This window comes from Streptomyces sp. NPDC006140, from assembly GCF_040628815.1.
GTDB lineage: Bacteria > Actinomycetota > Actinomycetes > Streptomycetales > Streptomycetaceae > Streptomyces.
In genome coordinates this window covers 114960-163938 of record NZ_JBEXTS010000019.1, presented here as the reverse complement: position 1 = coordinate 163938, position 48979 = coordinate 114960, and the positions used below count along the sequence as shown (strand labels likewise).

At 71.2% G+C, this 48979-nt stretch carries 44 protein-coding genes and 4 pseudogenes (1 of these 48 running past the window's edge); 37 read left to right on the top strand and 11 right to left on the bottom strand.

Annotated features, from left to right (window positions below; all coding sequences use genetic code 11):
- Window positions 1-79: pseudogene (locus ABZ386_RS36065) on the top strand (TetR/AcrR family transcriptional regulator); the annotation flags it as partial.
- Window positions 80-94: 15 nt separating this feature from the next.
- On the opposite strand, the pseudogene ABZ386_RS36060 reads toward ABZ386_RS36065, so the two are convergent.
- The 4 genes and pseudogenes from ABZ386_RS36060 to ABZ386_RS36045 all read right to left on the bottom strand — a co-directional run.
- A pseudogene (locus ABZ386_RS36060) lies at window positions 95-814 on the bottom strand (Mut7-C RNAse domain-containing protein); the annotation flags it as partial.
- A gap of 33 nt (window positions 815-847) precedes the next feature.
- Window positions 848-1474: a TetR family transcriptional regulator gene (locus ABZ386_RS36055; protein WP_351347096.1), complete on the bottom strand. Its 627-nt coding sequence runs from the start codon at window positions 1472-1474 to the stop codon at window positions 848-850.
- Between the two features lie 5 nt (window positions 1475-1479).
- A complete protein-coding gene (locus tag ABZ386_RS36050) occupies window positions 1480-3042 on the bottom strand; it encodes an MFS transporter (protein ID WP_356618425.1) in 1563 nt (520 codons plus the stop codon).
- A 110-nt stretch (window positions 3043-3152) separates the two neighbouring features.
- Window positions 3153-3866, bottom strand: a complete 714-nt coding sequence (locus ABZ386_RS36045; RefSeq protein ID WP_356618423.1) for a hemolysin III family protein — start codon at window positions 3864-3866, stop codon at window positions 3153-3155.
- 326 nt (window positions 3867-4192) lie between these two features.
- Here ABZ386_RS36045 and ABZ386_RS36040 point away from each other — a divergent pair, with 326 nt between their 5' ends.
- From ABZ386_RS36040 to ABZ386_RS36030, 3 genes are all read left to right on the top strand, one after another.
- Window positions 4193-6022, top strand: a complete 1830-nt coding sequence (locus ABZ386_RS36040) for a phosphoenolpyruvate carboxykinase (GTP) (protein ID WP_351347090.1) — start codon at window positions 4193-4195, stop codon at window positions 6020-6022.
- A 358-nt stretch (window positions 6023-6380) separates the two neighbouring features.
- Window positions 6381-7433, top strand: a complete 1053-nt coding sequence (locus ABZ386_RS36035; protein ID WP_356618421.1) for an LLM class flavin-dependent oxidoreductase — start codon at window positions 6381-6383, stop codon at window positions 7431-7433.
- A 57-nt stretch (window positions 7434-7490) separates the two neighbouring features.
- Window positions 7491-8273: a DUF899 family protein gene (locus tag ABZ386_RS36030; protein WP_358967805.1), complete on the top strand. Its 783-nt coding sequence runs from the start codon at window positions 7491-7493 to the stop codon at window positions 8271-8273.
- A 126-nt stretch (window positions 8274-8399) separates the two neighbouring features.
- Here the strand turns inward: ABZ386_RS36030 and ABZ386_RS36025 are convergent, their stop codons facing one another.
- A complete protein-coding gene (locus ABZ386_RS36025; protein ID WP_351347084.1) occupies window positions 8400-8816 on the bottom strand; it encodes a hypothetical protein in 417 nt (138 codons plus the stop codon).
- A 112-nt stretch (window positions 8817-8928) separates the two neighbouring features.
- Entirely contained in the window at window positions 8929-10140 is a 1212-nt protein-coding gene (locus ABZ386_RS36020; protein ID WP_358967802.1) for a pyridoxal phosphate-dependent aminotransferase, read from the bottom strand.
- 126 nt (window positions 10141-10266) lie between these two features.
- On the opposite strand from ABZ386_RS36020, the gene ABZ386_RS36015 reads away from it, so the two are divergent.
- Both ABZ386_RS36015 and ABZ386_RS36010 read left to right on the top strand, forming a co-directional pair.
- Entirely contained in the window at window positions 10267-10953 is a 687-nt protein-coding gene (locus tag ABZ386_RS36015) for a hypothetical protein (protein WP_358967799.1), read from the top strand.
- A gap of 162 nt (window positions 10954-11115) precedes the next feature.
- Window positions 11116-12039: a serine protease gene (locus ABZ386_RS36010; RefSeq protein ID WP_358967796.1), complete on the top strand. Its 924-nt coding sequence runs from the start codon at window positions 11116-11118 to the stop codon at window positions 12037-12039.
- A 21-nt stretch (window positions 12040-12060) separates the two neighbouring features.
- Here the strand turns inward: ABZ386_RS36010 and ABZ386_RS36005 are convergent, their stop codons facing one another.
- Both ABZ386_RS36005 and ABZ386_RS36000 read right to left on the bottom strand, forming a co-directional pair.
- Window positions 12061-13674, bottom strand: a complete 1614-nt coding sequence (locus ABZ386_RS36005) for a D-aminoacylase (protein WP_356618274.1) — start codon at window positions 13672-13674, stop codon at window positions 12061-12063.
- Between the two features lie 13 nt (window positions 13675-13687).
- Window positions 13688-14965 (bottom strand): amino acid deaminase, encoded by a 1278-nt coding sequence (locus ABZ386_RS36000; protein WP_356671069.1) that lies wholly within the window; start codon window positions 14963-14965, stop codon window positions 13688-13690.
- Window positions 14966-15111: 146 nt separating this feature from the next.
- On the opposite strand from ABZ386_RS36000, the gene ABZ386_RS35995 reads away from it, so the two are divergent.
- The 5 genes and pseudogenes from ABZ386_RS35995 to ABZ386_RS35975 all read left to right on the top strand — a co-directional run bounded on the left by ABZ386_RS35995 (window position 15112) and on the right by ABZ386_RS35975 (window position 18702).
- Window positions 15112-16146: a sugar kinase gene (locus ABZ386_RS35995; protein WP_358967791.1), complete on the top strand. Its 1035-nt coding sequence runs from the start codon at window positions 15112-15114 to the stop codon at window positions 16144-16146.
- Window positions 16143-16904, top strand: coding sequence for an IclR family transcriptional regulator (locus tag ABZ386_RS35990; protein WP_351345529.1), 762 nt, complete (start codon window positions 16143-16145; stop codon window positions 16902-16904). Before ABZ386_RS35995 ends, ABZ386_RS35990 begins: the two co-directional genes overlap by 4 nt.
- The gene (locus tag ABZ386_RS35985; RefSeq protein WP_351345526.1) at window positions 16901-17311 is read left to right on the top strand and encodes a RidA family protein; all 411 of its coding nucleotides are present in this window, start codon (window positions 16901-16903) and stop codon (window positions 17309-17311) included. Before ABZ386_RS35990 ends, ABZ386_RS35985 begins: the two co-directional genes overlap by 4 nt.
- Window positions 17312-17537: 226 nt before the next feature.
- Window positions 17538-18076 (top strand): annotated as a pseudogene (locus tag ABZ386_RS35980) (GntP family permease); the annotation flags it as partial.
- An 83-nt stretch (window positions 18077-18159) separates the two neighbouring features.
- Window positions 18160-18702, top strand: a complete 543-nt coding sequence (locus tag ABZ386_RS35975; RefSeq protein WP_356618276.1) for a hypothetical protein — start codon at window positions 18160-18162, stop codon at window positions 18700-18702.
- Here the strand turns inward: ABZ386_RS35975 and ABZ386_RS35970 are convergent.
- On the bottom strand, window positions 18699-20051 hold the full coding sequence (locus ABZ386_RS35970) for a M14 family metallopeptidase (RefSeq protein ID WP_355724760.1): 1353 nt from the start codon (window positions 20049-20051) through the stop codon (window positions 18699-18701). The two genes, ABZ386_RS35975 and ABZ386_RS35970, sit on opposite strands and share 4 nt — an antisense overlap.
- A gap of 273 nt (window positions 20052-20324) precedes the next feature.
- Here ABZ386_RS35970 and ABZ386_RS35965 point away from each other — a divergent pair, with 273 nt between their 5' ends.
- The 4 genes from ABZ386_RS35965 to ABZ386_RS35950 all read left to right on the top strand — a co-directional run bounded on the left by ABZ386_RS35965 (window position 20325) and on the right by ABZ386_RS35950 (window position 26080).
- The gene (locus ABZ386_RS35965) at window positions 20325-23117 is read left to right on the top strand and encodes a LuxR C-terminal-related transcriptional regulator (protein WP_358967787.1); all 2793 of its coding nucleotides are present in this window, start codon (window positions 20325-20327) and stop codon (window positions 23115-23117) included.
- Between the two features lie 34 nt (window positions 23118-23151).
- Window positions 23152-24042 (top strand): MEDS domain-containing protein, encoded by an 891-nt coding sequence (locus ABZ386_RS35960; RefSeq protein ID WP_356505323.1) that lies wholly within the window; start codon window positions 23152-23154, stop codon window positions 24040-24042.
- A gap of 80 nt (window positions 24043-24122) precedes the next feature.
- A complete protein-coding gene (locus ABZ386_RS35955) occupies window positions 24123-24605 on the top strand; it encodes an ATP-binding protein (RefSeq protein WP_356505325.1) in 483 nt (160 codons plus the stop codon).
- A 158-nt stretch (window positions 24606-24763) separates the two neighbouring features.
- Window positions 24764-26080 carry an Nramp family divalent metal transporter gene (locus tag ABZ386_RS35950; RefSeq protein WP_355716809.1) on the top strand — a complete coding sequence of 439 codons (1317 nt, stop codon included), beginning with the start codon at window positions 24764-24766 and terminating at the stop codon, window positions 26078-26080.
- A gap of 17 nt (window positions 26081-26097) precedes the next feature.
- On the opposite strand, the gene ABZ386_RS35945 is transcribed toward ABZ386_RS35950, so the two are convergent.
- Window positions 26098-27786 carry a glycoside hydrolase family 18 protein gene (locus tag ABZ386_RS35945; protein ID WP_358967782.1) on the bottom strand — a complete coding sequence of 563 codons (1689 nt, stop codon included), beginning with the start codon at window positions 27784-27786 and terminating at the stop codon, window positions 26098-26100.
- 262 nt (window positions 27787-28048) lie between these two features.
- Here ABZ386_RS35945 and ABZ386_RS35940 point away from each other — a divergent pair, with 262 nt between their 5' ends.
- The 18 genes from ABZ386_RS35940 to ABZ386_RS35855 all read left to right on the top strand — a co-directional run bounded on the left by ABZ386_RS35940 (window position 28049) and on the right by ABZ386_RS35855 (window position 45792).
- Window positions 28049-28915 (top strand): hypothetical protein, encoded by an 867-nt coding sequence (locus ABZ386_RS35940; RefSeq protein WP_351345502.1) that lies wholly within the window; start codon window positions 28049-28051, stop codon window positions 28913-28915.
- Window positions 28916-28985: 70 nt separating this feature from the next.
- On the top strand, window positions 28986-29693 hold the full coding sequence (gene cpaB, locus ABZ386_RS35935; RefSeq protein ID WP_351345499.1) for a Flp pilus assembly protein CpaB: 708 nt from the start codon (window positions 28986-28988) through the stop codon (window positions 29691-29693).
- Between the two features lie 9 nt (window positions 29694-29702).
- On the top strand, window positions 29703-30953 hold the full coding sequence (locus tag ABZ386_RS35930; protein ID WP_114255020.1) for an AAA family ATPase: 1251 nt from the start codon (window positions 29703-29705) through the stop codon (window positions 30951-30953).
- 23 nt (window positions 30954-30976) lie between these two features.
- Entirely contained in the window at window positions 30977-31378 is a 402-nt protein-coding gene (locus ABZ386_RS35925; protein WP_355716806.1) for a pilus assembly protein, read from the top strand.
- A 1-nt stretch (window position 31379) separates the two neighbouring features.
- Window positions 31380-31736 (top strand): TadE family protein, encoded by a 357-nt coding sequence (locus ABZ386_RS35920; RefSeq protein ID WP_358967779.1) that lies wholly within the window; start codon window positions 31380-31382, stop codon window positions 31734-31736.
- 15 nt (window positions 31737-31751) lie between these two features.
- On the top strand, window positions 31752-33089 hold the full coding sequence (locus tag ABZ386_RS35915; RefSeq protein WP_351345490.1) for a CpaF family protein: 1338 nt from the start codon (window positions 31752-31754) through the stop codon (window positions 33087-33089).
- 9 nt (window positions 33090-33098) lie between these two features.
- On the top strand, window positions 33099-34043 hold the full coding sequence (locus ABZ386_RS35910) for a type II secretion system F family protein (protein ID WP_351345487.1): 945 nt from the start codon (window positions 33099-33101) through the stop codon (window positions 34041-34043).
- Window positions 34044-34060: 17 nt separating this feature from the next.
- Window positions 34061-34948 (top strand): DUF5936 domain-containing protein, encoded by an 888-nt coding sequence (locus tag ABZ386_RS35905; RefSeq protein ID WP_358967776.1) that lies wholly within the window; start codon window positions 34061-34063, stop codon window positions 34946-34948.
- A 7-nt stretch (window positions 34949-34955) separates the two neighbouring features.
- A complete protein-coding gene (locus ABZ386_RS35900; protein WP_358967773.1) occupies window positions 34956-36386 on the top strand; it encodes a histidine kinase in 1431 nt (476 codons plus the stop codon).
- Between the two features lie 165 nt (window positions 36387-36551).
- Window positions 36552-37544, top strand: a complete 993-nt coding sequence (locus ABZ386_RS35895) for a response regulator transcription factor (RefSeq protein WP_358967770.1) — start codon at window positions 36552-36554, stop codon at window positions 37542-37544.
- 239 nt (window positions 37545-37783) lie between these two features.
- Complete coding sequence (locus tag ABZ386_RS35890; protein ID WP_307177239.1) at window positions 37784-37981, top strand: hypothetical protein; 198 nt, start codon at window positions 37784-37786, stop codon at window positions 37979-37981.
- On the top strand, window positions 37981-38595 hold the full coding sequence (locus ABZ386_RS35885; protein ID WP_358967768.1) for a pilus assembly protein TadG-related protein: 615 nt from the start codon (window positions 37981-37983) through the stop codon (window positions 38593-38595). Before ABZ386_RS35890 ends, ABZ386_RS35885 begins: the two co-directional genes overlap by 1 nt.
- Window positions 38596-38626: 31 nt before the next feature.
- Entirely contained in the window at window positions 38627-39202 is a 576-nt protein-coding gene (locus ABZ386_RS35880) for a hypothetical protein (RefSeq protein WP_355716788.1), read from the top strand.
- An 11-nt stretch (window positions 39203-39213) separates the two neighbouring features.
- Complete coding sequence (locus ABZ386_RS35875) at window positions 39214-39846, top strand: OmpA family protein (RefSeq protein ID WP_358967765.1); 633 nt, start codon at window positions 39214-39216, stop codon at window positions 39844-39846.
- 228 nt (window positions 39847-40074) lie between these two features.
- The gene (locus ABZ386_RS35870; RefSeq protein ID WP_358967762.1) at window positions 40075-42657 is read left to right on the top strand and encodes a hypothetical protein; all 2583 of its coding nucleotides are present in this window, start codon (window positions 40075-40077) and stop codon (window positions 42655-42657) included.
- Between the two features lie 46 nt (window positions 42658-42703).
- Entirely contained in the window at window positions 42704-44023 is a 1320-nt protein-coding gene (locus tag ABZ386_RS35865; RefSeq protein WP_358967759.1) for a hypothetical protein, read from the top strand.
- Window positions 44024-44535: 512 nt separating this feature from the next.
- Complete coding sequence (locus ABZ386_RS35860; RefSeq protein WP_358967757.1) at window positions 44536-45069, top strand: hypothetical protein; 534 nt, start codon at window positions 44536-44538, stop codon at window positions 45067-45069.
- A 3-nt stretch (window positions 45070-45072) separates the two neighbouring features.
- Window positions 45073-45792 (top strand): hypothetical protein, encoded by a 720-nt coding sequence (locus ABZ386_RS35855; protein ID WP_358967755.1) that lies wholly within the window; start codon window positions 45073-45075, stop codon window positions 45790-45792.
- Between the two features lie 120 nt (window positions 45793-45912).
- Here ABZ386_RS35855 and ABZ386_RS35850 read toward each other — a convergent pair whose 3' ends face one another.
- Entirely contained in the window at window positions 45913-46281 is a 369-nt protein-coding gene (locus ABZ386_RS35850) for a DUF192 domain-containing protein (RefSeq protein WP_355716771.1), read from the bottom strand.
- Between the two features lie 135 nt (window positions 46282-46416).
- Here ABZ386_RS35850 and ABZ386_RS35845 point away from each other — a divergent pair, with 135 nt between their 5' ends.
- The 4 genes and pseudogenes from ABZ386_RS35845 to ABZ386_RS35830 all read left to right on the top strand — a co-directional run.
- Window positions 46417-47295, top strand: a complete 879-nt coding sequence (locus tag ABZ386_RS35845; protein WP_356505349.1) for an LLM class flavin-dependent oxidoreductase — start codon at window positions 46417-46419, stop codon at window positions 47293-47295.
- Window positions 47296-47391: 96 nt separating this feature from the next.
- Complete coding sequence (locus tag ABZ386_RS35840; RefSeq protein WP_358967752.1) at window positions 47392-47853, top strand: GNAT family protein; 462 nt, start codon at window positions 47392-47394, stop codon at window positions 47851-47853.
- A 33-nt stretch (window positions 47854-47886) separates the two neighbouring features.
- A pseudogene (locus tag ABZ386_RS35835) lies at window positions 47887-48222 on the top strand (nucleoside deaminase); the annotation flags it as partial.
- Window positions 48223-48644: 422 nt separating this feature from the next.
- Window positions 48645-48979 carry the 5' end (the start) of a class I SAM-dependent methyltransferase gene (locus tag ABZ386_RS35830; protein ID WP_356618291.1) on the top strand. The gene runs 463 nt beyond the window's last position, so 335 of the gene's 798 nt are visible here — the first part of the coding sequence; it begins with the start codon at window positions 48645-48647; the stop codon falls past the right edge of the window.

Below are 48979 nucleotides of genomic sequence, written 5' to 3'. Positions count from 1 at the left end.
CACCCCCGTACAGCGCAAGGCGCCCCGGCCGCGCGCCGACGCCCTGCGCAACCGGGAGCGGATCGTCACCGCCGCCCGGGCCGCCGGCAGCGCTCCGAGCGAACGAGATCGCCTGTTCCACGATCGCCTCCAGCTGCTCGTGGTGCGCGCCCTTCCAGTACGCCCGTCCGCATGCCGTGCACTGCGCGAACACGTCGTACGTGGCGTGCGTGCCGTGTTTGAGCTGATCGGCGACCTCGTCCTTGGTCGCCTCGCGCAGCAGGCCGTTGCAGGCGGTGCAGCGCGTCCAGGGCAGCAGCTCGGGTCGGAAGCGGTCCAGCACGTCGCGGAGCTGCTCCTCGGGGCGGGTGCTGTAGACGAACGCCCCCGCCCACAGCTCCCGGCGCCGCAGCAGACCCCGGTCGCGGCTCAGCATGACCCGCTGCTCGGCCGCCGAACGCGCCGCGAGGGCCGGGTCGCCGATGTCGGTCGACTCGTACGCCGTGTCCACGCCGAGCAGGCGCAGCCGGCGGGCGAGCGTGCCGAGGTGGACGTCGAGGAGGAAGCGGAGGGGAGCGCCGGGCACCTGCTGCGGGCGGGTGACGGTCCGTACCGTCACCGCCTCCCCGGCCGCCGGGACGTGCGAGACCGGTACCGCGCGGCCGTCCACGAGCAGCGTGCCCACCTCGGTCAGCGGCACGCCGAGGGACTCGATGACATGGCCGAGGCTGGAGACGCCGTCGGTGGCGGCCCGCACGGTGCCGTTCCTGCGGGCCGGGGGGACGAAGACGTGCAGCTCGGGCGCGAAGTCGACGTGGATCTCGGGACCGTTCACCCGGTCAGGATGCCACGGGGAGGGGCGCCGGCCTCAGCGTTTTCCGGTGGGCAGGCCGTGCTCCAGGACGTCCAGGGCGCGGTCGACGAGGTCCCTGATGTCGTCGCGGTGGCCGGTCTCGGCCCAGTAGTGGGAGACCTCCATCAGCCCGCCCAGCACGGACATGGCGAAGACCCGCAGCTCCAGGCTGTCGGGGTCCAGCCCGGAGCGCTCGGCGAGGGCCTCGCGGAGCAGCCGGCCGGTGGCCGCGGTGCTCTCGATCATGCGCGCGCGGACCGCGGGGACCTCGACCCCGAGCCGCGTCCGCAGCCGCGTCACCTCGGGTTCCTCGGCGAGGCTCAGGTCGAGGGCCGTGCGCATCACGTGCCGCAGGGTGTCGGCCCACGACTCGGCCGGCGGCCGGGTCCGCAGCTCCTCCATCATCACCGGGTCCCATTCGTCGGTGACGACGATGTCCTCCTTGGTCGGGAAGTACCGGAAGACGGTCGACGGCGACACCTCGGCGCGGTCGGCGATCTGCTCGATCGTCGTGGCGTCGTAGCCCTGCTCCTCGATCAGCGCGTACGTCGCGCTGCGGATCGCCTGGCGGGTCTTGATCTTCTTCCGCTCCCGGAGTCCCAGCTGGGGTCGGTCGGCGGGGGTGGTGCGTGCGGCCGTCATGAAGGTCATTGTCTGGCATCGGCCTCGGGCCCGGCCATGGCCGGGGTGCCGCCCTCGCCGTCCTCGCCGTCCGGGGCGGTCCGGGTGCGGGGCAGGAACGCCCCGGTGAGCAGCGCGGCGACCAGGGCCGCGGCACCGCACACCAGCAGGACGACGCCCATGCCGTGGACGTAGGCGCTGTTCGCGGAGGCGGCCAGGCCGGGCGCGCCGGTGCGCTCGGCGACGAGGTGCGCGGCCACCACGGACTCCCCGGCGGTGTCGGCGGCCCGGGCGGGCAGTCCGGTGACGTCGAGCCGGTCCCGGTAGGCGCCCGCGAGCAGGCTGCCCAGCAGGGCGATGCCGATGGCGCTGCCGACCTGGCGCAGGGTCATCAGCAGCCCCGATCCGCTGCCGGCCCGGTCGGCCGGAAGCGCGGCCAGCGCCCCGTCCATCGCCGGGACCACCGCGAAGCCGAAGCCGACGCCGGTGACGGCCAGCCACAGCGCGGTGAAGCCGTAGGCGGAATCCGCCTCCGTACGGCTGCCGAGGAACGCGGCGAACGCCAGCACCACCAGGCCGCAGCTGACGACCGCGCGGGGGCCGAACCGGGCGACGACCGGCTGGGCGGCGCGTGCGGAGACCATCAGGCCGCCCATCATCGGCAGCAGCCGCAGCCCGGTGCCGAGGGCGTCGTGGCCGAGCACGGCCTGGAGGTAGGGCGGCAGCAGGAACAGCAGGCCCGCCAGGACGAAGGTGACCAGCGTCGCCGTGAGGGTGTTCACGAGGAACCCGCGGTGGCGGAGCAGCTCCATGTCGATCATGGGCCGTACCGCCCGCCGCTCGCGCAGCACCAGCCCGGCGAGCAGGACGACGGCTGCGGCGAGGAACCCGGCGACCAGGGGGTCGCCCCAGCCGCGCGTGGGCGCCTCGATGATGGCGTAGACGAGGGCGCCGAGACCGGCGGCGGTGAGTGCCGTGGCGAGGGCGTCCACCGTGGGGGAGGAGGGGTCGCGCGTCTCGGGGAGCAGGAAGAGGCAGGCCATGACGCCGATGCCGACCATGGGCACGTTGATCAGGAAGACCGAGCCCCACCAGAAGTGGTCGAGCAGCCAGCCGCCGAGGATCGGGCCGAGCGGCATGCCGAGCGCGGAGGCGGCCGACATGACGCCGATGGCCTTGGAGCGCTCGTCCGGCCCGAACAGCGACGGCAGCACGGACAGCGCGAGCGGCATGACCAGCGCGCCGCCGACGCCCATCACGGCCCGGGCGGCGACGACCCAGCCCACGTCCGGGGCCAGGGCGCCCACGACCGAGCCGGCGAGGAAGATCCCCAGCCCGGTGACGAGCATCAGCCGCCGCCCGAACCGGTCGCCGAGCAGCCCGGCGGGGAGCATCAGCGCGGCGAAGACGACGACGTAGGCGTCCGCCATCCACTGCTGCTCGCCGGTGCTCGCGCCGAGGTCCTGGGCCATCGTCGGCAGCGCGACGTTGAGGATCGTCATGTCGAAGCCGAGCGTGAGCATGCTCGCGACCAGGGCCGTCAGGGCCCACCAGCGGCGAGGATCGGGCGCGGAAGTGGTAGCAACCATGAAATGACAGTAGCTCTCAAAAGAGGCACTCTGTCAATCAGTAGAGCCTTTCGAGACAGCAAAAAGGGCCACGGCTGGAAGCCGTGGCCCTGAAGGCCTTCAGTGGAAGATCATCCGTGCTGGTACGCCACCAGCGAGATCCCCACGTAGTGCGCGATGAAGGCCGCCAGCGTCAAGGAGTGGAACACCTCGTGGAAGCCGAACCAGCGCGGTGACGGGTTCGGCCGCTTGATCCCGTAGACGACACCGCCCACGCTGTAGAGCACGCCGCCGACGATGACCAGGACGAGGACCGCGATCCCGCCGGTCCGCATGAAGTCCGGCAGGTAGAAGACGGCCGCCCAGCCCATCGCGATGTAGCACGGTGTGTACAGCCAGCGCGGGGCGCCGACCCAGAAGACGCGGAAGGCGATCCCGGCGGCGGCCGCCGCCCAGATGCCCCACAGCAGCCACCGCCCCTTGGCCTCCGGCAGGAGCAGCATCGTCAGTGGTGTGTACGTGCCCGCGATGATCAGGAAGATGTTGGAGTGGTCCAACCGGCGCAGGACGCCGTCCATGCGGGGGCTCCAGTTGCCCCGGTGGTACAGCGCGCTCACGCCGAACAGCAGGCAGGCGGTCAGTGCGAAGATGCCGCACGCGATGCGTCCTCTGGTCGAGTCGGCGAGGGCGGTCAGGACCAGGCCCGCGACGAGGACGGCCGGAAACATGCCGAGGTGCAGCCAGCCGCGCAGCTTGGGCTTCACCGGGTGCGGCAAGGAGAGCGCCTGCGGACCGCGGCCGTCGGCCGGCGTGTCCGTGGGCGCGTCGGGGGCGAACGCAGTCATGACGGAATGGTAGCTACGGAACCGTAAGTGACGTATCAGTCCGCCGGATTGGCCGATGAAGAGTGGCCATCCTCTCACCGTGACCCAACGATGGTTACGCAAACGGACGGTCCGGTGAACGCAACGTGCATGTAAAGCGGCGCGAGAAACCGTGGCGATCCTCACGTTGCTCACCTGTGCGCTCCTCTGGACAGATGGGCGCGCGCATCGGATGATCAAATGAGTGCGGTCGGCACCGGATGAGCGCCAAGATCCACCCTGAAGCATCCGGGTCGCAGCCCCCACGGGGCCTCCACATCACAAAAAACCCTCATTTAGGAGCAATCGTGGCGCGCGACATCGCGGCTCCCACCGTCCCCACCACCCATCAGGGGCTGATCTCGTGGGTCAACGAGATCGCAGAACTGACGCAGCCGGACAACGTGGTCTGGTGTGACGGATCCGAGGCCGAGTACGAGCGACTGTGCGAGGAGCTCGTCCAGAAGGGCACCTTCCGGAAACTCGACCCGATCAAGCGCCCCCACTCCTACTACGCGGCCTCCGACCCCACCGACGTCGCCCGCGTGGAGGACCGGACGTTCATCTGCTCCGAGAAGGAGGAGGACGCGGGCCCCACGAACCACTGGAAGGCCCCCGCCGAGATGCGGGAGATCTTCCAGGGCTCCGGGGGGCAGGGAGGCCTGTTCCGCGGCTCGATGCGCGGCCGCACCATGTACGTCGTGCCGTTCTGCATGGGCCCGCTCGGCTCGCCGCTGTCCGCGCTCGGCGTGGAGATCACCGACTCGGCGTACGTCGCCGTCTCCATGCGCACGATGACCCGCATGGGCCAGGCCGTCCTCGACGAGCTGGGCTCCGACGGCTTCTTCGTCAAGGCCGTGCACACCCTGGGCGCCCCGCTGGAGCCCGGCCAGGAGGACGTCCCCTGGCCCTGCAACCAGACGAAGTACATCTCCCACTTCCCGGAGAGCCGCGAGATCTGGTCCTACGGCTCCGGCTACGGCGGCAACGCCCTGCTCGGCAAGAAGTGCTACGCCCTGCGCATCGCCTCCGTCATGGCCCGGGACGAGGGCTGGCTGGCCGAGCACATGCTCGTGCTGAAGCTCACCCCGCCGCGCGGCGAGGCCAAGTACGTCGCCGCGGCCTTCCCGAGCGCCTGCGGCAAGACCAACCTCGCCATGCTGGAGCCGACCATCCCCGGCTGGACGGTCGAGACCATCGGCGACGACATCGCCTGGATGCGCTTCGGCGAGGACGGCCGCCTCTACGCCATCAACCCCGAGGCGGGCTTCTTCGGCGTCGCCCCCGGCACCGGCGAGCACACCAACGCCAACGCGATGAAGACGCTGTGGGGCAACTCCGTCTTCACGAACGTGGCGCTGACGGACGACGGCGACGTCTGGTGGGAGGGCATGACCGAGGAGCCCCCGGCCCACCTCACGGACTGGAAGGGCAACGACTGGACGCCTCAGTCGGAGACCCCGGCCGCCCACCCCAACGCCCGCTTCACCGTCCCGGCCTCGCAGTGCCCGATCATCGCGCCCGAGTGGGAGGACCCCAAGGGCGTGCCGATCTCGGCGATCCTCTTCGGCGGCCGCCGCGCCACCGCCGTCCCGCTGGTGACGGAGTCCTTCGACTGGAACCACGGCGTCTTCCTCGGCGCCAACGTGGCCTCCGAGAAGACCGCCGCCGCCGAGGGCAAGGTCGGCGAGCTGCGCCGCGACCCCTTCGCGATGCTGCCGTTCTGCGGCTACAACATGGGCGACTACATGGCCCACTGGATCGACGTGGCCAAGGACAAGGACCAGTCCAAGCTGCCGAAGATCTACTACGTCAACTGGTTCCGCAAGGACGACGAGGGCAAGTTCGTCTGGCCCGGCTTCGGCGAGAACTCCCGCGTCCTGAAGTGGATCGTGGAGCGCCTGGACGGCAGGGCCGAGGGTGTCGAGACCCCCATCGGCATCCTGCCGACGAAGGACGCCCTCGACACGAACGGCCTGGAACTGGCCGACTCCGACCTGGAGTTCCTCCTCACGGTCGACAAGGAGGTCTGGCGCGAGGAGGCCGCCCTGGTCCCCGACCACCTCAACACCTTCGGCGACCACACGCCGAAGGAGCTGTGGGACGAGTACCGCGCCCTGGTCGAGCGCCTGGGCTGAGCCCCACCCCCCGAACTCCGCGGCCGGCTGGAACCGACAGTGCCCTGACCAGCAACATCGTCACGGCCGGCCGCGGGACGGACAGGCGGGACCCGCACAACGGCGTGCGGGGCTCCGAGCCCGTCGCCGTCCGCCGTCCGCCTCGACGGCACCCGGCGGCGACAGGCTCACACCCGCCCGCTTCGGCACGGCCCGCCCAGCGGGCTCACGAACGTGCCGATGGATGACCGAGCGCTCCGGCCGACGGCCCACGTCGACCGGGGCGCTCGGGCGCTCCCGGGGAGCCGGCTCCGGCGTCGGTGAACGCCGGTTCCGGACCGGAGCAAGCTCGATCCGATCCTCGTGCTTTGGAGGCTTGATGCGTGCAGGCGTCGTGGTCGCAGCGCACCCCGGTGTGGAGGATCTCGCCGTGCGAGCCGAGGAGTCGGGCTTGCGCAGCTTCTGGGTCTACGACACCCCGATGGTCCACGGTGACCCCTTCGTCGCCCTGAGCCTGTGCGCGAAGGCCACCCGTCGCATCAAGCTCGGGATCGGCGTGACCTCACCGGCCCTGCGCTCGGCCCCGGCCGCGGCGAGCGGGTTCGCCAGCCTCAACGCCCTGGCACCGGGCCGGATCATCTGCGGGGTCGGCACCGGGAACACCGCCCGCCGCACCCTGGGCATGCAGCCGGCCACGGCAGCCGCCCTGGAGGACTTCACCGCGGCACTGCAGGATCTGTGTGCCGGACGCCCGACCGAGTACCGCGAAGGAGACCGGGTCCGCGGCATCCGGTTCCTGCACGCCGGGGCGCACGTGAACACCACCGATCCGATCGAGTTCGTCGTGGCCGCGCTCGGGTCCAAGGCCGCCGCCGTGGCCGGCCGCCGCGGCACCGGCCTCATCTCCTTCGGCCTGCTCGACCCCACCGCCTGGCACGCGCTGCACGACGCCCGCCGCCAGGCAGCCCACGGTACGGTCCCCGACCCCGGCTCCTCCGCGGCCTCCTACGTGGTCACCGCGCTCCACCTGCTGCGCGACGACGAGGACGCCGACAGTGACGCGGCCCGGGACGCGACAGGTCACCTCGTCCTGTCGCTGCTGGACTTCGCCGCCGACACCCCCGCCGTCGCCGGGCGACTCGGCCCCGACGAACGGGAGGCGGTGCGACGACTCCTCGACCGGCGGGGCACCACCGCCACCGCGCCGGACCGGTACACCAAGCTCTACCCCGACTACCTCGGACGCATCGCACCGCAGGACCGGGACCTGGTCCTGCCCTCGCTGATGAACGGCCTGGCCCTCGTCGGCACCCGCGACGACCTCCGCACCCGCATCACCGCCCTGGAACAGGCGGGCGTCGACGAGCTCCTCATCCAGCCGGTGATCGACCCGCCCACCGAGATGGCCCGACTCGCCGAACTCGTCAGCTGAGCCGCCCGCCACGGACTCCACCGATGATTTCTCGCGAGACGCGGGGTCAGTACGGCCATGACTGATGTGAACAGGCCGCCGGTCGTCTCCCGCCGGGAGTGGCTGGCCGCCATCGACACCCTGCGCGTCCGGGAGAAGGCCCACACCCGGGAGGGCGACGCGATCGCCGCCGCCCGGCGACGGCTGCCCATGACCGAGGTGGACCCGTCCGCCCCGCTCGTCGGAGGCGAGGGGCACGTCCCCCTGATCGACGTCTTCGAGGGCCGCACTCAATTGTTCGTGTCGTACCACATGTGGCACGACGGCCACACGGCCGCCGACCAGTGCGAGGGCTGCACCTTCTTCACCGGCCAGGTCCGCGAACTGTCCTACCTGCACCAGCGAGACGTCACCTTCGCCGTCTTCTGCCAGGGCCCCTACGAGGAGTCCGACCGCTACCGCCGCTTCATGGGCTGGGACATGCCCTGGTACTCCGTACCCGCCGAGTCGCACGAACGGCTCGTCGCCGGCCGCCACTTCGGGATGAAGGCGTGCTACCTCCGCGACGGGGACCGCGTCTACGAGACGTACTGGACCACCGGCCGCGGCGTCGAACCCATGGCACCGTCCTACGGCATCCTCGACATGACGGTCTACGGACGGCAGGAGACCTGGGAGAACTCCCCGTCCGGCTGGCCGCAGCCGTACGAGACGCTCGGCCAGCAGTTCCGCAGGGACGGACGGCCGACCGCGCAATGGGCACGGATCGCCGCCGGCCACGACGACGACCTCCACAACGCACAGCCCAGCACGAGCACGGGCACGAGCAGCTCGGACTGCTGCCGGACGCGACAGGCGTGACGGGCTCCGGACGGGGGTACCCGGAGGTCCTCACGAAGGGGTTACACGAAGGGGTCAGTGGCGCCCGGTCCGCGCGTCGCTGCGGGTGCGCGCGGACCGGGGCCGTCAAGGGGAGCCCCTCGGGGCTCAGCGGGACGCGAGGGCGCGCGGCTCCAGGGCCGCCGTGTGGGCGTCCATCCGCTCGGCGGCCAGGATCGCGGCCGCCGTGTCGGCGCGGGAGGCGGCGACGACCAGCGCGCGGCCCGCCAGCGCGTGCGCCCGCCGGTGCAGGGCGACGGCGCTCCGCTCGCGCCGGGCGCCGGAGACCCGGGCCGGGGCGGGTCCACCCCTCAGCCGGCCCACCTGCTCCGCGAGCCGCTCCGCCGCGGTGTCCAGGTCGGCCGAGGCCTCCAGCGCGCGCAGCTCGTCCGTGACGGCGAGCAGGGCGGCCAGGTGGCCCGCGAGCTGGATGTCCAGCTCTTCCTCACGGGAACGGTGGGGGAAGTCCGGGTTGGGGCCGTCCACCGTGCTGTGGACCGACTTGGTGCGGATCGGTTCGTACATGGGAGGGCCTCCTGACTGCTTGCAGGAAGCCATCCTAGCTTAGATTTCGTCTAAAGTTGAGTTATTCACAAACCCGGACTGACCGCATACGTACGGTGAGCGGAAGGTCCGGTCAGTGCTGGCTGTAGCCGTCCAGGAAGTGCCCGATCCGCCCCACCGCGTCGCGCAGGTCGCCGACCGTCGGCAAGGTCACCACGCGGAAGTGGTCCGGCTCCGGCCAGTTGAAGCCCGTGCCCTGGACGACCATGATCTTCTCCCGCCGGAGCAGGTCCAGGACCATCCGCCGGTCGTCCTTGATCTTGAAGACCTTGGGGTCGAGGCGCGGGAAGAGGTACAGCGCCCCCTTCGGCTTCACGCACGTCACGCCCGGGATCTGGGTGAGCAGTTCGTAGGCCACGTCCCGCTGCTCGCGCAGCCGCCCGCCCGGCAGGACCAGGTCGTTGATCGTCTGGCGGCCGCTGAGCGCGGCGACCACCCCGTGCTGTCCCGGCATGTTCGCGCACAGGCGCATGTTCGCCAGGATCGTCAGGCCCTCGATGTAGGAGTCGGCGTGCGCGCGCGGCCCGGAGATCGACATCCAGCCCACCCGGTAGCCGGCCACCCGGTAGGCCTTCGACATGCCGTTGAAGGTGAGGGTGAGCAGGTCGGGGGCGACCTTGGCCGTGGGGGTGTGGGTGGCGTCGTCGTAGAGGATCTTGTCGTAGATCTCGTCCGAGCAGACCAGCAGGTTGTGGCGGCGGGCGATGTCGGTCAGGCCCTTGATCATCGCCTCGTCGTAGACGGTGCCCGTCGGGTTGTTCGGGTTGATGATCACGATCGCCTTGGTGCGGTCGGTGACCTTGCGTTCGACGTCGGCGAGGTCGGGCATCCAGTCGGCCTGCTCGTCGCAGCGGTAGTGGACCGCCGTGCCGCCGGAGAGCGAGACCGCCGCCGTCCACAGCGGGTAGTCGGGCGCGGGCACGAGCACCTCGTCGCCGTCGTCGAGCAGGCCCTGCATCGCCATCACGATCAGCTCGGAGACACCGTTGCCGATGAAGACGTGCTCGACGTCCGTCTCGATGCCGAGGGTCTGGTTGTGCATCACGACCGCGCGGCGCGCCGCCAGCAGGCCCTTCGCGTCCCCGTAGCCGTGGGCCGAGGACACGTTGCGGAGGATGTCCTCCAGGATCTCGGGCGGGCACTCGAAGCCGAACGCCGCCGGGTTGCCGGTGTTCAGCTTGAGGATCCGGTGACCGGCCGCTTCCAGCCGCATCGCCTCCTCGAGCACCGGGCCCCGGATCTCGTAACAGACGTTGGCGAGCTTGGTCGACTGGATCACCTGCATGTCTGGGAGCTTACGGCGCGGTAACGCGCCACGGCCCGTGTTTTCCGCCACGTGAGACGCGGTGATGTGCGGGGAAATGGCCGCATGCTGTCCCACCAGCACCTCCTGTCCCTAGAATGCGCCGCCATGTCCCAGTCATTCGATTACGCCGACGGAGCGACCGGCGGCGAGCCGCAGGGGCCGCCGCCGAACGTGTACCTGCCGCAGGCGGCCCCGCCCCCGGCGTACGACGGGTACGCCGATCCGGCGGCGGCGCACGGATGGCAGGACGAGGGAGCCGCAGGCGGCGTGGGTGCCACGCGCGAGCTGCCGGTGGTGCCGGTGGTGCCGGCGGGTGGCCGGTCCGGGGCGGGGCATCGTGCCCGGCGGCGGAAGAGTCCTTGGCGGACGCGCCGGGTCGCGGTCGCCGCCGGTGCCGTGGGTGCCGTGTCGGCGGCGGCCCTGATCGCCGGGTTCTCCTTCTCGGGGTCGTCCTCCGGCACGCGGGGCGGCGAGGGCGGCCGTACGGGCCCGACGGCGGGGGAGTCGCCGGCCGCGCCCTCCGGCACCGGCCCGGCCTCCACCCCCGGCGCGCCGCTCGCCGGCCGGCCGGCGAGCGGCGCGCCGTCCGCGACCGCGTCCACGTCCGCGAGCCCGTCGGCCACCGCGAGCCGCACCCCGTCCGGCGACGCGACGGACAGCGCGCCGCCCCCGGCCGTCAGCACCCCGGCCGTCACCCCGACGACCTCCGCTCCCGACGCCACCGCGACACCCCCGGGCAGGCCCGAGGGGAAACCGGGCCACGGCCCCGGCGGTACGAAGGGCCCCAAGTAGCCGTCCGGTCGGGGCGGTTGAGTAGGGTCGGACAGGACGCGCTCATTCCGCTTGTGGAACGACTCCTTGCCCCGCCCCCCTTGCGACGATCACAATGCACATGACAATCGTGCAGGCGGCCGGAAGATTTCCGGCCGCCTCCGTCGCAAGAGGGGACCCCCCATGAGAAAACCTCTCGCCGCCGCGTTCTTCGCCCTGGCGATAGCCGGGGCCGGCGCGGCCCCCGCGACCGCTGCCGAGGCCGCCCCCACGGGCGTCGGCAAGGCCGCGGACACGGGCTCGGCCACGTCCGCCGTCTCCGGCGTGGTCTCGTCCGTGGAGCAGACGCTGGCCGGACTCAACCCGTCGGCCACGGCGGTGAACTTCGCCGGCACGGTCGCGCTCAGCAACTGCTCCGGCTCCGTCGTCCGCATGCCGGACTCCGAGAGCAACGACCCGGCGCTCGTGATGACCAACGGCCACTGCCTGGAGTCCGGCTTCCCCGGGCCCGGCGAGGTCCTCGTCGACAAGGCGTCCAGCCGCACCTTCAGCCTGCTCAACGCCTCCGGCTCGCGCGTCGCCACCCTGCGCGCCGCCAAGCTCGCCTACGGCACGATGACCGACACGGACGTCGCGCTGTACCAGCTCACCACCACGTACGCGCAGATCAAGAGCTCGTACAACATCAACCCGCTGACGCTGAGCGACAGTCACCCGGTCGCCGGCACCGCCATCAGCATCCCCTCGGGCTACTGGAAGCGGATCTACAGCTGCTCCGTCGACGGGTTCGTGCCCACCCTGAAGGAGGGCGACTGGACCTGGAAGGACTCGGTCCGCTACACCTCCGCCTGCAACACCATCGGCGGCACGTCCGGCTCGCCCGTCGTCGACCAGGCCACCAACAAGGTCGTCGCCGTCAACAACACCGGCAACGAGGACGGCGAGCGCTGCACGGTGAACAACCCCTGTGAGGTCGACGCGAACGGCACCGTGACCGTCCGCAAGGGCATCAACTACGCCCAGCAGACCTACGGGATCCCGGCCTGCTTCGGCATCGACAACAAGCTCGACCTGAGCGCGAGCGGCTGCACCCTGCCCAAGCCGTAAGGCAAGGTGCAGGCCGGGCGGTCACGCGGGAGGAGTCCCGCGGACCGCCCGGCCCGCCAGGACGTCCGTGCGCCGCCCGTCCTCGATCACGAACCGGCCGTCGACCAGGACGTACGGGATGCCCGTCGGAAGCCTGCGGGGTGCCGCGAAGGTGGCACCCGCCGCGACCGTCGCCGGGTCGAAGAGGACCAGGTCGGCGACGTATCCCTCGCGGACCAGCCCCCGGTCGGGCAGGCGGAGCCGCGCCGCCGGGCGCGAGGTGAGGTGCGCGACGCACTCCTCCAGCGACAGCACCCCCAACTCCCTGACGTAGTGCCCGAGGTAGTGCGGGAACGTGCCGTACGCGCGCGGATGCGGTTTGGCGCCCTGGAGGATGCCGTCCGAGCCGCCCGTGTGCACCCGGTGGCGCATGATCTCCCGGACGTTCTCCTCGTGGCCCACGTGCTGGAGGATCGTCGGGGCCAGCCGGTCGGCCAGCAGCAGTCCGCGCGCGGTCACCCAGGGGTCCTCGCGCCGGAGGGCCGCCGACTCCTGGATCGTCCGGCCGACGTGATCGGCCAGGGCCGGATCGTTCACTCCCGAGATCTCGATCGTGCCCCACTCGATGGGCACGCCGTGGCAGCCGTCCGACCCGGTGACCTCCAGGTCGTGGCGGATCCGCTCCGCCGTGCCGGGGTCCGCCAGCCGCCTGAGGGTCTCCTCCGGGCCGCCCTCGCTCGCCCAGCTCGGCAGCATGGCCGCGAGGGTCGTGCAGCCGGGCGTGTACGGGTACGTGTCGAGGCTGATGTCCGCCCCGGCGGCCAGGGCCTCGTCCAGCAGGGCCAGCAGCTCGGGCGCCCGGCCCTTGTTCACACCGAAGTTCATCGTGGCGTGGGCGAGATGGAGCGAGCAGCCCGCCTCCCGGGCCAGCGCGACCATCTCCCGGTACGCCTCCAGGGCGCCGGCGCCGTAGGAGCGGTGGTGCGGGCAGTAGTAGCCGCCGTACGACGCCACCACCTTGCACAGCTCGGTCAGTTCGGCGTCCCGCGCGTACATGCCGGGCGTGTACGTCAGCCCCGACGACATGCCGACGGCGCCCTGCTCCATGCCCTCGGCGACCAGCCGCCGCATCCGGTCCAGCTCCCGCGCGGTGGCCGGGCGGTCCTCCCAGCCGACGGCGAGCGCCCGGACCGTGCCCTGCGGGATCAGGTAGGCCGCGTTGACGGCGATCCCCCGGTCCAGCCGGTCCAGGTACTCGCCGACCGTGCGCCAGTCGAAGTCGATGTCGTCACCGGGCCCGTTCCACCCGGCGATCGCGCGGCGCACCTCGCCGAGCGTGCGGTCGTCGACGGGCGCGTACGACAGCCCGTCCTGGCCGATGACCTCCAGCGTCACGCCCTGGGCGGCCTTGGCGCTGTGGTCGGGGTCGCGCAGCAGGGCCAGGTCGCTGTGGGCGTGCATGTCGACGAAGCCGGGGGAGAGGACCAGCCCTTCGGCGTCCAGCTCCCGGCGCGCCTTGGGCCGCTGGCAGCCGGCCGCCGCGGCCTCCTTGACGATCCCGGTGATCCGGCCGCCGTCGACGACGACATCGGCCCGGTAGGCGTCCGCGCCGGAGCCGTCGACGACGTCGGCGTCCCGGATGACGAGCTCTTCCATCGCTCCCGGCCTCCTAGAAGAACGTACGGACGTAGTCGACGACCGTGCCGTCCGCCTCCGCCACCGGGATCAGCTGCCACTTGTCGAACGAGGTGCACGGGTGGGACAGCCCCAGGCCGACCCAGTCCCCGACCTCCACATCCGCCTCCGGTGTGGTGCTCAGCCAGGCATGCTGGTCGGACAGGGCCGTCACCGACACGCCGGTCGCCGGGCGCTCGGCGCCGTCCCGGCGGATCACCTGCGCGAAGGGCAGGCCGAGGTCGTAGGCCGCGTCCCGCTTGCCCGCGTTGACGAAGGCCTGCTCGGCGGAGGGGCGTGACACCACCTGGGTCCACAGGCGGAACGCGGGCTCCAGGGCGCCCTCCTCGGGCACCCGGTTGAACGGGGTCAGCTTGCGGTAGTGGCCGTCGTCGTGCGACACGTAGGCGCCCGAGCGGAGCAACTTCAGCACCGGGCGGGACAGTTCGGGCATCTCCGCGAAGACCTCGGCGACCGCGTCGAACCAGGCGCTGCCGCCCGCGCTGACGACGATCTCGTCCACGCCGGTGAAGCGCCCCGCCTTGTCGAAGTCGGCGGCGAGCGCGACCAGCCGCCGCAGCCACGCCGTCACCCGCTCCGGGTCGGCCTTCGGCACCTCTCCTTCGTAGCCCGCGACGCCGACCAGCCGCAGCGTCCCCGTCGCGGCCACGGCGTCCGCGACCGCCGCGCACTCCGCCTCCGTACGGACCCCGGTCCGGGCGCCCTCCCCGGCGGCGAGTTCCACCACGACGTCCACCGGGCGGGCGGCGCCGCGCAGGGCCGCGTCCATCAGCTCGACCCCGCGCACCGAGTCGACGTACGCGACGAGGGTGAAGTCCGGGTCGGCGTCCAGCTCGGCGGAGATCCAGCGCAGGGCGGCCGCGTCGACCAGTTCGTTCGCGAGGAACACGCGCCGGGTGCCGAAGGCCCGCGCCACCCGCACCTGGTGCGGCACCGCCAGCGTGATGCCCCACGCCCCGTGCTCGATCTGCCGCCGGAACAGCTGCGGGGCCATGGAGGTCTTGCCGTGCGGCGCGAACGCCAGGCCGTGCCGGGCCGCGTACGTCTCCATCAGCTTCAGGTTGTGCTCCAGACGCTCGGCGGACAGCGCGAGCACGGGCGTGGCGAAGCCGCCGGTGAAGAGGTTGCGGCGCTGCGCGGCCAGCTCGCCGACCGTCAGGCCGTCGGCGTCCGGGGGGAGGCCCTTGAAGCGGTGGTCGACGCGCTCGGCGGCGAGCCGGGCGAAGGACTCGGCGGCGGTGTCGGCTGGCATGACCCCTCCTGATCTGCGATGTTGCATAGATTGCAACCTTCATTGCGCATGTCGCTGAACGCTGTCTAACATCTCGGCCACCGCCGGTCAACGAACCGTTCAAGGGAACTACCACCCACCGAAGCCACCGAGGAGCTACGAGCATCGTGACCCCCACCGGACCCCGCAACGCCCCCGGCGTCGTCGACGTCGTCGCGCTCGGCGAGTCCATGGTCACGTTCCGGCCCTCCCGGCCGGGCCGGCTCGCCGACGTCCCCTCCTTCGAGCGGGGCATCGGCGGGGCGGAGTCCAACGTGGCGTGCGTGCTGGCGGCGGCGGGGCACTCCGCGCGGTGGGTCAGCAGGGTCGGGGACGACCCCTTCGGCGACCATCTGATGGAGGCGATCGGCGGGTACGGCGTCGACGTGGCACACGTGCGCCGCGACCCCGACCGCCCGACGGGCATCTACTTCCGCACCGCCGGGGACCGGGCCGGCGAGGCGCACGAGGTGGCGTACTACCGGGCCGGCTCCGCGGCGTCCGCGATGAGCGTGACGGACCCCGGCCCGGCCGCTCTGCACGCCGGACGCGTACTGCACCTGTCCGGGATCACGGCCGCGCTGTCCGGCAGCTGCCTGGACCTGATGCGCGAGCTGACCGCACGCCGCCCCGGCCGGCCCCTGGTCTCCTTCGACGTCAACCACCGGCCGGGCCTGTGGCGCGACACGGACGCACCCCGGGTGCTGCGCGACCTCGCCCGGGGCGCGGACCTCGTGTTCGTGGGCCAGGACGAGGCCTGGGGGCTGCACAGCGCCGAAGCCGTCCGCGCCGCCCTCCCCGAACCCGAGGTGCTGGTCGTCAAGCAGGGCTCCGCCGGAGCCACCGTCTTCGAGAAGCGGGACGTCACCTCTGTCCCCGCACCGCAGGTCGAGGTCGTCGCCGCCGTCGGCGCCGGAGACGCCTTCGCCGCCGGGTTCCTCTCCGCCACCCTGCGCGGGCTGCCCGTCCGGGACCGGCTGCGGCACGGGCACCTCATGGCCGCCGCCGCCCTCACCGCGCCCGGCGACCTCGCCACCCCGCCCGCCCGGGAGCACGCCGACCGGCTCGCCGCCCTGGACGACACGGCATGGGGGAGACTGCGACTCGGCCCCGGCTGGACCGAGGACCCCCAGCGGGCCGCCGAGGAGGTACGTACGCCATGAGCCAGACCGTCGACCGCGCGCTCAGCATCCTGCCGCTGCTCGCCGAGGGCCCCGCCGACCTGGGGCAGGTCGCCGACCGCCTCGGCGTGCACAAGTCCACGGCCCTGCGCCTGCTGCGCACCCTGCACGAGCACGGCCTCGTCTACCGCCAGTCCGACCAGCGCTACCGCCTCGGCGCCCGGCTCTTCGCGCTCGCCCAGGAGGCGATGGAGAACCTCGACGTGCGCGAGATCGCCCATCCCCACCTGGTCCGCCTCAACGAGAGCTGCGGGCACACCGTGCACCTGGCCGTGTACGAGGAGAACGAGGTCCTCTACATCGACAAGGTCGACAGCCGCTACCCGGTGCGGATGTACTCGCGCATCGGCAAGCCCGTCGCCATCACCGTCGCCGCGGTCGCGAAGCTGCTCCTCGCCGACCTGCCCGAGCACGAGCGGCGGGCGGTGGCGGAGAAGCTCGACTACCCCCTGTACACGTCCCGTTCGACCCCCGACGCGAGCGCGTTCCTGCGCGAGCTGGAGAAGGTGCGCGAACAGGGCTGGGCCACCGACCTCGGCGGCCACGAGGAGTCCATCAACTGCGTCGCGGCGCCCATCCGCGGCGCCGACGGCCGGGTCGTCGCCGCGATGTCGGTCTCCGCGCCGAACGTCGTCGTCACCGCCGACGAACTCCTCACCCTCCTGCCGCTGGTGCGCCGTACGGCGGACGCCATCAGCGGGGAGTACTCCGGCAGGACACCAGTGAAAGGCACCGAATGACGGACAAGACCGCACTCACCCCGAAGACCCACACCACCCCGCCGGCCAGGTTCTCCCACGGCGTGAAGAAGGGCAACATCCTCCAGGTCGCCGGCCAGGTCGGCTTCCTGCCCGCCGAGGAGGGCAGGAAGCCCACGCCCGCCGGGCCGACCCTGCGCGAGCAGACCCTCCAGACCCTGGCCAACGTCAAGGCCATCCTCCAGGAGGGCGGCGCCTCCTGGGACGACGTGATGATGATCCGCGTCTACCTCACGGACGTCGACCACTTCGCCGAGTTCAACGAGATCTACGACGCGTACTTCGAGGAGCAGGGCCTGACCCAGCCGCCCGCCGCGCGCACGACCGTCTACGTCGGCCTCCCCGCGGGCCTCCTCGTCGAGATCGACGCGCTGGCCGTCCTCGGCTGACCCGACCCCACCCCGCCTTCTCCAGGCGCGGCGCCGCTCCATGCGCCGCGCCGCGCTCCCCCCTACCCAGAACCTGTATGCATTTACGCAGAGGACCCCCGAATGTCCCATCCGCTCGCCGCGTCCGCCCCCGCCGGGACACCGCCCCACACGGGAGGCCTGCTCCTCCTCGTCGACGGCACCGCCGGACTCCTGCTCACCGCCGCGCTCGGCATCGCCCTGCTGCTCGGTGATCGAGTTCTTCGGCAACCCGTTCGTGGCGCTGACCATCGCGCTGTTCCTCGCGTACTACCTGCTGGGCATCCGCCGCGGCTGGTCCCGCACGTCCCTGGAGACGGTGTCGACCGCGTCCCTCAAGCCGGTCGGCAACATCCTGCTGGTGGTCGGCGCGGGCGGCGTCTTCGGCGCGGTCCTCAAGGCCGGTGGCGTCGCCCAGGCCCTCTCGGACACGTTCAACGACGTCGGCCTGCCGGTGATCGTGCTCTCCTACCTGATCTCGGTGGTCCTGCGGGTCGCCCAGGGGGAGGGCGACCACTCCCAGGCCTTCGTCGCCCTGGTCATCATGGCCATCTCCGCGGGCTCCATCTTCGCCTCGCACGTCAACGACGGCGCCCGCGCGCGGAGCGCGCTGATGAACGCAGTTGGATGGTCGCGAAGTACTTCGGCATCAGCGAACGGGACACCCTCAAGACGTGGACGGTGCTGGAAAGCGTCCTGTCGGTGGCGGGGTTCGTAGTGGCGGCGGTGCTCAGCCTGTTCCTGTAGGGCGGCCGGTTCTTGTAGGCGTCTGATAACGAAGTCGGGGCCGACTGTGTGCGGCACAGGTTTGTCGACCATACTGCTCCGCTGTGGAGCAGCGCATAGGTTCGAGCAGCCAGCCCCTGGAGGGCGCCGGATTCGACCCGGCCTTCATCCCCGGGCTCACGTCACCCGCGTCCGGCCGGACGGAGGAGGACGGGCCGGAGAAGGAGCCTGAGGTCGCCGAGGCCGAGGAGGCCGCACCCGAGGCGGAGGCGGAGGAGAACGACGCGGCGTCCTCCCCCGAGCCGGAGGAGGACGCCGCGGTCGACGGTCCCGTCTTCGAGGCGTCCGACCGCCGCGCGCGGATCGTCGCCGACCACAGAGGCGTACGGCTCTGCCTGGACGACCAGGAGTGCGAGTTCCGCTGGGACGAGATCGGCGCGGTGGAGACGGAGACGGCCCGCTTCGGCAAGCGCTACACCGTCACCGTCCACACCCCTGACCGGCGCTGGTACCCGATCGAGATCGAGGCGCCGGCCAGGAGCCACTTCAAGGAGTGGGACGAGCAGTTGGACGCCGTACTGGACGCCTACTTCGAGGAAGACGCAGGGGAAGGCGCGGAGGAAGGCGCAGAGGAAGCCGCGGACTAGCCGCAGTACTGCGCTTCCTTGCCGATCGACCGGTACATGCAGTCGGCGTTCTCCAGCAGCTGCAGCACCGCGTCCCGGTTACGGGAGGTCTCCCGCTCGATCACCTCGTCGGGCGGGTAGAACCCACCCCCACCGGACCTCGGATACATCTCGAACGTGTAGCCGAAGATCTTGTGCACGCCCCAGAGGTAGTCGTCGATCGACCCGTCCGTGATGTACAGGTCACTGGACTGCTCCGCCGTGTACCCGTTGCTCGCGGCCATCTTCTGCCCGACCGCCTTGAACGCCGCGTTGTCGTCGGCCGTCATCCCGGTCGTGGTGTCGGAGTACGTGTAGCCGAACGGCCACAGCACCAGCTCGCTGTAGGTGTGGAAGTCGACCCCGGCCCTGATCTGCTGCTTTCCGCCGACGACCCGGCTGCGCACGAAGTCGGCGACGACCTTCACCTCCGGCGCCGACTCCGCCGACGGCCCCCGGTAGGTGTCGGAGGACGTCGACCCCGAGGAGCCGCCGCAGCAGCCCCAGCGGTAGTTCCAGTTGCGGTTCAGGTCCGTGCCGACGTACGACGAACCGGAGTTGGGCTGCCGGTTCTTGCGCCACGAGCGGTAGGAGCCGGTGGCGATGTCGTACTCGCCGCCGTCCGGGTTGATGTCCGGGACGATCCAGATCTCGCGGTTGTTCACCATGTTGGTGACGCGCGAGTCGGAGCCGTAGTCGGAGGTCAGCTCGCGCAGCAGGTAGAGCGCCATCTCGACGGTGAGGTGCTCGCGGGCGTGCTGGTGGTGCGTGAACAGCACCTCCGGCTCGGACTCGTCGCTGCCGACGTTGTCGCTGATCTTGATGGCGACGATGTTCCGGCCCTGGTACGACTTGCCGATCACGCGCTGGCTCGCGATCGACGGGTTGGCCGCGACGACCGAGTTGATCTCGCTCGTCATCTCCGCGTAGTTGTGGTACTTCGAGTCGGCCGACGGGAAGTCGAAGAGCCGGACGTCGTCCTCGCCGGCGGACCGGTCGGGCACCGCGCCGAGCGGGGTGACCTCGTAGCCCTGTGCGCGCAGCTTCCTGATCTGGTCCGCGCGGCCGGAGACGACGACGCCGTGGTCGTGTGCCTCGTCGACGGTCACGCCCGCGCGCTGCAGTGCCGTGCGGTCCTTGGCCGTCGAGTGCAGGTGGATCTCGTACTGCCGGACGTCGTCCGCCGCCGGGGCGGCCTTGGGCGCGCTGTCGGCGGTGGCGTCCGGTGCCGTCGCGGACAGGGGCGCCGCGAGGGCGAGGGCGAGCAGGGCGGCGAGGGCGGCGGTGCGTCTGCCGGTGCGGACACCGGAGCCTCGTATGCGAAGTCGCATGAAATCTCCTTGTGGGAGGTGGGGTTGTTCCGTGCGACGTACGTGGTGCGGGTGGCGCACATCGTTCTGCCAATGGCATGAGCAGGTCAAGACCGAAAGCGGCCGTGCAGTGTACGCGTATGGCGCGGCGGCCGAGAGGGAGCGGCCGAAGTACACCCACGGGTGTGAGCCGAGCGTGCATATATGTACGCAACCGGGAGAGAGTGTGGATCCGCGCAAGGGGAGCCGGAGTGTCCGGATCCTCGGACCACACCCCCAGAGGACTGGCTGATCATGGGCGGATCAGCGCCACGACGGGACCACCACCTACCGGCCGAGACGACGAGCTTCGTCGACCGGCGTGGCGAACTGACCGAGGGCCGCGAACTGCTGGCCCGGGCACGACTGGTGACGCTGACCGGGCCGGGCGGCGTCGGCAAGACCCGGCTCGCCGCGCGCATCGCGGCGCGGGTGCAGCGGGCCTTCCCGGACGGTGTGCGCTTCGTGCACCTCTCCGGACTCCACGACCCGGCCCTCGTCCCGCTCGCCGCCGCCGACGCGCTGGGGCTGCACGACCACTCACCCCAGCCGCCGCTGGCCGCCCTCGTCGAGCAGGTACGGGAGCGGCGGCTGCTCCTCGTCGTCGACAACTGCGAGCACCTCGCGGGCGCGTGCGCCCAGCTCGCCGCGGCGCTGCTGCGCGGCACCGAGGGGGTCCGGATCCTCGCCACCAGCCGGCACCGGCTCGGCCTCACCGAGGAACACCTGCTGGAGGTACGGCCCCTGCCGGTGCCCGACCCGGACGGCGACCTCTCCGCCGCCGAGGGCTACCCGGCCCTCACGCTCTTCGCCGACCGGGCCGCCGCCGTCGTCCCCGGCTTCCGCCTCACCCCCGCCAACCGGGCCTCCGTGGCCCGCCTCTGCCACCGCTTGGACGGCCTGCCCCTCGCCATCGAACTCGCCGCCGTGCGCATGCGCGTCCTCGACGTCGACCAGCTCCTGGACCGCCTCGACGACCGCTACCGCTTCCTCACCACCGGCAGCCCCGCGGCCCTGCCCCGCCACCAGACCCTGCGCGCCGCGGTCGCCTGGAGCCACGACCTGTGCACCGGCCCCGAGCAACTGGTGTGGGCCCGCCTGTCCGTCCTGGCCGGCGGCTTCGACCTGGAAACGGCGGAGGCGGTGTGCGCGGACGACAGCCCGGAGGGGGCCGTCGGGTACGCGGAAGCCCGGGGCCCGTTCGGCGGCCACGCGTCCCCGTACGCGCCGATGTGCCCCGACGGCTCCGCTGAACGGAACGGCCCCGGGCAGGCGTTCGCGGCCGGTTGCGGCGAGGGGGCGGGGGCTGCGCCTGGGCCCAGGGGCGGGTCCGGCGAGGGGGCGGGGGCCGCGCCTGGGCTCACGGCCGCCCCCGGCCAAGGGGCCTGGCCCGTGCGGGTGCTCCCGGACGGCCCTGGACAAGAGGCCTGGCCCGTGCCGGTGCTCCCGGACGGCCCCGGACATGAGGCCTGGCCCGTGCACGTGCTCCCGGACGCCCCCCGCCAAGGGGCCCGGCCCCCGCAGGTGCTCCCGGCCGGTTCCGCTGTGCCGACCGCGCGGGCCGCGCAGGCGCCCCTGGGGACCGTGACCCTGCCTCTCCCCGCCGGCGCGGGCCCGGCCCTGTGTGCCGACGACGTCCTGGAAGCCCTCGCCGGACTCGTGGACAAGTCCGTGCTCTGCCGGGAGCCGGGCCCGGGCGGCGCGCGGTACCGGCTGCTCGACACCCTGCGGCAGTACGGGCTGGAGCAGTTGCGGCGGACGCCCGGGGAGGAGGGCGCCGCCCGGCGGCGGCAGCGGGACTGGATGCTGCGGCGGGCCGAGGACTGCGAACGCGGCTGGTTCGGGCCCGGGCAGCCGGAGGCCGTCGCCCGGCTGCGCGCCGACCGGGACAATCTGCGCGCCGCCCTCGACTTCAGCCTCTCCACCCCCGGCGAGGCACGCGCCGGGCTGCGCCTCGCCGGCGCCCTCTGGTTCTACTGGCACGCCTGCGGCGCCCCCCGCGAGGGCCTCTACTGGCTCGACCGGGCCCTGGCCGCGGGCCCGGAGCCGACCCGGGAACGGGCCCGCGGCCTGTGGGTCGCCGGGCTGCTCGCCGCCGCCACCCAGGACTTCCCCCGGGGCCGCCGCCACGCCGCGGACGCCCTCGCCCTCGCCCGCGCCCTGGGCGACCCCGCCGAAGCCGCCCACGCCGAGTACGTCATCGGCGTCATCCGCCTGTTCGGCGACGACCTGCCCGGCGCGCTGCGGCACTTCGAGGCCACCGTCGCCCGCGGCCCCGTGCCCGGCCAGCACCTGAGCCTCGTCGGCCTCGACCAGGTCGAACTCGCCTGCGCGCTGGGCTACCTGGGCGAGGCCGACCGGGCCGTCGAGGTCTGCGAGCGGGCCCTGAGGCTGTGCGAGCGGCACGGCGAGCAGTGGGTGCGGTCGTACGTGCTGCGCATGCTCGCCCTCGCGCACAGCGTGCGCCGCGACTGGCCCCGCGCCGAACGGCACGCCCGCGAGGCCCTGCGCCTGAAAGTCGCCGTCCACGACGTCATCGGCATGGCCCTCACCCTCGACCTGCTCGCGTCGATCGCGGCCGAACGCGGCGCCCACGAGCACGCGGCCGTGCTGCTCGGCGGCGCCGACCGCGTCTGGGCCGACATCGACACCGGCCGCTGGGGCGCGCACACCCTCAACTCCGCCCGCCGCGACAGCGAGGAGAAGACCTGCCGGGCCCTGGGCCGCGAGGCGTTCGAACGGGCCCACCGGCGCGGCGGCGGGCTCGGACTCGCCGAACTCGTCGCCCACGCGCTCCAGGAACCGGCCCGCCCGCACCCCGGCGAGTCCACCGCCGACCGCCCGCCGCACGAGAACTCCGCGGTCCGCCTGACCCGCCGCGAGACGGAGGTCGCCCAGCTCGTCGCCGAAGGGCTCGCCAACCAGCAGATCGCGGACCGCCTGGTGATCGCCCGCCGCACCGCCGAAGGCCATGTGGAACGCATCCTCAGCAAGCTCGGCTTCAGCAACCGCAGCCAGATCGCCGCCTGGGTGACGGCACAGCGCTGACCCGCCCGCACCCACACCCACCCGAGGGGATCACGTGACCATCCGACAACCCACCGCCTTCGACCACCGCATGGCCGTCTTCGGCAGCGACGACGGCTTCCTCGCCGCCGCCCTGCCCTTCCTCGCCGAGGGCCTCGCCGCCCCCGGCGAACCACCGCCCGTGGCCATCGCCGACCCCCGCAACCTGGACCTCCTGCGCGACGCCCTCGGCGCCGACGCCAAGGACGTCACCTGCGTCCCGCACACCGACTGGTACACCGGCTCCGCCGCCAACGCCGTCGCCCAGGCCGCCTCCTACCTCACCGCGCACGCCGGACCCGGCGGCCGGATCCACCTCCTCATGGAGCCCGTCTGGAGCGGACGGGCCGGCCGCTCGGCCCGCGAGACCACCGAGTGGATCCGCTACGAGGCCCTCGCCAACCTCCTCTTCGCCCCCATGGCCACGACCGCCCTGTGCGCCTACGACACCCGCACCGCAGGGCCCGCCGTCGTCGCCGCGGCCCGCCGCGCCCACCCCGACACGGACGTGTACGAGGACCCGGTACGGCTCACGGCCGAACTCGACGCCGTACCGCTGCCGCTGCCCCCCGCCGCCGCACGGCCGATGGCGGAGCCGCACGCCGCCGCCGTACAGGTCTGGGCACAGGCGCGGGGGCTGGCCGCCGCCGACGCCGAGCTGTTCGCCACGGCCGTGGCGCAGACGGCGGCCGCCCTGGCCCCGCTCGACGGCTCCGCCCTGCTGTGGGGCGAGGCGCCCGCCTGCGTCTGCGAACTGCGCTCGGCCCGCCGCCTCGACGACCCCCTCGCCGGCTTCGTCCCGCCTCCCGCCGACAGCGCCGGGCTCTGGTACGCGCGTCAGGTCTGCGCGTACGTGGACGTCCGCGACGACACGGCGGGCGCCACCGTCCGCCTCCAGTACGCATAGGCCCCTACCTGCACAAGCAGGTAGGGGATCGGGTAGTCCTCCCCCTGCGCCGGACCGCCCCCCGGGACCACCCTGGACCCATGCTGCAACTCTCCGGGCGCCACCTCCCGGACCCCGACGCCCGGTACGGCCCGTTCCCGCAACCACCCCTGGGAGCAGGCCACCTGAGTGTCGAGTACGCACCCCGGCCCTCCGCCGTGCGCGAGGCACGCGCGGAAGTGCGCAGGCAGTTGGAGGGCTGGGGGCTCGCGGAGCGCGGTGAGGTGGCGGACGTGGCGGAACTCCTCGTGGGTGAGCTCGCCACCAACGCACTGGTGCACGCCGAGAGCCGCTTCCGGCTCACGCTCTTCGCCGCGCACGGCGTGCTGCGCTGCGAGGTCGCCGACAGCGGGCGGCGCGTGCCCCGGGTGCTGGAGGCGGGCACCGGGGAGAGCGGCCGCGGGATGTTCCTGGTGGACGCCCTCGCCCAGCGCTGGGGCTGCCACCGGGACGGGCCGGGCAAGACCGTGTGGTTCGAACTCGGCACGTGTGGGGCGGACGGCTGTGGTCGGCGACAGCCGTGACGCTCCCGCTGGGGTGGGCCTTGGCGGTGCGTTCTGCCGCCTGGGCCCGGCTCCGGGGTGCGGGTTGAGTGTGCTTCTCGCGCAGTTCCCCGCGCCCCTTGGGTAGGACACCTCCTGCCCCCTTGTCGGGTGGGGCTCTTTGCGGTTTCTTGATCTGCATGGCGGACACCACGGGAAACACCACGGATCACGAGGCCACCCAGCAACCCCCGATGCGCAAGGCGAGTTGGAAGTACATCGGGCCGGGGATCGTCGTCGCGGCGACCGGCGTCGGGGCCGGTGACCTGGTCGCCACGCTCATCGCGGGCAGCAACTTCGGCTACACCCTCCTGTGGGCCGCGATCATCGGCTGTCTGGTGAAGATCTCCCTGGCCGAGGCGGCGGGCCGCTGGCACCTGTCCACGGGCCGCACCCTGTTCGACGGCTGGGCGAGCCTCGGCCGCTGGACGACGTGGTTCTTCGCGGTCTACGTCGTCGTCTGGGGCTTCGTCTACGGCGCGGCGGCGATGTCCTCGAGCGCGCTGCCGCTGCAGGCGCTCTTCCCCGACGTGATGGACCTGAAGTGGTGGGGCATCGCCTGCGGCCTGGTCGGGCTGGTCTTCGTCTGGTTCAACAAGTACGCGGTGTTCGAGAAGGTCATGACGGTCCTGGTGGGCGTCATGTTCCTGGTGACGGTGTACCTGGCGATCCGGGTCACGCCGAACCTGGCCGACGCCTTCGCCGGGCTCCTGCCGGTGCTGCCGGACGAGAAGGACTCGATCCTCAACACGCTGGGCCTGATCGGCGGCGTCGGCGGCACGATCACCCTCGCCGCGTACGGCTACTGGGTCAACGCCAAGGGCTGGACCGACACCGGCTGGATGAAGGTCATGCGCCTGGACAACCGCGTCGCCTACGCCACCACCGGCATCTTCGTGATCGCCATGCTCTTCGTCGGCGCGGAGCTGCTGCACTCGGCGAACGTCGCCATCGCCAGCGGCGACAAGGGCCTGATCCAGCTGGGCGACATCCTGGAGGAGGAGTACGGGGCGGCGACGGCGAAGTTCTTCCTGGTCGGCTTCTTCGCCACGTCCTTCACCTCGCTGATCGGTGTCTGGCACGGCGTGAGCCTGATGTTCGCCGACTTCGTGGCCCGTCTGTCGGGCCGGGGTCAGGCCAAGGGCGAGGAGGTCGCCTCCGGCGAGCGCGAACGCTCCTGGCCCTTCCGCGCGTACCTGCTGTGGCTGACCTTCCCGCCCATGATCCTGCTCTTCGAAGGCCAGCCCTTCCGCCTGATCATCATCTACGGCGTGCTCGGCGCGGCGTTCCTGCCGTTCCTCGCCGGCACCCTGATCTGGCTGCTGAACTCCGCCCGGACGCCCCGCGAGTGGCGCAACGGCCCGGTGAGCAACGTGATGCTCGCCCTCGCGGGGCTGCTGTTCCTGATCCTGTGCGTGAAGCAGATCTGGGACCAGCCGTGGGGTGAGTTCTTCTAGGGGCACCGGGACGCCGGTTACGGCAGCGCGTCCACGTGCGGTCCCACCGCGTTGGACCACGCGTTGCCGGACGCGGCGTCCCAGTTCGTCGACCAGGTCATCGCGCCCCGCAGGGCCGGGTACGTCCGCGGCGGCTTGAAGCTGCCGCAGTCGGTGGCCCTGGTCAGGCAGTCCAGGGCGTTGTTGACCACGGTCGGCGACACATAGCCGCCCCCTGCCGCGCGGGTGGAGGCGGGCAGGCCGAGCCCGACCTGGGACGGGGCGAGGCCGTTCTCCAGCTGGATGCAGGCCAGGGCCGTCAGGAAGTCGACCGTGCCCTGGCTGTACACCTTGCCGTCGCAGCCGAGCATGGAACCGCTGTTGTAGTACTGCATGTTGACGACGGTCAGGATGTCCTTGATGTTCAGCGCGGTCTGGAAGTAGGAGTTCGACGTCGACTGCATGTCGATGGTCTGCGGCGCCATCGTGATGATCAGCGACGGGCCCGCCTTCGCGGACAGGGCGCGCAGGGCCTGCGTCATGTACGTCGCGTTGAGGCCGTTCTCCAGGTCGATGTCGACGCCGTCGAAGCCGTACTCCTGCATGACCGACCAGACGCTGTCGGCGAAGTTCGTCGCGGAGGCCGCGTCGTTCACGGTGACCGTGCCGCGTTCGCCGCCGACCGAGATGATGACCTTCTTGCCCGCCGCCTGCTTGGCCTTCACGTCGGCCTTGAACTGGTCGACGGTGTAGCCCTTCAGCCCGGCCGAGTCGAGGGTGAAGGAGACCGCGCCGGGTGTTCCCGTGGCGTCCGCGAAGGCCACCGCGATGATGTCGTAGTGGGCCGGTACGTCCGAGATCTTCTGGACCGTCGCGCCGTTGTCGAAGTTCTGCCAGTAGCCGGTCACCGCGTGCCTGGGCAGGGCGGGGCCGGGGCCGGACGTGTGGTTCGTGGTCGCCGTGACGGCCGTCGACCTCGGTGACTCGCCGGCCGCGTTCGACGCCGTGACCTGGAAGGAGTACGAGGTCGAAGCGGCGAGGCCGGTCACCGTGGCCGACGTGCCGGAGACCGCCGTGACCTTCGTGCCGTCGCGGTAGACGGTGTAACCCGTGGCGCCGGAGACGGTGTTCCAGGCGAGCGAGACGGACGAGGACGTCGTACCCGAGACGCGCAGACCGCTCGGCGCGGCCGGGATCGTGGGGCCCGGGCCGGTGCCGCCGCCCCCGTCGGGGCCGAAGACCGACACGTCGTCGGCGTAGTACGCGGCCTGCCCGTACCAGCCGTGCGTGTACACCGTCACCGAGGTCGTCGACGCGCCCGTCCTGAACGACGTCGACAGCTGCTTCCAGGAGGTGGAGTCGGGCGTCCAGGTGGACACGTCCGTGGTGCCCGTGCCGGTGACGCCGAGGTAGGCGTAGCCGCCCCGGACCCAGGCGCCCAGGGAGTAGGTGGAGTTCGGTCGCACCGCCACCGTCTGACTGCACCGGGCGTTGTCCTGCCCGGCGGGGGTGGCCCGGAGCGCGGCCGTACCGGTGCGCACCGGGGAGGAGACCGTCGTACCGCTGCCCGCCGAGCAGGTCCAGTCGCTCAGGCCCGCCTCGAAGCCGGCGTTGCGGGCGTTTTCGACGTCGGCGGCGGAGGCCTGGCCGACGGTCGTGACAGTGAGGGCCAGGGCAGCCGTGACGGCACCCGACCAGAGCCGCAGGGATCGTCTGTATCTGGACATGACAAGAAAATGGTCCAGACCAAAGCGGGTGTCAAGAGGTCCAGACCAACCGGTTGGGTGTGGTCGGCGGCCGGTGAGATGCTCAACCTGCCCCGTTTTGGCGCATCTTGTGCAACGGCAGTTCCTCCTCACCTACACAAACGCTGTTCTCCGGTCACAGAGCCGTGGATACAGTGCTGAGGTAGTCACGCAGTGAAGTCGACGAGGTGTGCCGGAGTAACTCCCGGCGTGCCGACGGGCATGGGGAAACGGGGAGCTGCGCGTGCCAACTGCCATTGCCGTGACCAGTGCCGACCTGGCGCTGCCGCCACAGGACGAACGCACCCTGCCCGCCGTGGTGCTCCGGGACGTCGCGCAGCGCCCCCTGGACCAGGTGCTCGCCGACATGCAGGCCCTGGTCGAGCACCACGGACACGTGATCGTGGTCTGCTCACCGGCCGCGCCCACCGCCGTCCAGCGCCGGCTGCACACCCTGCGCTCCCTCATGGAGAGCGACCGGATCGCCCTGTTCCGGCCGGAGCTGCCGCCCCTCGGACTGGCCGTCCTGACCCGCCAGCTGCGGCAGCTCGCCTCCTGCGACATCAGCCCCGGCGTCCTCGCCTCCGCCGGCCGCCTCCTCGTCCACTACATCCACGCCGGGGCGCTGCTCGGCTCCGTCGCCCGCCTCGACCGCGTCCCGGTCGGCCTCAAGTCGCACGCCAAGTCCTGGGTGCCCGGCAGCCAGTTCGGCGTGCTCGCCCACCCCGAGCCGCAGCTCGTCCGCATCACCCCCGAGGCCGCGCTGCCCGGCCCCGAGTTCGGCACGTGGATGCTGGTCGCCAAAGGGCAGCTCCAGTCCGACTGGGTCACCGGCACCCTCGCCCCCTCCTGGAAGGTGCAGGGGCTGCGCGAGACCCCGCTCCCGGCCGAGTCACCCGCCTGGTGGGGCACCGGCAAGCTGATCGAGTTCTGCAGCTACCTGCCCGACCTGTCGGTCCTCTACCAGCTGGTCACCTCCGTACGGCGCAGCCGCTGCCACTGGTGCGGCATCGACGTCATCGGCGACCGCTGCGTCTTCTGCTCCGCCGCACCACCCGCCCACGACAGCCCACCCCTCAAGCAGCTGGAGAACCGGACGGCGGCCGGGTGAGCCCGCGCACCGCACGTCAGCACTGCTCCCGTCCCGCTCGACCGATATCCCCAACGAGGTTGTACGGTTCATGAATTCCCGTCAGCGCCGCGGCGTGATTCTCCTGCTCCTGTCGGTCGTCTGCGCCCTGGGCGCCTTCACCGGTGTGCTGTCCGTCATCAGTGACGTGGAGTCCAAGGTCGGCCCCGAGGTCACCGCCTACCGGCTCAAGTCCGACGTACCGCCCTACACCACCCTCAGCACGGGCCAGTTCGAGAAGATCAAGATGCCCGAGCGGTGGCTGTCGGACAACGCGGTCACCGACCTGCGCGACATCCAGGGCAAGATCGCCGTGACCACGCTGCAAGCGGGCTCCCTGCTCCAGTCCGACATGATCGTCCAGCAGCCGGCCCTGCGGCCCGGCCAGCAGGAGGTCGCCATCATGGTCGACGCGGCGACCGGCGTGGCCGGCAAGATCACCCCGGGTGCCTCGGTCAACGTGTACGCCACCTTCGAGGGCGAGCGCGAGGGCGACCCCGACCAGTCGAAGATCATCGTGACCAACGCCAAGGTCCTCGACATCGGCGACATCAAGGCGCTGAAACCGGACGAGAGCGACCGCACCCGGCAGCCCACCGACGCCGTCCCGATCACCTTCGCGCTGTCCGCCCGGGACGCCCAGCGCATCACCTACGCCGAGTCGTTCGCCAAGCGCGTCCGGCTCGCCCTCGTCGCGCCCGGCAGCGACACCACCGTCCCGGAGCAGGACCGGACGTACGAACTCGCGAAGGACAAGTGAGAGGCTCGCATGCCCACGAGGATCCTCCCGGCAGTCGGTGACGCGGACGCCGTCCGGTCCGTCACGACGCTGCTCAGCCAGCTCCCGGACGCCGAACCGGTCGCCCCGGTGGTCGACTCCACGCAGCTCATCGACACCCTCGCGCGCCTGGCCGCCGAGTCCGTCGACGAACTGCCCGAGGTCGTGGTCGTGCACGAGCGGATCGGCCCCGTTCCCGCGCTGGAACTGATCCGCGAGGTCGCCCTGCGCTTCCCGGCCGTCGGCGTCATCCTCGTCACCTCCGACGCGAGCCCCGGCCTCTTCCAGGCCGCCATGGACTACGGCGCCCGCGGCCTGGTCGCCCTGCCCCTCAGCTACGAGGAACTCGCCAGCCGCGTCCAGGCGGTCGCCCAGTGGTCGGTGGGCGTACGGCGCCACCTCGGCGCCGGCGGCGACGTGTTCACCGGCGTCGGCGGCTCGGTCGTCACGGTCAGCGGCGCCAAGGGCGGCGCCGGGGCCACCCTGACCGCCATCCAGCTGGCCCTGGCCGCCCAGGCCTCCGGCCGCAGCACCGCCCTGGTCGACATGGACCTCCAGACCGGCGACATCGCCTCCTACCTGGACGTCCAGTTCCGCCGCTCCGTCGTCGACCTGGCCGCCATCACCGACATCTCCCCACGCGTCCTGGCCGACGCGGTCTTCCGCCACGACACCGGCCTCGCCCTGCTGCTCGCCCCGGCCGAGGGGGAACGCGGCGAGGACGTCACCGACCGCGCCGCCCGGCAGATCGTCAGCGCCCTGCGCTCCCGCTACGAGGTCGTCGTCATCGACTGCGGCGCCCAGCTGAGCGGGGCCGGGGCGGCGGCCGTGGAGATGGCGGACCGGGCCCTGCTCGTCACCACCCCGGACGTGGTCGCCGTACGGGGCGCCAAACGGGCCGTGCGGATGTGGGACCGGCTGCAGATCCGCAAGGCCGAGGAGACGACCGTCGTCGTCAACCGGTACTCCCGCGGTACGGAGATCCAGCCGCCCCTGATCCAGCGGATCACCGGCACGGCGGTCGCGGCCACCGCGATCCCCGCCAACTTCAAGGAACTGCAGAGCGTCGTGGACGCGGGCCGCGTCCACGAACTGGAGAACAAGAGCGCGGTGAAGCAGGCCCTGTGGGGCCTGGCCGGCGAACTGGGCCTGGTCAAGGCGCCCGACGCCGCCCGGAAGGCCGGCAGGTTCCGGGGCGGCGACCGGGGGTCGGTGAGCTTTCGGCGGAGGAGGGAGGGATGAGCGTGCCTTTGGAGGAGGGAGGGATGCCTTTAGAGGGCGGAGGGAGGAGCGTGCCTTCGAAGGAACGGGACCGGGGCCAGGTCACCATCGAGTTCCTCGGTATGACACCGACGATCATCGTGACGCTGATCGCGCTCTGGCAGGCCGTCCTCGTCGGCTACACCTTCATCCTCGCCGGGAACGCCGCGGACGAGGCCGTGCGGGCGGGAACGGCGGCCGAGCCGGGGGCGCGGCAGGCCGCCTGCGAGGAGGCCGGGCTCAGGCACCTGTCGGAGGCGTGGCGCTCCGGCGCCACGGTGACCTGCGGCGGCTCCGGCTACGTGACGGCCCGCGTCAGGCTGGAGGTCCCGGTCCTCTTCCCGGGCGCGCTGTCCTTCCCGTACGCCGTCAGGGGCCATGCCGGCGCGGTCGAGGAGGCGGACTGACATGGCTCGTCTCCGCAAGGGCCGAGACCGCGGCCAGGTCGCCATCGAGTACCTCGGCTTCCTGCCGATCCTGCTGATCGTCGCGCTCGGGGCCGTGCAGCTCGGCCTGATCGCCTACACGGCCCAGCAGGCGGGCACGGCCGCCCGGACGGGGGCGCGCAGCGCGTCCCTGGACGGCCCGTACGAGGCGGACTGCCGGGCGGCGGTCAGCGGCTGGCTCGCCGACGGGACCAGCTGCCCCGCCTCCTTCGGCGGGGACGAGGTCACCGTCACGGCGACCGTGCGGATCCCGTCCCTCGTGCCGGGCTGGGAGTTCGACCCGGCCGTCAAGACCGCGACGATGCCGCGCGACCACTGAACGGAGCACGGACTCATGAGCCTGCGAGCACGCATCAACGCCCCCGAGGAGCACGGCAACCGGGGCGAGGACGGCCACTTGGTCGCCTCCTACCGGGCCAAGCTCCTGGAGGAGATCGACCTCGCGGAGATGAGTTCGCTGGCCGCGGCCGAGCGCCGGGCCCGGCTGGAGCGGGTGCTCGGGCACATCATCAGCCGCGAGGGCCCGGTCCTGTCGACGGTGGAGCGCTCGCAGCTCATCCGCAGGGTGGTCGACGAGGCACTGGGCCTGGGCATCCTGGAGCCGCTCCTGGAGGACGCCTCCATCACCGAGATCATGGTGAACGGCCCGGACGCGATCTTCGTCGAGCGCGGCGGCCGCGTCGAGCAACTGCCGTTGCGCTTCGCCTCCAACGACCAGCTCATGCAGACCATCGAGCGGATCGTCTCCACGGTCAACCGCCGCGTCGACGAGTCGAACCCCATGGTCGACGCCCGCCTCCCCTCCGGCGAGCGCGTCAACGTCATCATCCCGCCGCTGTCCCTGACGGGCGCGACCCTCACCATCCGCCGCTTCCCGCGCTCCTTCACCCTCCAGGAGCTGATCGGCCTCGGCTCACTGGACGAGCCGATGCTGTATCTGCTGGCGGGCCTGGTGCAGGCGAAGTTCAACATCATCGTCTCGGGCGCGACGGGCACGGGAAAGACGACCCTGCTGAACGCCCTCTCCGGCCTGATCCCCGAGGGCGAACGCATCATCACCATCGAGGACTCGGCCGAACTCCAGCTCCAGCAGCCGCACGTGATCCGCCTGGAGTCGCGCCCGCCCAACGTCGAGGGCAAGGGCCAGGTCACGATCCGCGACCTGGTCCGCAACTCCCTGCGCATGCGCCCCGACCGGATCGTCGTGGGTGAGGTCCGCGGCGGTGAGTCCCTCGACATGCTCCAGGCGATGTCCACCGGCCACGACGGCTCACTCGCCACCGTCCACGCCAACAGCGCGGAGGACGCCCTGATGCGCCTGCAGACCCTCGCCTCCATGTCGGACGTGGAGATCCCCTTCGTCGCCCTGCACGACCAGATCAACAGCGCGGTCGACGTCATCGTGCAGCTGACGAGGTTCGCGGACGGCGCCCGCCGCATCACCGAGATCGCACTGATGGACAGCCACGGCAGCGACCCGTACCGCCTGGTCACGGTCGCCCGCTTCCACGCGCAGCCCATGTCGGCCGACGGCCGCATCCACGGCAGCTTCGAGTACTACCCCCTCCCGCGCCGCACCGCCGACCGCCTGTACATGGCGAGCCAGCCCATCCCGCAGGCCTTCGGCATCGCCCGGTCCGCGGACCAGCTAGCCACCCGAGAAGCCAGGTAGGACCGACCGATGGATCTGCAATCGCTCATCACGCTCACCACCGGCATCACCCTGCTGACGTGCGTCCTCGCGGTCGTCGGCCTGCACTCCTACGCCACGGGCAGGGCACAGCGCCAGGCGCTCGTCGACCGCCTGTCCTCGACCGGCCAGATCCCGGTCGCCGGCCGCCGCCGCAACTTCCGCGGCATCGACCGCCGCCTGCGACGCACCGAGCCCGGCAAGAAACTGGAACTCCGCCTGGCGGCGACCGGCCTGGACATCACCCCCGGTGAGTTCTTCGTCTACATGCTGGCGACGGTCGCGGGCCTGTGGCTGATCGGCCAGGCGGCCCTCGCACCGTTCTTCGGCCCGCTCGCGGGCCTGCTGGGCATCGGCGTGGCGATCCAGTTCCTGAACTGGCAACGGCAGAAACGCATCGAGAAGTTCATCAACCAGCTCCCCGAGATGGCCAGGATCCTGGCCAACGCCACGCAGGCGGGTCTCGCCCTGCGCACCGCGATCGGCATGGCCGCGGAGGAGATGGAGGCCCCGGCGGGCGAGGAACTGGGCAAGGTGTCGGCACAACTCGCGGTCGGCGCCTCGATGGACGACGCACTGAGCGAAATGGCGGACCGCCTCCCCTCCCGCGAACTGGTCGTCCTCGTCACCACGCTGGTGCTGTCCAACCGGGCGGGCGGGCAGGTGGTGAGCGCCCTGCGGAATCTGACGGAGACGCTGGAGGAGCGGAAGGAGACGCGGCGGGAGGTCCGCACACAGCTCTCCCAGGTGAGCATGACGTCGTATGCGGTGCCGGTGCTGGGCGTGGGCTCCCTGTTCCTGATGGACGGGGTGAAGGACGGCGCCCTGGACCGCATGACCGGCTCACCCTTCGGCCAGGCGGCGGTCATCATCGCCTTCTCCCTCTACGCCGTCGGCTTCGTCCTCATCCGCCGCCTGTCCCGCATCGACGTCTGAGAAGCACGGAGGCAACCATGGCACTGCTTCTCGCCCTGCTGATGGGTATCGGCGTCTGGGGCGTCTTCGCCGGCATCCGCATGTACCGCGCCGAGGCCAAACTCCCCGGCGACCTCGCGCTGGCCCTGGAGGTCGGCGCCACGCGCACGGGCGCGGTCGACTCGCTCATCGACCGCATGGGCATGCGGTACGCCCCCGCGGTGCTGCGCCTGATGGGCCCCAAGCAGGTGGCGAAGTACCGCCGCAAGATCGACCTGGCGGGCAACCCGGGCGGACTGACCATCGACCGCTATGCGGCGCGGCGGGCGGTGTACGGGGCTCTGGGCGGCGTCGGCTTCCTGGTGTTCCTGATGCGGGGCCAGCTCCTGGTGGCCCTCCTCCTGCTCGCCTTCGGGGCGTTCTGGACGGAAGTCGGCATCTGGTCCGCGATTCGCATCCGCAAGGACGTCATCGAACGGACCCTGCCGGACTTCCTGGACGTCCTGGCGGTCGTGGTGAGCGCGGGCCTCGGCTTCCGCCAGGCACTGGACCGGGTCGCGTCCAAGTACGAGGGCCCCTGGGCGGACGAACTCCGCATCACCCTGCGCCAGATGGACCTCGGCATGAGCCGCCGCCAGGCCTTCGCGGAACTGCGACGGCGCAACGACTCGGAGCAGGTCGCCATGTTCGTGACGGCGTTGCAGCAGGGCGAGGAACTGGGCGCACCGATCGTCGACACGCTGGTGGCCCTCGCCAAGGACATGCGGCGTACGGATGCCCAGAACGCGCGGCGGAAGGCGGCCCGGGCGGTTCCCAAGGCCACGATGATGATCACGACCTTCATGGTCCCGGCCACGATGCTCCTCCTCGGCGCGGGCCTCATCCTCGGCTCGGGAACCGACTTCGGCTCGATCGTGGGCAAGTGAGGCGACCATGGCCACACGGATGCCCCGGCTGAGGGCGATACCCGCGACGAACGGCGGTGCCACGAACATCACCACGCCTCCGGCGGGCACGCTCCTGCCCCCGCACCTGGCCGGTCAGCTCTCCCCCCAGGCGGGCGCCCAGAGCGCGGTGAGGACGACGGGCAAGGCGAACGGAGCGGAGCCCACGGCCGCACTGAAGATCCAGGTCAGCGCCCTGCAGGCGATGTGCCGTCAGGTCTTCGGCTTCCGGCTGGCCATGATCGCCCTGGCCGCCCCGGCAGCCCTGCTCAACGCGGCGCCCGGCCTCGCCACCCGCCTGGTCGCCACGTCCGTAGTGATCACCTTCATGCTCTCGTACGCCCTGTTCCGTGACTGGGAACGCTTCGGACCATTTCTCCTGAAACACCCGTCCCTGCTGGCCGTGGACACCCTCTTGGGTTCCCTGCTCCTCATCGCGGCAGGCCCGGACAGCACCCTCGCCTACGTCAGCGTCTGCACGCCGCTGCTGGCCGGCCTGGTGTACGGCTGGCGTGGAGCGGCCTTCTTCGCCTGCCTGCAGGCGGCCATCCTCGTCATCGTCTCCCGCAGCACCCAGCAGGACGCGACCTTCGCCGAATCGGCGCTGATGCCCGGCTTCTGCGTACTCGTCGGCGCCGCTGGGGTGACCCTGCGCGGCCTGGTCCTGCGCTTCGGCGCCGCCACCCAGGCACTGACCGCGGTCCAGGCGCGTCTCGCCGTCAACGAGGCGGTGGAGAGCGAGCGTTCCCGCCTCGCCCGCGAGATGCACGATTCCGTCGCCAAGACTCTGCACGGGCTCGCCCTGGCCGCCGACGGCCTCGCATCCTCCGCCGACCGCATGGACCCGCGCACCGTCAGACACCAGGCCGAACTCGTCGCCCGCTCCGCCCGCCGCGCCGCCTCCGAGTCCCGCGAACTCCTGGCGGACTTGCGCCGCGAGTCGGGCTTGGACGGTGGAGTCGACGTCGCAGCCGAACTCGCCGCCCGTACCGCGGACATCGGACGCCGCACCGGCCTGCACGCGGCCTACCGCCAGGTCGGCGGCACCTCCGTCCCCCCGGTCCCGCAGGCCGTGGCCCGCCACCTGCTGACGATCGCCTCCGAGGCCATGGAGAACGCCCACCGCCATGCCGACCCCACACACGTGGACGTCTCCGCCGGTGTCGTGGGCGACCAACTGCGCATCAGCGTCTACGACGACGGCCGGGGCCTGCCCCCCGGCACGACCCTCGACAGCCTCAGACGCGCCGGCCACTTCGGCCTCGTCGGCATGGTCGAACGAGCAGCCTCCGTCGGCGCCCGCATTCGCATCGGAAGGGGTCGGCATGTGCGGGGAACCGAGGTCCGCGTCGACATACCGCTCGCCGCCCTGACCGCTCACCCCTCCACGACACCGACCGCACTGACCGGACCGCCCTGATCCGCAGTCTGCCCCCAGCTCCCTCCCCAACTCCCCGAGAGGAGGCCGACGATGCCGGATACGACTCCCCCCTCCGGCGGGTATGTCCACCCGCCCGCTCACCTCTCCCAGCACACTTCGGCACACTCCGTCGCCCCCGCCGACGACCCTCCGCCCCGGGCGCCGATGCCCGCCGACGCGTCAGCCCTGCCGGGCCTCCCGGCCCAGTCATCCCCCGAGAGGACGGGCAGGCCCGGCCCCTCCGAGGGCCTCGGAGGCTTCCCGGCGCCACCGGCCCGCCGTCCACTCCGCGTCGTCGTCGCGGACGACAACCCCGTCGTCCGTGCCGGCCTCACCGTCCTGCTCTCCGGCCGCGACGACATCGACGTTGTCGCGGAGGCGGCCGACGGCCATCAGGCCTGCGAGGCGGCACAGCACCACCGCCCTGACGTCGTCCTGCTCGACGTCCGCATGCCAGGCGTCGACGGCATCTCCGCCCTGCCGTACCTGGTGCGCATCGCCCCGGTCCTGATGCTCACCTACAGCCGCGAGAGCGAGATCGTCCACGAGGCGCTCCGGCTGGGCGCTGGCGGCTACCTGGTCCACGGCGAGTTCACCGCGGACCAGCTCGTCGCCGCGGTACGGGACATCAAGGAAGGCAGGGCCCACTTCACACCCACGGCGGCGGGGGCGCTGCTGGCTCGGGTACGGGAGAGCCAGGGGGCGGGCGCGGCTTCGGCACCGCTGCCGGACGGTTTGGGCGGGGCGGGGCCGTATGCGAGTGCATACGGAGGCTTTCCGTCCGTAACGCCGCCGCAGGCCCCTCAACTCGCCGAAGATAATGCTGTTTACCAGCGTCAACCGGTAGCCCCCAGCCTCAGTTCGCAACAAACTCTTTCGCGATTGCAATCAAATGTGGCACAGTCGTCGTCTAGGTCCTCGAACAGGGAGAGCTTCGGGCTGAGCTCCAGGGAGGTGGAGATCATGGACCACATCGCGTCCGGCATGAGCAACCAGCAGATCGCCGCCACCTGCTTCATCAGCGAGAAGACCGTCAAGAACCACATCAACCGGATCTTCGCCAAGCTGCACAGCGCCAGCCGCAGCGAGGCCGTGGCCAAGTGGCTCGGCACGGCGCCCGGTTCGGGGACGGGGAGGGGGGCCACGCGACGTGGCTGATCGGGGGAACGGGGGGTGGCGGCTGGGCTCGTGGCTCTGGTACGCGGACGACAGGGCCCGAGGCCTGCTTTGGGCCCTGGATTGGGCCCTGGGGCCCTCTGGCGGGACCGGGGAAGCGGCGTACGTTTCGGGTGTCGAAACCGAGACCGGCAAGAAGGAAGCCGGTGACGCGAGCGGCGACCAAGAGACTTGTGCGTCGGCCGGTAGGCGGCCGGCCGGCACCGGAGGGGAACACCACCATGAGCAACTGGATCAACACCACCGTCGCGTACCTGCAGACCCGTGCCGCCCGCAACGACAAGGGGCAGACCGCAGTCGAGTACCTGGGGATCATCGCGGTGGTCGTGGCGATTGTTCTGGCGATCACGGGGACGGACATCGGCCAGTCGATCTTCGAGGCGATCACGGACAAGATCGACGAGGTCACCAGCGGCTGATGAGGCCCCGTAAGTACGGCGACGCAGGGCAGGCCTTCCCCATCTACATCACGGTGGTGGCGGGTCTGCTCTTCCTCGCGTTCGCGTACCTTGCGGTCGGCCAGGCCGCGGCGACACGGAACGGCGCGCAGACGGCGGCGGACGCAGCCGCCCTCGCGGCCGCGCAGGACAAGCGGGACCAGCTCACGGGCAGGTGGTTGGACAACCTCCTCAACCCGGACCTCTGGGAGGACATCCTCGACGGCGAGGTGGACGGGCTCGAACCCTCGTGCTGGCGGGCGCAGCAGTTCGCCGAGGAGAACGACGCACATGTCGTGGCGGGTGGCTGCCAGCCCGAGTGGGCCCCGCTGGGTTACACGGTCGAGGTCAAGACCAACGAACCCGTCGGCGACAGCATCGTCCCCGGGACGGAAGAGACGTACGCGACGGCGAAGGCCAAAGCCGTGATCAAGCCGCGCTGCTCGATCCCGCCGCTGCCCGACGAGGACAACGGCAACAACGAGGACCTGCCGCAGCTCAGGTGCAAGGACAACAAGAACTGGGACCTCGACCCGGACGATCTCTCGGGTCTCCCCGGTCCCGAGGACCTCTTCGACGTCCATCTGGCCGATTGACGAAGTACGACGAACAAAGGAAGCGGAACTCATGAGCATTCGGTTCGCCACGACGGCCCGCAGGGGGATGGTCGCAGCGGCTGTTGCGGTCAGCCTGGCCCTCGGTGTGGCCGGCTGCAGCAGCGGGGACGACAAGAGCGGAGACGCGTCCGCGTCCGCCTCCAAGGACAGCGGATCGAAGCCGAATGCGCAGACGGGGGAGTCGGAAGAGCCGCTGGCCGAGCTCAAGGGTGAGGACGGTCTCCTCCTTCAGATCACCTCTGCCGATAGGGACTCGGGGGGGTTTGTCACCGTGAGCGGTGACATCAAGAACGACGGCGATGAGTCGGTCCGAGTGCCGGTCCGGACACAAGGCAACGAGACCGAGATCCTTAGGCATGGAGCATCCCTTGGTGGAGCAACGCTCGTGGACTCGGCGAGCAAAAAGCGGTACTACGTGCTGCGTGACACCGAGGGCCGGCCTCTAACGACGACTGACATGCCCAGGATCAAGGCGGGAGAGTCGATCCCCGTCTTCATGCAGTTCCCCGCGCCGCCCCAGAGCACGAGCGAGGTTAGTTTCCAGCTCCCGACGTTCGCCTCCGCCACCATCAAGATCTCCGGCTGAGGCAGGAAAACATGGCCCACACCCGGACCCCACGCCTGGCGGTCGTCATCGCAGCGGCCTCCGTCATGGTCGCCACAAACCTCGTCGGCGCCACCGCCGCCCACGCCGACGACCCGAGCTACCCGCCGGGCGCCCAACCGAGTGCCAGCGCACCGCTAAAAGTCGACGGGAACGACCCCGACCTGAAACTGGTCGACGGCGCGACCCTCGCCAAGGCCAAGGTCCTCGACATCAAGACCGTCATCGAGGACGAGGCGGGCGAGGAGCGTCGCGAGGACACGAACACGGACGTCAAGTTCGCGCTGCAAGCCGAGGTGCTGTTCGGCAAGGACAGCGCAAAGCTCGGCTCCCGGGCGAAGGCCCGCATCGCAGCGATCGCCGAGGAGATCAAGGCGCAGAACGCGACGAAAGTCCGCGTCTTCGGCTTCACGGACAACCTGGGCTCCTCGGCCCACGGGGACGTCCTGTCCCGCCGGCGCGCGTCGGCCGTACACGGTGTCCTGGACGACGAACTCGGGGACTCCAACATCACGTACGAGGTACGCGGCTACGGCGAGCAGTACCCGATCGCCGACAACTCCACGGAGGCGGGCCGCAAGAAGAACCGCCGTGTCGAGGTCTCCTTCCTGCGTGCGGAGAGCTGAGCCGCCGCCGACCCGCCAAGGGCCCGTGCTCGCGCCACCGCCGGCGAGGACGGGCCCCGCCCGTTCCCGCGCACACATCAGGAGCCCGGTGGGCCCAGGGTTGGGACCGTGGGCCCATGTGCCAGTGATCGACGCTCATTAGCCTCGGCCGGGTGTCCGTCGTGAATTCCCGCTTATGAGCTGAGGTCACGCATGTCCGGTGCCGGTGACGCGATACCCCCGAGTGGGATGTGGGATGCCCGGAACATCCCGTCCTGGGACCGGCGTTCGCCGTTTCCACGGGAACTGGGCTGGGCGCAGGTACTGCTGTGGGCGCAGTTCGCGCTGACGGTGCTCTACGTGGTCACGGTGCTGTCGGTGGTGTCGTACTACTCCGGGGAGATTTTCGGGATCCTGGTGTACGACTCGCTGCCCAGCGTGGCCGGGGTCTACCTGGCCCGGCGCCTGTGGCGGGGCGGGGTGTGGACGAGCCGCGCGCTGATCGCCGTACAGGCGTGGATCGTGTGGCTGTCGTTCGGCACGCTGTTGCACGGTGATCTGCGGGGCATCACACAGGCGGCGATGCCGGTGGCGGTGATCGTGCTGTCGCGCCGGGCCCGGTCGCGTGAGTGGTTCGAGAGCGCGCCAGAAGAGCGGGAGCAGCGGCGGGAGTTCAGCCTGGCGAGGATGATCCGCTGGCGGCGAGACGAGGGCCAGACCGCGGTGGAGTACGCGGGGCTCATCGCCGTAGTCGCCGCGATCATCGTCGCACTGTCGGTGGGCGGCCTCGGCGGGCGTATCGCCGACGGCATCCAGTCGGCGGTCTGCTCGGCGACGGGCACGGCCTGCCCTGCTCCGCAGGGCGATGGTACGGAGACGGGTGCGGCAGAAGGCGACGACGGGACACAGAAGGGTGGTTCCGATACCACCGGCGCCGGCCCCGGCGGCGACGCGCATGCGGACGGCGATGCCCCTGCCGACGGCGGGGCCGGAGGGGACGGCGGCGACGAGACGGATGGCGGTACCGGTGCAAGCGCGGGCGCCGATTCCGGAGGCCAGGAAGGCACCGGCACCGACGCCGGAACAGACACCGTCGGCGGTACGGGTGGTACCGACAGCGGCGGCAGCCCCGCTTCGGCGGCCCAGATCATCACCTATGACGGCGCGGGGGCCAACGACACCGTCCCGCTCGCTCCCGGGCCCTTCGACCAGAGGTCGCTCTGGGACGACGTACATGACCAGGAACGCCACGACAGGACGTTCATGGACCACGTCCGTGGCTTCTTCGTGGCCCCGACCAAGAGTTTCCTGGCCGGCACCATGGATGTCGTCAGCGACCCGGTCGGCTCGATCAAGGACAGCTGGAACGGCCTGAAGGGCTACACGACCGACTGGTGGGGCGACAAGGCCGACGAGCTGGGCAGGGAGTGGGACAAGGGGGACTACGTCTCCTCCGTGTGGGGCTGGGTCAACTCGCCCGAGGACTTCGTGTCCGACCTGGCGGTCGACACGTTCGTCGACAAGGAGAACTGGGAGAAGGGCAACTACGGCGCCTCCATCGGCAACACCGTGGTCGGCGTCATCGGCATCTTCAGCCCGAAGACCATCACGAAGTTCACCAAGTTCAAGGATCTGGCCGAGGTCGGCGCATCCCTCGACAAGGCGGCGGATGCCGCCGAGAAGGCGCGCAAGGCAGCGAAGGCCGGCGACGCCGACGCCGCGCGCAAGGCGGCTGATGACGCGGACAAGGCCGCTGACCAAGCCGAGAAGAGGGCCAGAGCGTCCGGCTGCACCCTCTCCGCCCCCCGTTTCACCGTCCCGTATGGCGGCGGCCCGGGCCTCATAGGCTCTCCCGGTACCGGTACGACAGTCATCGCCGCGGGTGGGTCCAGCTCCCCGTACGTAACCCTCGCTCAAGAAAGTTGCGATGACGAGGCCAAGCAGCAGGCCCAGGACGCTCGCGAGCAAGCCGACGAGGCCGACAGGATCGCCGTCGGAGCTGAACTGGCGGATCGTCAGGGCGCGGCCAAGAAGGCGCTCGACGACGAAGGCGTCCAGCACGCGCCGAGGAAGATCGACGAGTTCGTTCAGCGGGCGAAGGACGACCCGGACCCGGACAAGAAAGAGATAGGCAAGGCGGATGCAGCCAAGGCGCTGGACGAAATCTCCAAACTGGCCGCGACGAAGAACGTCTCCAAGGAAGCGCGCTCGTCGCTGACCAGCAAGGTCACGAACGCCAAGAACACGGACGAACTCAGCCAGGCACGTGCTGAGCTGAACGCGGTCCAGCGGGCCGCCGACGACGAGGCGGCACCTGGCACGACTGTGCACACCGCTGTCGGCAAGGACTTCGGTAAGGAGGACGTCGATGTCGGCAACGGCGAATCGGTGAACATCTCAGAGATCAACGACGCCGATGTGCTCTACAAGGGCACGGACGGCAAGGTCCACGCCGTGGAGGTCAAGAACACGGGGAACGCCACCATCAAGGCCGACTTCGAACGCCAGGTCGAGGATCTGGCCAAGTGGCAGGTGAAGGCCGAGGAAGGCAGGGCTGCACGCGTCGAGATCGAGACCACTGAGAAATGGACCAACATCTTCAGCGGTTACAAGAGCGGAAAGCGGGACGGAGTCAAGTACAAGCCTCAAGGCACACCGGCCGGAACGATGGCGAAGAACGGGGTGCCGGTACGTATCGCCGGCACGGACATATCCCCGAGCCAGCTGAAGCGGATGGAGGTAGAGATCCAGGCCCGGAAGCAGGCAGGCTCCATGGATTGGTCCAGGATGAAGACCCCGAAGGATGCGATGGATTACCTGGGCGTCTCGTGAACTTGACGCATCAGAATTCGGTCGGGGCACGAACGGAGAACAACTGGTGGACATCTACCTGCTGCCCGCTGCCATGCGCGAGCTGCCACCGCCTTGGCACGACCTGACCTACCGCAGGTCTCAGGTCCTGGAGAACCTTGTGCCCACGGCGGAGAGACGTGAGCAGGCTCGGCATGTGCTGCGTGTGTGCCTGCCCGAGCGACGGCAGAGCGTGCACGACTGGGACGAGGAACTACGGGACTTCTACGACGACCGCGATGATCACACCTTGGACGAGGCAGACGCCTGGCTGACCCGGATCATGCCGACCACGTCCCAGGTCACCCGGCAACGGGTGGCGCAGGTGGTCGGTCAGTGGGCCGACATGGGGATCCCCACCGTGTCCGCGCCACCGACAGAGCAGCAGATCGACAGGGTGGCGGCGGAGTGGGCCGCCTCGGTACGGCAGACGCTGGCGCACGACGCCTTCGCCTTCATCGAGCGTGCGACCGTCTCCGGATCGCTGAGCGATCTGGAGACGGAAGAGACCGCGCTGCTCGCGAGTGGGTTCGTACGGGTCGGCCTAGCGGTGGAGGTGGCGGTGCGCATGCTGGTCTCGCTCGGCCGTCCACGGGGCGAAGAAGCTTTGCTGGACCTCGTGCACGACGGCGAGGTCCAGGACTTCCGGCCATATGTGCGTTCCCGGCTTCTCGGGCTGCGCCGTTCGGAGTACGAGATCCGGGCCCGGGAAGTCCCCCGCGACGAGGAGCCTCTGCTGCCTGACGCACTGCGGGACCTTCCGTATTCCTGGCAGAACGACTTCGGTTGGGGCGCGACCGCGCCGGATGCCAAGAGCCTTGCCCGGGCGCGTTCGGCACTGGAAGCTTCCCTGCTTGTCGAGCCCGCGCCGGGCGTCGGGCGGTCGTACGGCGACGCACCAGTGGACTGGGGTGCCATCGCCGAGGTCGTACGTGCCCTGATGCCGTACCCACGGCTGGTTACTCGCGAACGGATGAACGAGGCGTGGCACGAGTGCGAGTCGCTGGGGTTCGACTTGCGAGGCACGGACGCCGTGTCCTTCGCCGGCGTCTGGTGCGCGCGGATCGCGGACCGGGTCACCGCCGCCGTCTTCCGTTGGCTCGCTGACCTCCCGCACGTGGAAAGGGCGGCTGGCGACGAGGAACCGGCGGCTCTGTCGGCGACGGCCGTCTGGGCGGCTGCGCTCGCGGAGCGGTCCGTCCGGCGCGGTAGCGCGGTCGAGGAGGCCCTCTGGTTCCTCCACCGCACGGATGACGCGCCGGACAGCCGTGAGGCCCTGCTGCGACTTGCCTCCGACCAGAGCCTGCCGGCTACGACGAGGAAGGACGCGCAGCAGTGGACGTCATGACGCCTCCCCAGAAGCCGGTGCACGGGTGCCAGAACCGGACTCCTGCCGTGATCCACTTTCCGGCGAGCGACTCAGCTGCTCCGGCGGCGATCGCTGCCGCCCCGCCCGGAACGAACGGATGGCTCCCGCTCACCGACGAGCGGCGTCAGCTTCTCGCGCGTCCGGTGAAACCGTGGCGTATGGCCCCTGGGCAATCCCACTCACCCACAAACTGAATAGCCTTGGTGTCAGACCCGTCTCGGTACGGCTCTGGCTGGAGGTCTCCTCGGGCGCTCTACGTACTGGCTGTCCGCCGCGGATCGCGCTGTTGGCGGCTCCATCACGCACCCCGGGAAGGGCCGTGGGCATGAGGAGGATGTCTCCGTACCCGTCACAGGAGAACTATCAACGCATCCTCGACGAGGTAGCGGCGGGCGCCGGTGCGTGACGACAGCGACGCGAGGGAATGGGTAATACTGCCTGCCGAACATAGGAACCAAGGCACGTCGGAGCACAGCACACGGGGGAACACCATGGCCGCGACGCAAGCACGCGGACTGCCCAGAACCGGAATCGTACTCGCCGCGCTGATCGTCCTGACGGCGGCGGCCGGCTGCGGCGGTGACGCGGACGAGCCCGCGAAGGCGTCACCGCGACCCAGTGAGCGGCCGTCAGAGGCCGACTCCCTTGAGGTACCCAAGCCCTCGGTGTCGCCCGCGGACGGCCGTGACATCGCCGCCTGCGCGGACGGCAACTGCGAGATTGCGGTCTCCGAGCCGGTGAAAGTCCCCTTCAAGGGCCCTCGCGGCCCGGCCACTCTGTCCGTCACCGAGGTAGGCCCCAACACCATCGCGTACACGGTGAAGTCGGGCAACGGCCAGTCCAAGGGCAGTGCGAACGGCCCGGGGCAGGGCTGCATCACCGTCCTGCGCAGCAACGGCAGCGGGAACTCCTGCGGCGGCCTTGGAGCCGCCGGGCGGCCGAGTCCCCAGCCGGACGCGGTGGTGATTCAGACAGCGACCGGGGAGGACGGGACTGCCGTCCTCCAGCTCGTGTCGGACCGATGACCGATGAGCGAGTCGGATCCGGAACCGAATGCCGAGGAGACGTGGGATCCGCAGGTGGCGCGGTGGCACGATCCGGAGGGTGACTACGTCCTGCCTCACGCCCTGCGGTCCCTGCCACAGCCTTGGGACGAGTGCGACTGGAGGCGGGTCGCGGAGCTGCCCCGCACCGACGAGCGACTGGCGGAAGCCCGGCGAGTGGTGACCGTGTTCCTGAACGACCCGGAGCTGACTCCGCATGTACCTCAGCCTCCGTCGCCCGGCCTGTTGTGGCACGTGTGGGAGGAGTTCCACCAGGCAGTCGGGAAGAGCATGCCCCGCACGGGCGACGTGACGTGGTCCGGTGTGGACGAGTTGGTCCGCGCGTGGCGAGGCCGACCGCAGCTCCATCCGCTGCAACGGCACGTCGTACGGCACGTCGAAGCGGCGATGCTGGCCATGATTGCCTCATTGCGGGACGACATCGCCGACTCGGTCTTCCGCTGGCTGGCCCTCGATCCTGACCCCGGCGGCTTCGCCGACTGGGCAGTGGGCCTGGCCGAGCGTTGCGTGACCGAGGACATCGGTGCCGACGCGGCCATCGAACTGCTGGGCGCGATGGGCGGCCCCGCGGCCAGGGCGGCGCTGCAGCGCCTGTCGGTGAAGCCGGACGGTCCGGCGGGTTGGGAGAATGCGGAAGCGGCACAGGGCATGCTCTTCGACCGGTGGAGCGACGGGACCCGCTGATGATCTGTGACGTGCTCTTGGTCGAGCCGCCGGTTTTCGCCCAGGTCGCTCGCAAAGGGTGACAGGTAGTGGCGCCGTCGAGCCTCGTCGTCGCCTCGATCCGGATCCGCGGGACCTGTGTTACCGGATGACCTCGATGGACACACCCTCCCGTACTCTCCACCCCGCCATCGCCCCTGCCTCCGCCTCCACCACGTGCCGGGCCCGCAGTCGCGGCATCCCCAACCGCCCCGGCCGCATGGTCCGCACGGCGATGACGCGAAGGTCACGGTCGAGATAGGCGACATCGATCGGCATGCGCATCCGGAAGGTGTGGATGCTGTTGGCGGGGGAGAGCAGAATCGCCCCCTCAACGGAATCCCGCCCCAACAACCCTTTCGTACGGGCTCGATAGGAGGCGGCGATCTCCAGCGGCACACGGACGGCCGGCTCCCCACCGCTCCCGTGTACGACCAACTCCCCGTGCCCGTCCCGCCACTGCCGCCTCAAACGGGCCACCTCCGACCGTCCCACCGGCCACCTGTCACCGGTCTGTCCGAACCCGAACGTATCCGAAACGACCCGACTTCGTGTCGAGCGCAAATACGTTGTCCGTCGCCTCCGGCCCGGGGTAGGAAGAGCAGCATGACCGGACTAGGCGCTGTCTTTCGCCCGCAACTCGCCCCCGAACGCCTCCGATCCGTTGCCCGGCTCGCCGATGACGCCGGTCTCGAGGAGCTCTGGCTCTGGGAAGACTGTTTCCGAGAGGGTGGTATCTCCACCGCCGCCGCCGCGCTCGCGTGGACCGAGCGGGTGCGGGTCGGGGTCGGGCTGTTGCCCGTGCCGTTGCGGAACGTCGCCATCACCGCCATGGAGGTCGCCTCGCTGCACCGGATGTTCCCGGGGCGGGCAATCGTCGGCGTGGGGCATGGGGTGCAGGACTGGATGGGGCAGGTGGGTGCCCGCGTCGAGTCGCCGGTGACCCTGTTGCGGGAGCATCTCGTCGCTCTTCGCGCCCTGCTGGGCGGGGAGCGGGTGACGACCGACGGGCGGTACGTCAAGCTCGACGACGTCGGTCTCGACTGGCCGCCGGAGGACCGCGGGAGCGGTGTCCTGGCCGGGGCCACCGGGCCGCGTTCGCTGCGCCTCACCGGGGAGGCCGCCGACGGGACCATCCTCACGGCCGCGACCAACGCCGAGGGTGTGCGGGAGGCGCTCCGGCTCATCCGGGAGGGGCGGGAGGCCGCCGGGCGGGGGGACGGGCCGCACCCGGTCGTCGTCTACCTCCTCGCCGCCACCGGGCCCGACGCCGACGACCGGCTGCGTGCCGAGCTGGTGGCCGAGGGGCTGGAATCCGTTCCGGACCTCGGTGTCGCCGGGGACGCGGGGGCCGTCGCCAAGGCCGTGGAGCGGCTGGCCGAGGCCGGGGCCGACACCGTGGTGCTCCAGCCGACCGGGGACGAGCCCGACCCGGAGGGGTTCGTGCGGTTCGTCGCCGAGGAAGTGCGTCCGCTTGTTCCCTGAGAGGGCTCCGCTGTCCCCTGAGAGGGCTCCGCTGTCCCCCGAGGGGGCGGCTTCGCGAGGAGGCCGGTTGTCAGTGGCTGCTGCCACACTCCGGGTATGAGCGATGACGACGTGGACGTCCGGCTGCGTGACGTGGTGGAAGCCGACCTGGAGTTCTTCCTGGAGTACGAGCACGAGCCGGAAGCCGTCCGGCGGTCGAGGTTCCCTCCCCGCCCGCGCGAGGCGTTCCTGCGGCACTGGAAATCCAACGTCCTCGGTGACGACACCTGCTTCGTGCAGACCGTCACGGCGGACGGCGCCGTCGCGGGCAACATCGTCGCCTGGTGGGACGGGGACCGCCGCTTCATCGGCTACTGGCTGGGACGCCCGTACTGGGGACGCGGCATCGGGAGCAGGGCCCTGGGCCTCTTCCTGGAGCGGGAGGAGAACCGGCCCCTGTACGCCGACCCCTTCAGCGGGAACACCGGCTCCATCCGTCTCGTCGAGAAGCACGGCTTCCGCCGCACCGGCACCGTCCGGCACGGCGAGGACGACCATGTCCTGCTCGTCCTCGACTGACCGCCGGAACCGGCCGCCGGAGAGCGGGGTGCTGTGACCGGACATCCCAGTGCCCTGCCCCAGCCGTGGCACCTGCCCTTCGAGCTCGCCTGGGAAGCCCTGCGGGCCGGCAGCCGGCCGGTCGGCGCCGTCCTCGTCGATGCCGGCGGGCGCGTCGTCGCCGCCGGGCGCAACCGGAGCGAGGAGCCCACGGCCCCACCGGGTCAACTCGCCGGCACGGCCATCGCGCACGCCGAGGTCAACGCGCTCGCCCAGCTGCCGACCGGAACCCGCGCCGACGACGGCCTCCGGCTGTACACGACCCTCGAACCCTGCCTGCTGTGCAGCGGCGCGCTCATCCACAGCCACGTCCGGTACGTGGTCTACGCCGCGGCGGACCCGATGTGGCGCGGCGTCGAGAACGTGCCGGGGGTGGGCGGGCTCATCGCCGAGCGGTGGGCCCGCCGGGAGGGCCCCGTCGGCGGACCGCTCGCCGCCTTCAGTCGGCTCCTGATGGACACCTGGACGATGGCACGCGCCGCCGCCGCCCCCACCGCTCCCGGCCCCGGCCTCCTCGACGCCCCCACCGTCCACGCGGCGTACGCAGCCCTCCTGCCCCACCTCGACCGAGGACCGACCGCCGGACCCACCCCCCGGGGACCGACCGCCGGACCCACCCGCCCCGGGGGACCGACCGCCGACGAGCGACCACCGCCGACCGCCGACCGCCGACCGCCGACCGCAAAGAGCGACCACCGCCGACCGACGACCGACCCCACGCCGCCCGTCCGACGAGGAGAAGTGCCGAGCCCATGCCCGAGCAGCAGCACCCCCACCCCCCACACCGCACCTTCGAAGACCTCGTCGCCGAAGGCGCCTCCGTGCCCACGGAAGGCTGGGACTTCTCCTGGTTCGAAGGGCGGGCGACGGAAGCCAGGCCCTCCTGGGGGTACGCCGTGTCGATGGCCGAGCGGCTGGGCCGGGCGGGCGCTGTGCTCGACGTCCAGACCGGGGGCGGGGAGGTGCTGGACTTCGCCCTCGGCAGGGCCCCGCGGCGGCCGCTGCTGACCGTCGCCACCGAGGGCTGGCCGCCGAACGTCGCCAAGGCCACCGCGCTGCTCCGTCCGCGCGGAGTCGCCGTCGTCGC

What these genes read in the sequence shown, in the direction of transcription:
- ABZ386_RS36055 (WP_351347096.1), bottom strand. Translation starts at nt 1,474, where the DNA reads ATGACGGCCGCACGCACCACCCCCGCCGACCGACCCCAGCTGGGACTC.
- ABZ386_RS36050 (WP_356618425.1), bottom strand. Translation starts at nt 3,042, where the DNA reads ATGGTTGCTACCACTTCCGCGCCCGATCCTCGCCGCTGGTGGGCCCTG.
- ABZ386_RS36045 (WP_356618423.1), bottom strand. Translation starts at nt 3,866, where the DNA reads ATGACTGCGTTCGCCCCCGACGCGCCCACGGACACGCCGGCCGACGGC.
- ABZ386_RS36035 (WP_356618421.1), top strand. Translation starts at nt 6,381, where the DNA reads ATGCGTGCAGGCGTCGTGGTCGCAGCGCACCCCGGTGTGGAGGATCTC.
- ABZ386_RS36030 (WP_358967805.1), top strand. Translation starts at nt 7,491, where the DNA reads ATGACTGATGTGAACAGGCCGCCGGTCGTCTCCCGCCGGGAGTGGCTG.
- ABZ386_RS36025 (WP_351347084.1), bottom strand. Translation starts at nt 8,816, where the DNA reads ATGTACGAACCGATCCGCACCAAGTCGGTCCACAGCACGGTGGACGGC.
- ABZ386_RS36020 (WP_358967802.1), bottom strand. Translation starts at nt 10,140, where the DNA reads ATGCAGGTGATCCAGTCGACCAAGCTCGCCAACGTCTGTTACGAGATC.
- ABZ386_RS36015 (WP_358967799.1), top strand. Translation starts at nt 10,267, where the DNA reads ATGTCCCAGTCATTCGATTACGCCGACGGAGCGACCGGCGGCGAGCCG.
- ABZ386_RS36010 (WP_358967796.1), top strand. Translation starts at nt 11,116, where the DNA reads ATGAGAAAACCTCTCGCCGCCGCGTTCTTCGCCCTGGCGATAGCCGGG.
- ABZ386_RS36005 (WP_356618274.1), bottom strand. Translation starts at nt 13,674, where the DNA reads ATGGAAGAGCTCGTCATCCGGGACGCCGACGTCGTCGACGGCTCCGGC.
- ABZ386_RS36000 (WP_356671069.1), bottom strand. Translation starts at nt 14,965, where the DNA reads ATGCCAGCCGACACCGCCGCCGAGTCCTTCGCCCGGCTCGCCGCCGAG.
- ABZ386_RS35990 (WP_351345529.1), top strand. Translation starts at nt 16,143, where the DNA reads ATGAGCCAGACCGTCGACCGCGCGCTCAGCATCCTGCCGCTGCTCGCC.
- ABZ386_RS35985 (WP_351345526.1), top strand. Translation starts at nt 16,901, where the DNA reads ATGACGGACAAGACCGCACTCACCCCGAAGACCCACACCACCCCGCCG.
- ABZ386_RS35970 (WP_355724760.1), bottom strand. Translation starts at nt 20,051, where the DNA reads ATGCGACTTCGCATACGAGGCTCCGGTGTCCGCACCGGCAGACGCACC.
- ABZ386_RS35965 (WP_358967787.1), top strand. Translation starts at nt 20,325, where the DNA reads ATGGGCGGATCAGCGCCACGACGGGACCACCACCTACCGGCCGAGACG.
- ABZ386_RS35955 (WP_356505325.1), top strand. Translation starts at nt 24,123, where the DNA reads ATGCTGCAACTCTCCGGGCGCCACCTCCCGGACCCCGACGCCCGGTAC.
- ABZ386_RS35950 (WP_355716809.1), top strand. Translation starts at nt 24,764, where the DNA reads ATGGCGGACACCACGGGAAACACCACGGATCACGAGGCCACCCAGCAA.
- ABZ386_RS35945 (WP_358967782.1), bottom strand. Translation starts at nt 27,786, where the DNA reads ATGTCCAGATACAGACGATCCCTGCGGCTCTGGTCGGGTGCCGTCACG.
- cpaB (WP_351345499.1), top strand. Translation starts at nt 28,986, where the DNA reads ATGAATTCCCGTCAGCGCCGCGGCGTGATTCTCCTGCTCCTGTCGGTC.
- ABZ386_RS35930 (WP_114255020.1), top strand. Translation starts at nt 29,703, where the DNA reads ATGCCCACGAGGATCCTCCCGGCAGTCGGTGACGCGGACGCCGTCCGG.
- ABZ386_RS35925 (WP_355716806.1), top strand. Translation starts at nt 30,977, where the DNA reads ATGCCTTTAGAGGGCGGAGGGAGGAGCGTGCCTTCGAAGGAACGGGAC.
- ABZ386_RS35920 (WP_358967779.1), top strand. Translation starts at nt 31,380, where the DNA reads ATGGCTCGTCTCCGCAAGGGCCGAGACCGCGGCCAGGTCGCCATCGAG.
- ABZ386_RS35915 (WP_351345490.1), top strand. Translation starts at nt 31,752, where the DNA reads ATGAGCCTGCGAGCACGCATCAACGCCCCCGAGGAGCACGGCAACCGG.
- ABZ386_RS35910 (WP_351345487.1), top strand. Translation starts at nt 33,099, where the DNA reads ATGGATCTGCAATCGCTCATCACGCTCACCACCGGCATCACCCTGCTG.
- ABZ386_RS35905 (WP_358967776.1), top strand. Translation starts at nt 34,061, where the DNA reads ATGGCACTGCTTCTCGCCCTGCTGATGGGTATCGGCGTCTGGGGCGTC.
- ABZ386_RS35900 (WP_358967773.1), top strand. Translation starts at nt 34,956, where the DNA reads ATGGCCACACGGATGCCCCGGCTGAGGGCGATACCCGCGACGAACGGC.
- ABZ386_RS35895 (WP_358967770.1), top strand. Translation starts at nt 36,552, where the DNA reads ATGCCCGCCGACGCGTCAGCCCTGCCGGGCCTCCCGGCCCAGTCATCC.
- ABZ386_RS35890 (WP_307177239.1), top strand. Translation starts at nt 37,784, where the DNA reads ATGAGCAACTGGATCAACACCACCGTCGCGTACCTGCAGACCCGTGCC.
- ABZ386_RS35885 (WP_358967768.1), top strand. Translation starts at nt 37,981, where the DNA reads ATGAGGCCCCGTAAGTACGGCGACGCAGGGCAGGCCTTCCCCATCTAC.
- ABZ386_RS35880 (WP_355716788.1), top strand. Translation starts at nt 38,627, where the DNA reads ATGAGCATTCGGTTCGCCACGACGGCCCGCAGGGGGATGGTCGCAGCG.
- ABZ386_RS35875 (WP_358967765.1), top strand. Translation starts at nt 39,214, where the DNA reads ATGGCCCACACCCGGACCCCACGCCTGGCGGTCGTCATCGCAGCGGCC.
- ABZ386_RS35870 (WP_358967762.1), top strand. Translation starts at nt 40,075, where the DNA reads ATGTGGGATGCCCGGAACATCCCGTCCTGGGACCGGCGTTCGCCGTTT.
- ABZ386_RS35860 (WP_358967757.1), top strand. Translation starts at nt 44,536, where the DNA reads ATGGCCGCGACGCAAGCACGCGGACTGCCCAGAACCGGAATCGTACTC.
- ABZ386_RS35855 (WP_358967755.1), top strand. Translation starts at nt 45,073, where the DNA reads ATGAGCGAGTCGGATCCGGAACCGAATGCCGAGGAGACGTGGGATCCG.
- ABZ386_RS35845 (WP_356505349.1), top strand. Translation starts at nt 46,417, where the DNA reads ATGACCGGACTAGGCGCTGTCTTTCGCCCGCAACTCGCCCCCGAACGC.
- ABZ386_RS35840 (WP_358967752.1), top strand. Translation starts at nt 47,392, where the DNA reads ATGAGCGATGACGACGTGGACGTCCGGCTGCGTGACGTGGTGGAAGCC.